This window comes from uncultured Tenacibaculum sp., from assembly GCF_947502995.1.
Classification (GTDB): domain Bacteria; phylum Bacteroidota; class Bacteroidia; order Flavobacteriales; family Flavobacteriaceae; genus Polaribacter.
The window spans coordinates 1-57,671 of record NZ_CANNBW010000015.1 but is presented as its reverse complement, the minus strand read 5'-3'; the positions used below and the strand labels follow the sequence as shown (position 1 = coordinate 57,671).

Here is a 57,671-nt window from a genome sequence, read left to right as displayed (position 1 = left end):
AAACTCAGTTTTTGTCCAGTCTATTATCATATTATTTTTCAATTGGTAAGTTTAGGGTACTTCCCCATTCGGTCCAAGAACCATCATAAATTGTGTAATTATCCTGTCCTATTAATTCTAATCCTAAAGCAAGAATACAGGCTGTGATTCCTGTTCCACAAGAAAACATATAAGATTTATCCGTAGGATTTATAGCTTTAAAAACATCCTTCAATTCATTCATAGTTTTCATCTTCCCATTTTCTTTTAATTCTGTATGTGGTAAACTACATGAACCTGGAATATGTCCTCCTCGTAATCCTTCTCGTGGCTCTTTTACTTCTGCATAAAAACGTTCCTTAGATCTAGCATCTGCTAAACAATAATTTTGCTTTTCAATGTTCGATAAAACATCTTTAGTAAATGTTACTTTTTCACTTTGAAATTCAGCTTTAAAGTTTCCTTTATTTAGTTTAGTCACGAATTCTTCTTCCACTGGTAAGTTTTGGTTTTTCCATTCAGGAAGTCCACCATCTAAAACAGCAATATTACTAAAACCAAAAGTTTTGAATAAGAACCAAACTCTAGCTGAAGAATAAATTCCTAAATCATCGTAAACTACAATACAACTATCTTTGTTCACTCCTATTTCTTGAGCTTTTTCTTCAAAATATGATACTTCTGGAAAAGTATTAGGAAATTTACCGTCTTTATCTAAAAACACTCTTTTTAAATCAAAAAAAATTGCATTTGGAATAATTTCCTTTTCAGTATCAGAAACTGTATTTGAAGTTACCTTAGGTATGGTTGCATCAAAAATAATTAAGTTGTTACTGTTTATGTTCTTATGAAGCCATTGAACAGAAACAACAGGCTTTTCAATTTGTAACATTACTAGTAATTTTATGCTTCTTCTACTTTACGTTTTAAGTCTGTCATTCTTCTGAAAGAAGCATTCTTCTCTAACACTTTACTTTCTAAAAAATCGATTACTTTTTCCTGAAGCTTTACTTTTGAAACTTTATTGATATAAGTTATTCCACCAGGACTCATTACATTTACCTCAACCAACTTACCATTAATCACATCAATTCCAACAAAATATAATCCATCTTTAACTAATTTCGGACCAATTTTTTTACATAAAATTTTCTCTGCTGGCGTTAATCGATGTTTTTCAACTCTACCTCCCGCGGTAACGTTAGAACGATGATCTTTTTCTCCCGGAATACGTTTCATCGCACCAATTGGTAATCCATTTAACATTAAAATTCGTACATCTCCTTTTTCTGCGCCTTCTATATATTCCTGAAGAATTACATAATCTGAAGAACCATCACGTTTACTAATGTAAAAATCTAACAAAGAGTTAATATTTCCCATTGCCGATTTTTCAATTAGAATAACTCCAGAACCTCCATATCCGTTTAAAGGTTTTAAAATCATCTTATCAGAATTAGACTCTTCAATAGTTTTTATTAAATAATTCTTATTTTTTGACACGTGAGTTACAGGAATTATCTCATTATTAGGATCTTCAAAAACTGCGGTGTAAAGCTTATTATTCGCTTCACGCATTCCTTGTACAGAATTGATAATAAAAACATCATCTTTTACTGAATCCAAAAAGTTTAACATTAAAGGATCTAAAGGAGGATTTGCTCTCATGAAAATAGCATCAAAACCGGCCAAAGGCAACATTTCTTCTCTAGTGGTAGCTTTCTTGTAATACGATTTTGGAGAAGACGGTATTTTATCCATTCTGTTAATAATCGTACAAAATGCATTTGTTACACTGTTACGTATTGTTAAATTTGAAGGAGTACAAATAGCAACTCCATGACCTCTTTTTGCACATTCATGTATTAAAGTTAAAGAAGAATCATTATCTGGTTTAATCTCTTCCCAAGGATACATTAAAAAACAAATATTCATTTAAGAATTATCGATTTAGTTAGTTAAAATTTTGGTTACTATGTAATAAAAAACACCAATTACTTAGAGTAGTATTGGTGTTTATAAAATTACTATTTTTTTATAGATATAAAAGAAATAAAATTACTTTACTTCATCATAATGATCGTCCCAGTTTTTTGGCTTAGGATCTCCCAATTTACCTACAGATTTTGCTACCATAGTAGCTACTGTTGCATCACCTGTAACATTAATGACTGTTCTGCACATATCTAACGGTCTATCAACAGCAAAAATTAATGCCAAACCAATAGGTAATAATTCACTTGGAAATCCTACAGATTCTAAAACAATAACTAACATGACCATTCCTGCACTTGGAACAGCTGCAGAACCTATTGAAGCTAATAAAGCTGTTAAAATTATTGTTAATTGGTTAGTAAATGTTAATCCTTCAGGCCAAATTACTTGCATGATAAAAACAGCTGCAATCCCTTGATACAAACTAGTTCCATCCATATTCACAGTTGCTCCAACAGGTAATACAAAACCAGAAACTTCTTTATCTACTCCTACATGCTCCTCTACACGTTCCATTGTTACTGGCAGAGTTGCAGCACTCGAACTAGTTGAAAAAGCTAACAATTGTGCTGGAGAAATTTTACTTAAAAACCAAAATGGTGATTTTTTCACATAAACCTTAATTAGTAAAAGATAAAAACCTACCATTAAAGCCAAACCAAATACAACACATAATGAATACCATAATAACTTCACTAATATCTCTGTATCATCAAAAGCTATTATAACATTAGCTAATAAAGCAAAAACTGCATAAGGAGCAAATAGCATAATTAGATCAACCATTTTCATTACAACCTCATTTAAAGAATCGAAAAAATTAATTAACGGTTTCGCTTTTTCTTCTGCAATTAACAGTAAACTAATTCCAACAAAAAGAGCAAAAAAGATTACTTGTAACATTGATGCATTTACGAATGATTTAAAAATATTACTAGGAAAAATATCAACTAAAGCTTGCAAAGGTCCTGCTCCTTTTTGTTTTGAAGCTTTTTGCAGTTTATCAGCAACGCCCGCATCACCTGCATATTTTTCTTTAATTTTTTCTATTGTTTCTTTAGACATTCCTTCACCAGGCTTAACTGTATTCACAATTCCTAAACCTATTATAATGGCTACTAAGGTTGTGGTTATATATATCCCCAATGTTCTTAACCCCATTGATTTAATCTTAGAAATATCTTTCAAATCAGAAATACCTTTAATAAGTGATGCTAAAATCAAAGGCACTGCTATTAATTTAAGTAGATTAATAAAAATTTTCCCAAAAGGTGCAATCCAATTTGAAACAAATCCTTTACCTCCATCAATAGTATTCATTAAAAAACCGAAAATTATACCTAGAATCATTCCTATAATAATTTTCCAGTGTAATGCTAATTTTTTCATTTGTTTATTTAGGTTTGAGTAATGTTTGTAAAAATATAAAATTGAATACAATTAGCATATCTATAATTTACAAGAAAATTGTGACTTTGTTTTTGTATATTGTGTCTACATAACTGTAGAATTAATATTAAAATCAAAAAAATGGAAGGAATTTTAGACTTACTAAATAGCCCAATGGGTAAAACTATTATTAATGGAGTTGCGGGATCTACTGGACAAGATAGTAGTAAAACGGGAAGTGTTTTAACAATGGCTTTACCTGTTTTAATGAAAGCAATGCAACGTAATGCAGCTACACCTCAAGGAGCCGAAGGTTTAATGGGAGCTTTAAACAAACACGATGGTGGAATATTAGATAATCTTGGTGATTTATTTAATGGCGGTGTTAACAATGATGTAGTTAATGATGGAGGAAAAATCTTAGGGCATGTTTTAGGGTCTAAACAACAAGGTGTTGAACAAGTAATTGGCCAAAAGACTGGTATGGATATTGGTGCTGTTGGAAATATTTTAAAAACTGCCGCTCCCATATTAATGGGAGTTTTAGGAAAACAATCTAAACAAAATGGATTAAGTAATTCTGGAGGAATTGGTGACTTATTAGGAGGAATGTTAGGCGGAAATAGTACTCAACAAGAACAAAGTTTCTTAGAGAAAATTTTAGATGCAGATGGTGACGGTAGTGTTATAGATGATGTTGCTGGTATGGTATTAGGTGGAAGTCAGAAAAAATCTGGAGGTTTACTTGGTGGACTTTTAGGTGGTTTATTTGGTAAGAAATAAGATTCGATTTATATAATAACAAAAGGGTAGACATGTTTGTTTACCCTTTTTCTTTTGTATACATTTGCGCTCTAATTTAATTCTATTTCGTGGATAAATTAAAAGAACGTTGGGGACTTAAAACAACTTGGGATGTTGTTGCGGTTTTAATAGTATTTGCCATTAATGGTTCATTTTCTGCTTGGGTAGCTAAACCTGTCACAAATTTTTTAGGGTTATCTCCAGAAACCTTAAGTCCTTGGATATACTATCCTTTAAGAATACTTTTAATATTCCCTATTTATCAAACAACTTTACCAATAGTTGGTTGGTTATTCGGTCAGTTTAAATTCTTTTGGGAATTTGAAAAGAAGTTTTTATCTCGATTAGGTTTAGGATTCTTATTCAAGAAATAACTTAAACATCAATTGTTTTCTTAGTTTCTTTTTTTCCTTTGAAAACGTAAGTATATAGCCACATTAAAGTAAAAGTTGGTATGATATCTAATCCTGGTAAAATTTCTTCAATAAAAGAAATTGCTCCGGCTATTTTCCCTTGATTTCCTTTATACATTTTGGTCATAATATAAGCTGAAGCAGGTGCCCAAATAATATCTGTAAACTCAGCTAATACTGGAATTAAAAAAGAAGCATATCCAATAAGATCAAAAAGAATACTTAAGAATAATTTTTGGTATTTATTTTCTCTATTCATATTTGTATTTTAGTTATTTATTAACTTGAATCAAACTTCAAGCCATTATATTAGACACATCAAACTAGAAAAAGTAACACCTTTAATGGATTTTACATATTTTAAAAATCAAATAAACTCAATAAAAAACAACGATTTAGGAGGAATTACCTCTCAATTTAAATTAGTTCCTGAAATAAGAATTAAAATCTCTGAAGAAACTATTAAAAAGAGTAATCCTAGAAAAGCAGCTGTACTTTGTCTTTTTTATCCAGATTCTGAAGGAAAAACTGTTTTTTTACTTACGAAAAGAGCTAGTTACAAAGGAACACATTCTGCTCAAATTAGTTTTCCAGGAGGAAAAGCAGACGAAGAAGATGAAACTTTTGCTGATACCGCTTTGCGAGAGTTAGAAGAAGAAGTTGGAGTTGATAGAAATAGTGTACAACTTATTCGACAAATTTCAGATACTTATATTCCACCTAGTAATTTTATGGTAACTCCTTTCATTGGGTACTTAAACAAAAAACCAAACTACGTTACTAACGAAGAAGTCGCAGAAATCATTGAAGTACAACTAGATGACTTATTAGATGATTCAAAAATATCATCAGTTGAACTAGACACTTCTTACATGAAAAAAATAGCAGTTCCTTGTTTTTTATTAAATGAACAAGTGGTTTGGGGAGCTACAGCCATGATTCTATCTGAAATAAAAGATTTAATAAAAGAATCATGATTAAAAATGTTTTGTAAATTTGTTTAACTAAAGAAGTTTTTATGCCCCTGTTTAAAAGGAATCCTTTTGGTCATATTTTATTTGTAAAACGATTATTAATTCAAATTTTAGGAATTATATCTCATGGTCGATATAGAAGTTTTAATGAATTACAAATAGAAGGATCAGACATACTAAGACAATTACCAGATAAAAACATATTATTCATATCTAATCATCAAACTTATTTTGCTGATGTAGCAGCTATGATTCATGTTTTTAATGCCGCCTTAAAAGGTAGAGATGATAATATTAAGAATATTGGTTACCTATGGAAACCCAAATTAAATATTTACTACGTAGCTGCTGGAGAAACTATGCGTTCTGGTTTTTTACCTAGAGTTTTTGCTTATGTAGGATCTGTTTCTGTAGAAAGAACTTGGAGAAATGCTGGTAAAGACGTTAAAAGACAAGTAAAAATGTCTGATATTTCTAATATTGGAAAAGCATTAAACGATGGTTGGGTAATTACATTCCCACAAGGTACTACAACTCCATTCAAACCAATACGAAGAGGAACTGCACATATCATTAAAACTTTTAAACCAACTGTTGTTCCGATTGTTATTGATGGGTTCAGACGTTCTTTTGATAAAAAAGGGTTAATGATTAAAAAAAGAAATGTTCTTCAATCTATGGTGATTAAAGAACCTTTAGAAATTGATTATGAAAATGAAGATGTTGCTAGTATTGTAGAGAAAATCGAATACGCTATAGAACAACACCCTTCATTCTTAAAAGTTTTAACTCCAGAACAAATAAAAGAAGAACAAGAATATCGAGAAAAAAGACGTTTTTGGGGACCTGATTCTGGTAAAGAGGAAGAAGAATAATTAACATATACTATAATGGGAGAAAACAAATCTATTTTAAACGAAAAATCACTTGATTTTTTACAAAGATACTTAAATAACGCCGCTCCTACAGGATACGAGTGGGAAGGTCAGAAAATATGGATGGATTACTTAAAACCATATGTTGATGATTTTATTACCGATACATACGGTAGTGCAGTTGGAGTTATTAATCCAGATGCAAAATATAAAGTAGTTATAGAAGGGCATGCAGATGAAATTTCTTGGTATGTAAATTATATTTCAGATAATGGATTAATTTATGTGATTAGAAATGGTGGAAGTGATCACCAAATTGCACCAAGTAAAGTTGTAAATATTCACACTAAAAATGGAATTGTAAAGGGTGTGTTTGGTTGGCCTGCAATTCATACTAGAGATCGAGGAAATGAAACTCCACCAAAACCAGATAACATTTTTATAGATGTTGGATGTGCAAACAAAGAAGAAGTTGAAGCTTTAGGTGTTCATGTGGGTTGTGTAATTACATATCCAGATGAATTTCATGTATTAAATGGAGATAAATTTGTTTGTAGAGCTTTAGACAATAGAATGGGTGGTTTTATGATTGCTGAAGTGGCTCGTTTACTTCATGAGAATAAAAAGGAACTACCTTTTGGTTTATACATTACTAACTCGGTTCAAGAAGAAATTGGTTTACGTGGTGCTGAAATGATTACGCAAACTATTAAGCCAAATGTAGCTATCGTGACTGATGTAACTCATGATACTACTACTCCAATGATCGACCAAAAGAAACAAGGTCATTTAGAAATTGGTAAAGGTCCAGTTGTAGCTTATGCTCCAGCTGTACAACAAAAACTTCGTGATTTAATTATCGAAGGAGCCGAAGAAAATAACATTCCTTTCCAACGTTCTGCTTTATCTAGAGCTACTGGAACTGATACTGATGCTTTTGCTTACAGTAACGGAGGAGTTGCTTCTGCTTTAATTTCTTTACCTCTAAGATATATGCACACAACTGTAGAAATGGTTCATAGAGAAGATGTAGAGAATGTGATAAAAATGATATATCAAGCTTTATTAAAAATTGAAAACGGAGAAGATTTCTCTTATTTCAAATAAAAATAACAGCAATATTAATTTTGTGTCATTTTGAACAAGTTTAAAAATCTCTAATGATTTTAACTAAAGTTCAAAATGACATTTTTTATTTTTATGGAAAATCAATTCAAATGAGTTTAACAAGTCAAAAGCATTTATTTGATCTTCCAGAAGATGTAACTTACCTGAATATAGCAAGCCTATCTCCTTCTTTCAAAAGTATTGAAGAAGCCGGTCTTAGAGCCGTAAAAGAAAAAAGTAAACCTTACTTAATACCAAGTTCAGACTTCTTTAATCCTGTAACGGAATTAAAGCAACTTTTCGCTCAACTTATTAATGTAAATGATTACAATAGAATTGCAAACATTCCTTCTGTTTCTTACGGATTAGCAACTATAGCTCATAATATTTCTTTAAAGGAAAACAGTGAAATTGTATTAATTGAAGAACAGTTTCCTAGTAATTATTATGTGTGGGAAAAATTAGCAAAAAAACACAATGCTAAACTTAAAATAGTTCAACAAGAAATTAACGGAAAACTATGGAATGAAGCAATATTAAATACCATAAATGATAATACTGGATTAATTGCTTTGGGAAATATTCATTGGGCAAACGGAACTATTTTTGACTTGAAAGCTATTCGCAAAAAAACTAGACAGCATAATTCACTTTTGATTATAGATGGAAGTCAATCTGTAGGAGTCTTACCTTTTTCTGTTGAAGAAATTCAACCTGATGCTATGGTTTGTGCAGGTTACAAGTGGCTTTTCGGACCTTATGGTTGTGGTTATGCCTATTTCGGATCTTATTTTGATGACGGAAATCCAATTGAAGAAAACTGGGCAAATCGATTAGGTAGTGAAAATTTAACCAATCTTACCAATTATGAATCTAACTATAAAGCATTAGCTAATCGCTATTCTGTTGGTGAACACGGAAGTTTTATCTATATCCAAATGCAAATAGCTGCGATTTCTCAATTATTAAAATGGAAAGCTTCAGATCTTCAAGAATATTGTCATAAAATCACATCATCTTCTATTTCTCAGCTTAAAAAAGCTGGATGCGAAATTGAAGAAGATACCTACAGAGCTAAACATTTATTTGGAATTAAACTACCTGAATCTATTGACAAAAATGCTTTAAAAGAAAGATTAGCTCATGAGAAAATATTTGTTTCTTTTAGAGGTGATTACATTCGAATTTCTTGTCATTTATACAATACTGAAGCGCATTTTGAAAAACTAACTAAATGTATTCTTTCTGAAATCTCTTAATATGGATGAATTAATTGACATCGTTGATGAACAAGGAAATTATACCGGAAAAACTTGTTTAAAATCTGAAGCACATAAATACGGTTACTTCCATCCTACTGTTCATATTTGGATTTATACTACTGATCGTAAAATACTACTACAACAAAGAGCTTTTACTAAGAAAGTTTTTCCAGGATTGTGGGATATTTCTGTTGCTGGTCATATTGGTGCTGGAGAAATTATTGAAACAGCTGCCCTAAGAGAAGTACAAGAAGAAATTGGCTATCATATTTCTCCAGAAAATTTAATTAAAATAGGAACAAGGAAACATCAAGTAAATCATCCTAACGGAATTATAGATAATGAATTTCATCATGTATTTATTGCTGAACTAAAAGTACCTATAGAAACATTAACAATCCAAGAAAGTGAAGTTGCTGGATTAAAATTATATGATTTAGATATACTGAAGCATACTTCAGAATACAAAAATGTACTTTTACCTCAGTACAGTGAATATTATGAAGACGTTTTTAACGCAATTGTTACTAATATTAAAGAGTAATACGTTACAAATTGAAATATTTTAACACTCATTTTTGTTAAAAAACCAGCTTTACTTCAATAAAAATGATGTAAAAACGGCATTTTATAATAAAAAAATTGCTTCTTTTTTATTTTTTGTTGCTACACATACAGTTAACATAAAAAGCTCATTATCAAAACACTCAGTTTTATACATTTGCCCCAGAATTTAAAAACCAAAAATTTCATCTAATGAAAAGAAGTAATGTTTTTATAGTATTATTAACAGCAATATATTTTATTAGTTGTTCTACTGAGAAACATAATTTCCCTGTTAACAAAGAATACTGGGATGTTAATGATTATGATAAAGTTATTTTCGATTTACGTTATGCTTATGAGGGTAATGAAACGAAGCCAACATTTGATAATCCTGAGCAAAGAATTGTACTCGAAAAATTAACTAACCCACAAAATTACAGAGTTCTTTTAGACAACAATAAATTAAACTTTAACCAAAAAAATAAGATTGCTTCGGATTTCTTATCACAATGGAAAGACATGAATCAAATCTATAATATTACTGATTCAAGTGATAAATTTTTATATGGCAAAGAAATGCTTGAGATTTGGCAGTTCGGATTAGGGTTACAATTGGCAGCTTTCGACATAGAGTTTGATCAAGTTTTAGCAAACTCAAAAGATGTAAAAGACGAAGAATTAGATGATAAAATAAAATCTCGCATTAAAAAGTTAATGATTAACTACGGAAAATACCTAAACCTAGCAGCGAAGGAAAATGCATTCTATGAAAAAGAGAAAGAAACTTATGCTAATGGTATTAACACCTATTTTAAGGAGTTAATTCAGGTATATCCAGATGCTGACTATGAAAGATTGTTAAATAAAGCTACTTCTGTTTTAGAAAAAGCCAAATCATCAACAATTAAAAAGCCTCTTAAAAACTTAATTGCTTTAATTAATGCTCAGAAAAACAATAAAGCTGAGGCATAAATAAGAGTATTTTTATTACAATTTAAACACTAGTAAAGTATGATTCATTTCTATTATTACTAGTGTTTTTTGTTATTCATAGATTAAACTTTACATACTTAAAAATAAGAGTTAAAGTCATACTATCGTTTCTACAAAATAATTAACTTGAACCTTTCTAAAGAATGCATTTAAATAATGAAAGGACTACTTCAATACAACGATAATCAGATAGAAATAGAATGGGATACTTCATCTTACATGTATAATAAACTTATAAAACATGATTCGCTAACAGGAGTTGCAAATAATATCGGAGGAGAAGTTTTCTTTTATCAGTACGATTTAGATATTGAATTTGACGGTAGCCAAAAAGAAATTTTTGAAATTGGTGATGTTGTCTATTGGCGTTCTCCTAAAGAATCAGAAAAATTCGGCATCCTTTTTATGTACGGAAATACCAGTTATGGAGACGGAACAAAACCTAGAACTTCTAGCCCAGGTATAAAAATAGGCACTTTTAAATCAATAGAAGACATGAGTACTATTTCTTCTAATTCTTCACTACAATTAATTTAATTTCTGTTTTCTTATGAGATTTCAACACTCAATTTTAATCAAACAATTCGTATTTGTAACATTATTTTTATGCTGTATTAGTTGTAAAAAAGAAGTTCAAAAAGAAATTCAGATAAACCATAGTGCTTCTACTCTTTTAGATGCTCCACCAAAATGGGCTAAGGAAGTTGTTTGGTATGAAATCGCTGTTGAACGTTTCCATAACGGAGATACAACTAATGATCCGACTTCAGAAGATATTAAAGGTTCTTATCCTGGTTTTGTTCCAAAAGGTTGGAAAATTACTCCATGGACACAAGATTGGTATAAAGATGATCCATATTTTAAAGACTATAAAAACCATAAAGATTTCTACGGAAACACATTAACTAAATTTGTAGATAAAGTTCAAATGAGACGCTACGATGGCGATTTACAAGGTGTTTTAGATAAAATTAATTATTTAGATTCTTTAGGTGTTTCTGCCATTTATTTTAGACCTTTAAACGATGCGCCTTCCCTTCATAAATACGATGCAAGAAATTGGAGACATATCGATCGTAATTTTGGTCCAAATCCTCAAAAAGACATTGAAACTATTGAAAAAGAAATTCCAGATGATCCTAATACTTGGCAATTTACAGAAGCTGATAAACTATTTTTAAAAGTCATCGATGAATTTCATAAGAGAAACATTAAAGTAATTTTAGATTATTCTTGGAATCATACAGGAGAAACATTTTGGGCATGGCAAGATGTTTTAAAAAATCAAGAAAAATCAAAATATAAAGATTGGTATTGGATTGATAAATTTGATAATCTTAAGACTCCAGAAAACGAATTTAAATATCATGGTTGGTCTGGTGTTCACGAACTCCCTGAAATTAAGGAAACACAAAAACAAGATTTATCAGTTAAGGTAAATGCTTTTGAAGGAAATATATACAGTGAAGCCGTAAAAAAACATATTTTCAATATTACGAAACGATGGTTAGATCCAAATGGAGATGGTGATCCTTCAGATGGTGTGGATGGTTATCGATTAGATGTAGCTGGAGAAATGCCTTTAAATTTCTGGAAAGACTTTAGAAAACAAGTTCGAAATATTAATCCAGATGCATATTTATTAGGAGAAATTTGGTGGGAACAGTGGCCTGACAAGCTTTTAAATCCTGAACCATTTGTTAAAGATACCATTTTTGATGCAGTGATGAATTACAGATGGTATAGAGCATCTAGACATTTTTTTAGTGAAACTCCTAAAAATATCACCTCACAACAATTTATAGATAGTTTGCAAACTTTTACACATGGCATTAGAAAAGCAAATAATTATGCAATGATGAACTACACTGGAGGTTTTGATACACCAAGATTACTTACTTCATTATTTAATAACACTCCATATAAATTCGGATGTAAAGTTCATGAAAATCCTGATTATAAAATTCATAAACCTGATAATGCAACACTAGAAACTTTAAAACTTTTAATTACTCATCAACATACATATTTTGGAGCTCCACATATTTATGCAGGAGATGAAATGGGAATGTGGGGCGCAGATGATCCTTCTTGTAGAAAGCCTTTAATTTGGCCTGAATATACTTTTGAAGATGAAACCACACATCCTCTTCAACAAAAAAGACCAGTAGATAAGGTAAACTTTAATCATAAGCTTTTCGATTTTTACCAAGAAATCATAAAAGTTAGAAAAGAAAATCCTGTATTAATTCATGGTGAAATTGAATATATAACACAAGAGAATCCAGAAGTTTTACTATACAAACGTTATTCGAAGGATGAAGAAATTTATGTTATTTTCAACGTTGGAAATTCATCAACATCAATACAACTTCCGAAGAAAAAAACAACTAAATTTTCTACTATATTTAGTACTACGGATTTTCAAATCAAAGAAAACAAAACAACTATTTTAATTCCTAAAAGAACTGCAGTTATTCTGAGCTGTCAGTAATACAAAAAATCATGTAAACTAATGAAATTAGACTTTAAATTAAATATTTCGCCAACTAAATCTGACCTGAAAGAAGTTGAAAAATGGTTAATTGAAGAAGAAAAAACTTCTGGAAACGGATTTTATTGTAAATGGAAAATTATAGAAAAAGCATTTAGAGATAAGGAATTTATAACTTTAAATAATAATGATTTACCAATCGGATTTTTAGTTTGGAGCAAAGGAGAGATCTATGTCGAAATTGATATTATGGAAATCAAACCCGAAAATCGAAATAGCGGAATTGGTAAATATTTCTTTAACCAAATTGCTGATTTTTTTAAAGAAAAAGGATTTTTTGCCATTAAATTATTTTGTTCGCCAATAGAGTCAGAAGGTTTTTGGAGAAAAATGGATTTTATCAAATTTCCAGATAGAGGATATTCTGAATCTGAATTGACTTACTATAAACCATTAATTGAAACTCAACAAACGACAAAAAACAATTCTGATAATAAAATCGAATTATGGAATGTTGAGCCTTATCAAATAAAAAACCATGAACCAAAATGGACTTGGGAAATTAATTCAAATTTAAATAAGCTATTATTACCAATAATTCAACCTTATAACTGTAATTGGAATTTAAGATTGACCAAAAATGGAAAAATAATAAAAGAAGATAAAGTAAAATATTTTTCAAATAAACATAGAATCGAATACAGTCCGTTTTTATTAATAACAGAACTAAATGAATAAAAAGAACATTAGAGTTTATATTGATTATCGTAGGCTTTAGATTAGCTATTTTGGCTTGATTAACAAAAATTAGATATCTAATTAGCACGATTTGTTCATTATTAGGAATTGGATTAGTAATATTGGCCTTAATGAAACCGAAAAGAAAAAGCACATATCCACAACACCGTGTATAATTCATTGCTAGTTATAGCGGATTTTCTATCTGTGATTTCGTTACGTAACGAAATCATACACAAAAACAATAAACCACTATGGACTAAAATTATCATAGTTTTTGTTACGACTGAAAGTTATTTTTTATATCATTTTTGCGCTTAGCTGTCAGCTATTAGCAAAGTTTTAAAAAGCTAACCGCTAAAAGCTAATTGCTGATAGCATTCGATAAATGTTTTTAGAGAATGAAAGTGAAATTCACTAAAATGCATAGTTTAAATTATTTTTAAGACCAATAAAAAAAATAGAATTCTATAGTATATTTCAATGAAAGGTTTAAATTTATAGATAAACAAACTAACCTTCAATATGCTATCTAAACAAGAAAAATCGAAACTCAGAGGTAAATTATTCAGACATTTAGATGGAATTGTAACTTGCCCTGCTGCTTTTGAACTTCATAAAAAAGGAATTACAGAGTATTTACTCAAACAAAAAACTGTTGGTGTAAGCGAACTTTCTGAAATGTTTAAAGCTAACGAAGGATATTTAAACGTAGCTCTTAGAACTTTTGCTTCTCAAGGTTGGTTAACTTATAAAGTAGATAATACTTTAAATACAGTTAAAGTAAGTACAAACGAAGTTTCAGAAATTGCTTTTAATCATTTTAATATGTACACAGAAGCAGCTGAATTATTAAAATTTTCAGAACAATTTAGCTCACGGAAATTTGAAGTAAAACCTTTCTTAAAATTAGAATCTCTATTTAAAAATTTCACTCAGAATTTTGGGGTTGAAATTTCTAAAGACGAAAAGGTTAAAGCAATTCAAGAACAAATTTTATCTCACATAGAAGGGATTATTGTTGGTCCTACCCTAGTTCTACTAGGTATGAAAGGAATGTTTCATAAATATTTTATGCAAACTAAGTTTAAAGCTGAAGAATTCCATAAAGATCCAGAAAATTTTGGTCGATTATTAGATATACTCACACATTTAAAATGGTTTGATAAATCTGGAGAATCTTACGAATTTACTGACACTGGTTTGTTCTTTGCTAGAAGAGCTAGTGCTTACGGAGTTACTGTTTCTTACATTCCAACCCTGCGTAAACTAGATAAATTTATTTTTGGTGATCCCACAATTTTTAGATCAGAAGGAAAAGGGAATGAAGAAATTCATGTAGATAGAGAAATGAATGTTTGGGGAAGTGGTGGCGCGCATGCTGCGTATTTTAAAGTTTTAGATGAAATCATTATCAATTTATTTAATAAACCGATACATGAACAACCAAAAGGAATTTTAGATGTTGGCTGTGGTAATGGAGCTTTTTTAAAGCATTTATTTAATGTTATTGAAAATAGAACTGAACGTGGTAAAGTTTTAGAAGATCATCCTTTATTTCTAATTGGAGTAGATTACAATGAAGCTGCTTTAAAAATCACAAGAAAAAACTTAGTTCAGGCCGATATTTGGGCAAAAGTAATTTGGGGAGATATTGGAAATCCAGAAGCAATGTCGAAAGATTTAAATGAGAAATACGGTATCGATTTATCTGATTTACTAAACGTACGTACATTTTTAGATCATAATCGAATTTGGGAAACTCCAAAACCGAATCCGAAATTAAAAGAAACTAACGCAACTGGAGCCTATACTCACAGAGGCGTTCGATTAAATAATAATCTTGTTGTTGAATCTTTAAAACAGCATTTTAACAAGTGGAAACCTTATATTTCTAAATTTGGTTTGTTATTAATAGAATTACATACTTCTAAACCTGAATTAGTTGCTAAAAACTTAGGAAAAACAGCAGCTACTGCTTATGATGCAACTCATGGATATTCTGATCAATATATTATCGAAATTGAAGAATATATGAAGGCTTTAGAAGAAATTGGATTAACACCTTATGAAAATTCATTTAAAAAATTTCCAAATTCAGCATTAGCAACCGTATCAATAAATTTATTCAAATAAAAAGTTATGACTTCAGTAAACTTAGTAGAAGAAAGAAAAGAAATTCAAAAAATTTGTGTTGAAAATGGGTTTCAATACGCTTCATCTTTACCATGGATTAAAGAGATTGTATTACGCCCAAAACTTGAAATTGCCAAACGACTACATGCTATAAAAGTATTAGTTTTATGGGTTTTAGTTAATCCTGAAGATTTACCTGATAAGAAAATATTGGACTTTATTGATAATAATGATCTTAATGATTTTATCACTGAAGATGAAATGCAATATTTGTCTACTGCACGAGGAGATCAAAATGCTATAAATTCTATCGGTTGGAAATTTGAAAATGCTTTACCATTAGCTTGGTTTTTTGGTTTTTCTGAATTACTTCCTTCAGGAGAAATGATGAATGGTGAAACTGCCAGAAGTCTATTTTTTGAATTCTGTGCCAAAATTGACGATTCAATTGAAGAATGGATGAGTAATAGACAAACTAAGAACGAAAAAGAAATCATTTTTCAAGAAGATTTATTCTACTGTTTACATAACGCCGTAAGAAGCGCTCAATTGGGAAATAAAACCGTACCAGAAAACTTCGATCCCATCGGAAATGGTGGTGTAATTCATGAAAAAAGACATTCGCTAACTTGGATGCTTTCGGATGTAAATTGGGAAGACACTGATTTAAGTACGTAAACAATACTTACGTTTTCACTGCCCGACAAAGCGAGGAAAATAATTTAATGTAAATAAGTTTAGCCCCGCCCATCAAACAATGTTTCCATTACAAGAAATTAGTGTGATTTCTTGCAATTAACGTTGAATTAATCAAAAAACAGAAATTGAAGAATAAGTAATCAAAAATTAATAAACATATTAATAATTAACTACTTGCATCAAAGGTAATGATTTCAACTAAAGATAGTTAAGCTTTTTATTTTTTTAACACTAAAATCAACATAAGAAACTGTAAATCATGTCTTTAAAACAAAAATAAGCAGATATTATTTTTCAGATTTTAATTGTAGAATAACTGTATTAAACAAAGCAAAAAATCAGTTTAAAACATTCATTTTAAACAAAATAAAACATAAATAGTCAACTCTTATTTATTGTAAGGCTTTTATATATTTTGAAGGAACTTTTTCAACTTTTTTGACTCAGTAATTTTTTCTTCTAATGCTTTAGAATCTTCTTCAGAGTTTTGCTTTTTAGGCCAAATATGAAAACCTCCGCTACAGTCTGAACCAATATTCCAAGATCCCCAAATACCATTTTCATCAACATCGCCTTTATAATTTACTTTGTGACTAGGATAATTTTTTATCATAGTAACTGTAAATACTTCTAAATTATAATCTCCTTTCCATGAAAAATAATTAATATCGTCAGTTCCTGATCCTGAAACTTTTCCTTTTTTAAAAGTTAAGTTTATTGTCATTTTATGTTGGGCAGGTGAATGTGAATAGCAATAAAAACCTTCCCACTCTCCACTTGGTAAAAACTTATGTGACTCTAAATTTTCTTTTTTCATTTTTCAAATTTAGGAGTATCATACAGCTCTTTTCCAAACTTGATTTCTTTCTCTACTTGTCGGAATAATTTTCTTGATACACTTAAAGGATGTTCTGGAAACTCTTCATCATATATCTCTTGCTCAGATTTATTCATTCTTATTCCATCAGTAATGGTAGCATCATATGGATCATAAAACCAATTTTCTATACCTTCATCCACAAAATTAACTTCTCCTTTTGCTAATAGTTTATTAAAAATTACAGAATCTCGCACACCAGAAACTCCTACTTCCGGAGCTTGAATTTTTATTACAAAACTATAATCTTTAAATGGTATAGTATAAGAAGATAAATAAACCATACCAGGGTTTTGAGGAAACTTCATTATCGTTTTTACGGCTTTAAATCCAGACAAATCGACAACGTCAACTTCTATTATTCCACCTTGACTATTTTTCAACCTCTCTCTGTAAAATTTCCTTAGAAATTCGGTATTATTTATCGTTGGAAGATCTGGTGGTATATTAAAAAAATTTACAGAAAGTGCTTTAGTTTCTTCTTTGTTACTCCATTGATACAAACCTTCATTTTTCTGTCTTAATACCCAATTAAATGTTGGAATAGTAATAGAGTTTATATCTATTTTTTTCTTTTTCCTAAATAAATTCATCATAACAATTTACTTTTTGTATTCATTTATATTTTTATTGTGCTCTCCTAACAACTTCCTTGCATGTTTTACAAAACGCATCATTTTATCATAATCTTTTTTCTTTGAAAAAGCTTCTGGTTTGCTACTGTATGCATCTGCTGGTAACACGTAATATTCTTTATTTCCGTTAACAACAGGTTCGTGAACCCAAGTAAGAAAATAATCTGCTTTTTTTATTTTTACTTTATTGTCTTTTCCTTTCTTTAGCCATAATTTAAATACGGCTCCTCCATCCCTTGGAAAAGTACGTTGATGTGAAACAAAATTCCCTAAAGAATAAACTACTAAGCTTTCTTGTTCATTTTCTTTAGTTGGTTTATGCCATTCCATAGGCTGTAAAACATGAGGATGTGCTCCTATAACAATATTTACACCTAAAGATTTAAAGTAAGCAAACATATCTTTTTGAGATTTATTTGGCAGGTCTTTATATTGATCTCCCCAGTGAACAAAAGCTATAATTTGATCTGGATTGATCGAAGAATTAATGTAATCTACATCCTTTTTAATCGTTTCTTTCTTTAAATAATTTACAACATTTGGCTTAGTAGGTTTTAATCCGTTTGTACCATATGTATAACTAATAACAGCGATTTTAAAATTGTTTTTATCAATCACATAAGCAGGATTCTTCGTTTTTTCTACAGCACTAATAAATGTACCTGTATGACCAATATTTAATGAATCTAGAATATGAATAGTTCGTTCTACTCCTTTTTTACGTTTATCACACGAGTGATTGTTAGAAGTAGTTAAAATATCTACTCCTGCATTTTTAATTGCTGTAGCATATGAAGGTGGTGAACTGAATTGAGGATAACCAGAATAAGGCTTTACTCCTAAAGTAACTTCTAAGTTTCCTAAAGTTACATCTGCATTACTTAAAATTGGTTTTATTTTAGAAAAACAAGAATCGTATTCGTAAGTTTTTGTCTTTTTATTATAAGCTGCTTTTATTTGATCCATATGCCCCATAAAATCGCCAATAAACAATAAACTTATTTCATCATCTTTCTTTAAAACTTTTACTTTTTTAGGAAGTTCTTTCTTTTTTTCTACCTTTTTTACTTCTTCAACAACAACTTTTTCTTCTTTAACTGTTTCTTCAACAGTTGTTTTTGTTTCTGAAGTTTGATCTTGGACTGTTTTTTTAGATGCGCAAGTATAAATTAAACTTAAAACTAATATGGAGATTATTACTCTTACTTTCTTCATACGATATAAATCATTTTAGAATAGCAATATATTAAAAAGTGGGTAGTTTAAAGTTTGAAGTGTAGAAAAATTATTCCTCAGTTTCCTATTTATAAAACTTAAATATTCTTTTACAATCTGGTTCTGATTGATAATAATTCAATTTAAAATTGTCGTGAGAATAACTAAATCTCCAATCTATTATTGAAAAATACATATGAACGTTGAATAAACAGAAAACAACTAATAGTAATCTTATAACCTTAAAGGTAACTTTGTTTTGAAATCTTTTTAATAATTGAAATATTACTCTGAAAAATAGAGTCCACAATAATAAGTTCCCAAGGAAACCCAAAACATAAATTTCTCCTGACATAGAGTTTACCCATGTACTTTTTGTTTCCTGCACAAAAGGAAAACCATAAAATGTAGGTCCCAATTCTGGATAATCACAGATATATTCAAACTTAAAAAAATCAACAGTAAGTACTCCTAAAGCTAAAATTATTGAATATATAATTGTACTTAATTCTTTCATTATTTAATGCTTTACTTTCTGCTTATATAGCACATTTAACACTAAAGCTATAACTACTAAAAGCACCCCTAAAACACTTAATAAAGGATATTGATCTCCAAACCAAATCATTCCTAAAACCATTGTAAAAACTACTTCCACATACTTTAAAGGAACTATTTTATTAACAGAACCTAACTGATAAGCTTTCGTCATAAATAATTGTCCGAAATACCCAAAAAGCCCAAGACTTAATAAAATAAACCAATCATTACCTTGAGGAGTTTTCCAGTTTGAAATAGATAATACACCTCCTAGAATTGTAGAAATCCACATAAAATAATTTACAATAACTACCGGATGGTCTTTATCTCCTATTTTTGAAATCACAACATAAACTAAGCCACTAAAAAAAGCTGAAACTAAAATTAATGATAATCCTAAAACATTGATTTCATTATCAAAACCCTTAATTAAAAGTACTCCTAAGAAAGCCAATATGAAATAGAACCATTGCAACTTAAAAATCTTTTCTTTCAAAAAGAAAACGGCTAAAATTGCTGCAAAAATTGGTGAAGTATACCGTAAAGAAACTGCTGTTCCTATAGATAAATAGTCTGTAGATGCAAAAAATAATCCCATAGAAGTTACACCAACTAAACCTCTTAATATTAACAGCTTTTTCTGATTTCCTCCCATTGGAATTTTATAATACAATAAATATCCCATTGTAAAAACTAACGATCCTACTGCTCTAAAAAATACTTTTTGATAAGTTGAGTAACCTGATAAATACTTTACAAATACATTCATTATTGTAAAACATAATGCACTCAACAACATTAAATAAATTGCTTTCTTCATCAAAAAAATCTTTTTAGTGTTTTGCTAAACAAACATATTCTTTAAAAATGTATTACACCAATTAAGTGTAGAATTAAACTTATCTCAACTTTTATTTTCTTCTTTAAACATATTAGAAAATAAAAAAGCGAAGTTTTCACTTCGCTTTTTTATGATTTATATTGAGATATTAATTTTCTTTTACTGAAAGTAAATTTGCAAATAATCGATAAGCTCCTGGAACACCAGCTGGTAATTCTCTAAAGAAACTTAAGCCAGTGTAAATGTAATTCCCTTTTCCGTATTTTGCTACTAATAAACTTCCTTTTTTAGTAGATTCTCCTTTATCATTCATAGCTAAAATCGGAGTAAACTCATTAGCCCACTTATTTGGGAAATATAAACCACGCTCTTGTACCCAACCTTCAAAATCTTTATCAGAAATTTTGTTTGGATAATTTAAAACCATGTGCTCTTTTGCTAGAATTTCAACTTTAGCATGTTCGTCTGTAACTCTATCTCTAGACAATTGTAAATCGAAAGGAGGCTTTACATCTACTCTTCTGTTTGTGTTATATTGTACAACAACATTTCCTCCATTTTTCACATATTCTAATAAATGTTTTTGCTTAAACTGTAATACTTTCTTGGTGTTATAAGCTCTAATTCCTACAACTACAGCATCAAACTTATTTAAAATAGTTTCATTAATTTCTTCTGGAGTAATCTCAGTAACGTTATAACCTATTTGACGTAAACTTTCTGGTACTGCATCTCCTGATCCTTGAATATAACCAATCTCTTTACCTTGTTTTCTAATATTCAAACGAACAACCTTTGCTTTAGATGGTAATAAAACAGATTGTTTTGGGATATGAGTATAATTAATCTCTATTAATTCTTTATCAAAATCTTTATTACCAACAGTAGCTACAGCTTTTATATAACCTTCAGATTGCTTTTTAGATGGAGAAACCATAAACTTAATTACGCGTTTATCTCCTTTTTGATCAATTTTAAAATCAGATTCAACTGGAAACACTCTCCATCCTTCAGGAATTTTTAAAGCTATTTTTCCTAAAACATTTGCTTCCCCTGATCTTACTTCTACAGCTACTTCTTTTGATTCACTGTTAGAAAAAATTAAAACTTTATCTTTTAATTTTGTAGTTACTTTAGGTAAAATTTCGAAAGGTTCATAAATCTCTCCCTTATCTCTTTGAGAATATCTTCTTACTACATTTTTTGTAAATGAAATTGGAGTATTTTCTATCGTTAAATTGAATTTAATCTGAATTGGACGAGAAGTTTCTGGATTCCCTCTTAATTCTTGACTCTTTACTGTGTACATTCCTAATCCCCATTCGTCAGATAACCAATATGGAGCAGAATAATCTAAGCTTCCTACTGCGATAGTTTCAGTAAAGTTTTTTCTTTTATTATCTGATAAAGCTAAATCTTTCTTTACTACTTTTTTACTTGGTAACCACTCAATAGATGTTAAATCCATAGAAACTCCACTTCTATTTAAAGCTTCAAAGTCTACTTTCACATCCGAATTTGGAGTTGTACTTGAAGTTTTAGCTGAAGCTTCTAAGTATAAACCTGCACAAGCTTCAATAATCTCTTTTATTTCTTTAGACTTAATTGCTTTCCAATGTTCATCTTTTAAACCTTCAATTAACTGATAAGCTTTTAATAAATTTGGTAAATGTTTTGATGGATTTACAAAATCGAAATTCTTTTCTACATCATACAAAATATCACCAATGGCTCCTCCACCTTCTACTCTATTCCAAGTTGTATTAATTCCTGAGAATATATCTTTTTTATCTTTTGGAAAATTTCCTTTTAAAAATTCAACATATTCTGTTTGTCCTCCTCTAGTAGTTAACCTACCAAAACCTTGACATAAATGTTGGCTACTTGCTATTGAAGCTAATTCGTTATTAGATACTCCTTTTAAAGGATAATATACACCAATATCGAAATTTAACATTTTACTTTTATCGGCTTTTTCAAAGTTTTCTCTGCTTCCATAAAACCACCAAGATGTATTAAAATACAAACTATTTGGTTGCCAAGTAGATGTATATTTTAATTGCTCTGGATATTTTGTTTTATCAGCGGCTAAATCAAAAGCCTCTACACTTAACATTGCTGAAGTTGTGTGATGACCATGTGTAGTTCCTGGAGTTCTATGATTAAATCTATTGATTATAACATCTGGTTTAAACGTACGAATTGCCCAAACAACATCTGCCAAGACTTTATCTTTATCCCAAATATTTAAAGTTTCATCTGGATGTTTAGAATACCCAAAGTCATTAGCTCTAGAAAAACGTTGCTCTCCACCATCTACTCCTCTAGCGGCTAATAATTCTTGAGTACGGATTACTCCTAATAATTCACGAATTTCTGGTCCAATTAAATTTTGCCCACCATCTCCTCTTGTTAACGATAAATAAGATGTTCTTGCTTTTACCTTATTTGCTAGATAAGCAATTAAACGTGTGTTCTCATCATCTGGATGGGCAGCTACATATAATGCAGAACCTAGAAAGTTTAATTTTTGAACTTTCTCATAAATTTGATTTGTGTTTAATTTTTGGGGTTTTTGACCTAAAACTGAAAAAGTAATCAGCAAAAATGAAAGGCTAACTAGTATCTTTTTGTTCATTTTTAATAGTTAAGATTGACAAACAAATGTAATCTTTTTACTATTCTAACTTGTTGAGTTTAACAAAACACTAACATTTTTAAGTTTATAAAGTGTACGCATAAAGTAAAAATACCATGATATGCTTCATTTCGTTTCAACATGAAATGAAAATCGCTATTCAAACAACGATTTTATACAAACCATTCGTCTTTAAAGCCAATTAAGTACAATTTTTCCTGAGCTCTGGTAACAGCTGTATACAACCATCGTAAATATTCTACGCTACTTCCATCAGGTAAATATGGTTGTTCAATAAATATTGTTTTCCACTGACCTCCTTGAGATTTATGACAAGTCATTGCATAAGAAAATTTTACTTGCAATGCGTTAAAATATTTATTCTTCTTCACTCCCATGAATTGTTTGTATTTCGATTTTTCATGAGCGAAATCTTCTTTTACTGCTTCATACAAACGGTTTGATTCTTCATAACTTAACGAAGGACTTTCACTTGTTAAAGTATCAAGAAGTAATACAGTTTCAAATGGTTTCATATCAGGATAGTCGATCATTCTAATTGTAACTTCCGCGAACTTAAATCCGTATAATTCTTTAATTTCATTAATTCGCATGACTTCACAAATATCTCCGTTAGCAATAAAACCTGCTGACGAAGAATCTTTCAACCAGAAATAATTATTCTTAACAACCATTACATAATCTCCTACAGAAATTTCATTTTCTTGTCCGCGTATTTTTGTACGAATTTGTGAATTATACTGATTCGCTCTTTTATTAGAACGTACAATTATTGCTGTATCTTCTACTCCAATATCTCCATCGTAAGCATCTGTAATCGCATCTTGAATTTCATATCCGTCTTGTAAACGAACAATATCAGGGAAGTTTACATCGAACTGAAAATCTATTCCTTCATTCTGAATTAACAACCTTAAATCTGTTGCATTTGCTAAAATTCCTGAGTCTTGTTGCTGACGAACAACCTCATCTAATTCTATTTCATTTACATTTTTATTAAAATGAAGTGACAATTTATCTGCATCTAAAGCTGGACTCACATCTAATTTAACTGGTGGTAACTGTGCTGTATCTCCAATAAAAATGAGTTTACAATTCTTACCTGAATATACATATGAAATTAAGTCATCAAGTAAAGATCCGTTTTCAAAAAGCTTAGCATTTTGCACCTGATCAGAGATCATTGAAGCTTCATCGACAATAAAAATTGTATTTGTATGTTTATTCGGCTGCATTACAAAACTAACTCCACCATTAGTTTGTTTCTTAGGAAAATAGATTTTTTTATGGATTGTAAAAGCCTGTCTTTTAGAATAACCTGAGATCACTTTTGCTGCCCTTCCTGTAGGTGCTAATAAGACTGCTTTTTTTCCTGCTTTCCATAAACTATGAACTACTGTACTGATTACCGTGGTTTTACCTGTACCCGCGTATCCTTTCAACAAGAACAATTTATTAGTTTCAGTATTGAAAATATATTCAGCTAATTGATCTATTAACTCCAATTGCTTTTGTGTTGGATCGTAAGAAAATTTCTGAATAATCTCTTTATGGAAATCGTTAGCAGATTTAATCATATTTAAAATAAAATCACAAAGGTAAATGTATTATTAAATATTTGTTTTCATGATTGAAAAAAAATTGTAGATTTGCGATTATCATACTTAAAAAATCTAAAAACAATGTTAGCATTACTAATTATAGGATCTTTAATAGGTACATTCTTATTAGCATATATCATCGTAAAATTCGTTCCATTAAAACTTAGAGGTTTAGTTTCAATAGTTTTATTGGCTATCGCTGGGTATTTAGTGTACTTAATTTATGGTGGAATAATGGAGCCAATTAAATTTGACATTGAGAAAAAGAAACGTTATTCAAAAGTAGTTGATCAATTAAAACTAATTAGAGATGCTCAAATAAAATATAAAGATGTTAAGAATAGCTTCGCTAGTAATAAAGATTCTTTAATTTATTTTATTGAAAAAGATTCTTTACCTATCATCGAAGTATACAATCAAGACACAATTGTTAATGTTGGTGGTGGTATTACTTCAGTAAAAACTATTCGTAAAGAGCGTATTTCTAACTACGAAAAAATTATTGATTATTTCCAAGATAGAGATTATAACAACATGTTTAAGGTACCTGATACAGATAAAGAATTTAAATTAGAAACAAGCGTTATTGAAAAAGTTGCTGGTTTATTTGTTCCTGTATTTGAAGCAAAAATAGAAAAAGAAGTTGTTTTAAAAGGATTACCTAGACACCTTGTTAAGCAAGAATTAGAAGCTATTGAAGCTGATCAAATTAAAGGTGCATTTGTAACTGTTGGATCTTTAAATGAAGTTTCTACTGGTGGTAACTGGCCTCCATATTATGATAAAGGGGATGCAAAAGCTGAAACAAAAAAATAATAAAGAAATTATATCTCAACATAAAAAGTTGTCCATCCAATTTAGTTTGGATGGATTTTCTTTTTGTATTAAAGATATTCCTACTAATGAAACTTTAGTAGTGACAGAATATGTATTTAAAGAAAGGTTAAATACTCCAAACTTATTATTAGAGAAAATCAATCAAGTATTTGAGTCTGATAAAGATTTGCAAGCAAATTTTGAAAAAGTTACTGCTGTACATCAGAACAAACTTTCTACCATAGTACCTAATGATTTGTTTGATGAAGATCACTTAAAATCTTATTTAAATTATACTATTCAAACATTATCATCTGATTTGGTTGTGTATGATGATTTAAATTTTGATGCTAAAATTGTTTATATTCCTTACGTGAACGTTAATAATTTTCTTTTTCAAAACTTCGGTGAATTCGAATTCAAACATCATTCAACCCTATTTATTGATGAAGTTTTAAAGCAGAAAGAACAATTTAAAGACAACGCTATATTTGTAAATGTTTCTTATGCTAATATGGATGTTGTTATCTTAAAGAACAGAGAATTCAATTTATACAATTCGTTTTTTTACAATACGAAAGAGGATTTTATTTATTATGTTTTATTTTGTATTGAACAATTAGAATTAGATCCTAATGAGTTAACCTTATACTTTTCAGGTAACATTATTAATGACTATGAAATATATAAGATTAGTCAGGATTATATTAAAAACATAGAATTTTTAAAGCCGAATCATGACTTTTTCGAAAAGTCTGAATATTTTTTTAAACACTCACACTATACCCTTTTATCTTAAATGCGAATAATTTCAGGAAAATATAAAAGCAAAAGAATCTCTGCACCAAAGAATTTACCAGTTCGACCTACAACGGATATGGCTAAAGAATCGTTATTTAATATTCTTAATAATCTTTACTATTTTGATGCTATTTCTGTCTTAGATCTTTTTGCAGGTACTGGAAATATCAGTTACGAATTTGCTTCGAGAGGAACAGAAACTATTTATGCTGTAGATGCGCATTTTGCGTGTGTGAAATTCATTAACAAGACGGCTAAAGATTTAGAATTAGACATTACTACTTTTAAAAGCGATGTATTTAAGTTTTTAGAAAAAACAGCTTTAAAAACTGATGTAATTTTCGCTGATCCGCCTTATGATTTTAAAGTAGAGAAATTTTTAAAAATTGTTGATTTAGTCTTTGAAAAAGAACTTCTAAATGAAGAAGGTGTTCTAATAGTTGAACATTCTAAACATACAGATTTATCAAATCATCCTAAGTATAGTTACGAAAAGCGCTACGGTGGTAATGTTTTTAGTTTCTTCGATAATTAAAAAGAAATAAACTTAATCTATTTCTTTACCCTTTTTGGATTCATGAAAAAAGCCTTTCTTACCTTGTATCCTGTCTTTTTAGCTGGTTTAGGAATTCTAATTTTCAATTTTTTAGATAGTAAAAATTTTAATTTTTATATATTCCAACATAGATTATTAGTATTAATCATCTGTATTGTTTTATTTATTGCTTCTATAATAAATGTAATCAACTCTTATAAGATGAATTTCTCTATTGGTTTAATTTTAAATTCGATAGCAATTATTATTTCATTAATACTGCCTATTTTACTAACATTGGGCGTACTGTGGCAGATTCACTAACCTTTTTCTAGCACTTTAAATTACTTTAACATATTTTTTTATTACTATAACTATAGTTATAGTAATTATTTTTATATATTCGCAACATGAATAAATTAACCAAACCTGAAGAACAAATAATGCATTATCTGTGGAAGCTAAAAAAAGCCTTCCTAAAAGATATTGTAGATGAATTTCCTGAACCTAAACCTGCCTACACAACTATTTCTACAGTAGTTCGTGTCTTGGTTAAGAAAAAATTTATAGACTATAAAGCATTTGGAAAAACCAGAGAATATTATCCTTTAATAAGTAAAAACAAATATTTCAAGGAATATATGAATGATGTAATCTTTAGTTTTTTTAATGGTTCTGCAGGTAAATTTGCTTCTCATTTCACTAGAAATGAAGATTTGAATCTTTCTGAATTAGAAGAAATAAAACAACTTATTGATGAAAAAATTCAAAATTTAAAAGAACAAAATGAGTAATTATTTAATATTTCTTGTTAAAAGTAGTTTCATCTTTATTGCCTTCTACTTAGCTTATGTATCACTATTCAGGAAACATACATTTTTTCAACTGAACAGATTAATTTTAATCCTTTTTATTCCTGTTTCTATTATTTTAAGTTCTATAGATGTTTTTTCTCCTCTAGAAATAACAAGTATAAACATTCCTAAATTTATAGAAATTGACCAAATGATGAGTGAGAATTTTTCAGAGAATCAAGTTTTGAAAGAAAAATTCAATTATTCATTTATAATCACTTTGTTATATTTTTTGGGAGTTCTAATTTCTCTTTTTTCTTTAATAAAATCTGTTCAACAGCTTGTTAAACTAAAAAAAGAATCTCAACTTAAAAAATCTGGAAAATACACTTTAATATATGCAAATATCAGTGAAGTATTCTCTTGTTTTAATTGGATTTTTATTCCAAAATCAAAAGGAGAAAACATCGATAACTTGATTATTGAACATGAGAAAAAACATGTTGATTTTAAACATACTTTAGACCTCTTACTTACTGAATTATACATCATACTTTTCTGGTTCAACCCTTTTGTTTATTACTTCAGAAAATCATTAAAATCTGTCCATGAATTTCAAGTTGATAAAGAAGTATTACTAACTAATAAAATTAACATCTCTGATTACTTAAAAGTTCTTAGAAAAGAAATAAATAGTAAAACCAATATCAAACTATACAGTTATTTCAAACAACCAATTATTAAAAAAAGATTAGAAATGATTTCAAAAAATAAAACCAATTCGTTCAAAAAAATAAAATACTTAATTCTAATTCCAATAATTAGCATTTGCCTATTATCATTTAATCAAGATGATTTTAACAATAATTTACCTGTAACAATTACAGTTAATAATGCAATTCCATCTATTTTTCCAATCCAAAATAAAACAGTTTCAGATATCACATCTCATTTCGGAAAACTAAGAAAGCTTGGTAAAAAAAGTGAAGCTAAAATTCATCAAGGTATTGATATTAGAGCTGCTATTGGAACACCTATAGTTGCAACTGCAGACGGTATTATTTCTTATGCATCTTACAAAGGAAACTGGGGAAATTTAATTGTTGTAACACATGCAGATGGATATGAAACTTGGTACGCACACTTGAACAGCTTTAAATTTAAAAAAGGAAAATCTGTTAAAAAAGGTGAAGTAATTGGGTTCACTGGAGATACAGGTTTATCAAAAGGACCACATTTACATTATGAAGTAAAACATAATAACAAAAATGTTAACCCTTTAGACTATCTAAAATAATTTACTATAAAAACTATATTCAACTTTTTAATTGAAAATGAAAAAAACTATTTGTCTACTATTAACTATTTCTAATGTTTTAATTATATCAGCACAAAAAAAATTAAAAAACACAAAAATTGTTGAGAATTATATTAATCATGTTAAAAATGATTCTTTAGAAGAAAACACAAAAAAAGAAGTTTTTAATAATGAATGTTTTACTGAAAATTGGGTTACTACTCAATTTACTGCCTATGTAAATCCGAAAGTAAAATTTCCTTTTGAAATTAAGTTTTCAGATTCTACATATGCTTCACCAATATCAAAAAAACGTGTGATTACATCTCGATACGGATGGAGAAGAAATAGACCACACAGAGGAATTGATATCGATTTGGTAACTGGTGATAGTGTCTTTAGTATTTTACCCGGTAAAGTTCGTTTTGTAGGTCGTAGTTCGGGATATGGTAAAACTGTTGTAATACGACATGATAATGGTTTAGAAAGTGTTTATGCACATTTATCAGGCTTTATTATAAAAAAGAACGACATTGTAAAGAAAGGACAAGCTATAGCTTTTGGAGGAAACACAGGAAGATCTAGAGGTAGTCATTTACATTTAGAAACTAGATATAAAGGAATTGCTATTAACCCGGAATATTTATTAGACTTAAAAAACAGTAATAAAATTCGTGCTAAAAACCTATGGGTAACTAGAGATTGGGCGAAAACTTACTATCATAGTTCTAAGAGGCAAAGCAGACTTGTAACATTAGATTCTTATGAAAAAGCTTTAGCTTATAAAAAGCGAAAACGCAAGGTTTATATTGTAAAAAGTGGTGATACGCTATCTGGAATCGCTTACAGAAATAGAACTTCTATAAGTCGTATTTGTAAAACAAATAAGATTAGAAAAACAACAACTTTAAGAATTGGACAAAAACTAATTATATAATATTTTCAATTATTTCTTCAATAGATTAAACAAAAAAAGAGAACTTGAAATTATTTAGGTTCTCTTTTTTATTATATTTTAAAAGTTAGCTTGTTTTTTACTTAACCAAAACAAAAAACTCTAACTGTAACGGTTTCAATTCTTGTTTTAATGTTTGTATGAAATCATCTCCATACTCTAAGTAATATTCAGAAAAGTTACGTTTTCGCTCTTCTAAACTCAAACTTGGTAATATTGCACTTTGCAATGAAGTAATTCTTTCAACTAAATCTGACTGTTTTCTTTTCTCTGCTCTTAATAAACGTTTTTGTAGATTTTCTAAACCTTTTAATTGTTTTTTCTCTTGTGCATTTACAGCTCCAATAAATGAAGCATCGGTTTGTGATGCAATAGCTCTTAAGTCTGAAAACTGTTGTTCTAATGTGCTTCTTTGTTGTTCAAAATTAAAACTAACCTCAGCATTTTCATTTACTTTTTTAGCTAATAAATCCTGCTGTTTAAAAAATAATTCTTCTACAGAAATAGAAAGTCTTTCTAATTTACCAAATTGTTTTTTACTAATTACCTGAACAGAATTACGTAATAAAAGAATAGGAAAAGGAACCTCTACAGCTTCAAAATACATTTTTAATTGCATCCAATAAGCTAGCTCTCCTCCTCCACCGATATAGCATAAGTTTGGTAAAATAACTTCTTGATATAAAGGTCTCATAATTACATTTGGCGAAAATCGTTCAGGAAAATTTTCTACCTCTTCTAGGATTTCTTCTTCAGAAAAACTTAAATCTGTGTTATTGACTTTATACACTCCTTCTTCGAGAATTATTCGCTCTCTTAAATTATCAGTTAGATAAAATAAGTTAATTTCTCTAGGGTTTACCTGAATCTTGTAATTCTCCTCTAAACTTGTATTTGTTTCAGAAACATATTTATATGAAAATGAACTTAATAAATCTTTAACGACATATGATTTAAACAACGACTTTAATTTAGGATCGTCTGCGTCAATAATTACTAATCCAAATTCAGCAAATAAAGAATTCGCTATATATCGTGTTGCATTAGCTAAATTATCGTGTTTGATATAAGCTTCAGAAAACAACTCTTTTAAAAATTCAGCATTTCTAGAATTACCTAATTCATTAGAAAAAGCTTCAAAAACCTCAGATAATCCTTCTGTATTAAAACGTCCAACACCACCAGTTTGATTGGAGTTCCATTGAACTTTTTTTCCTTTGAAGTTGAAATAATTAATTTCCTCAAAATCATGATCTTCAGTAGCCATCCAATATATTGGAACAAAATTATCGTTTGGATGTTTTTCCTTCAACTCTTCTGCTAAATTGATTGCAGAAATAATCTTGTATAAAAAATATAACGGGCCTGTGAAAAGATTTAACTGATGTCCTGTTGTTACTGTAAATGTATTTTCGTTAGCGAGTAACTCAATATTAGTACTTGTACTTTCAGAAATATTTTCCTTTACATATTGAGTCTTTAAAACTTCAACTAAAACAGTTCTATTAATTTTAGAGAATGTTTTCTTTTTTTCTAATATTTGATTTTTAAAGCCTTCTGAATTAGGGAAATTGTGATAAAAACGAGTTAATTCCTCTGATTGCTCTAAATAATCACACATCATTTTAGAAAAAAAACCAGTTTTTTGAAACGGTATGTAAGTACTACACTCACTCTCGGTTAACGACATTAGCTAATTGTTTTGAGTAAAGTAACAAATTTAATGCTTTGAGTACAACTTGAATTCATCTTAACAAAACTTTATTAAATCTATTTTCTATTTTTACATTATAAATAGTCTATAATGCAATTTAAACATCCAGAGATTTTATATTTCTTATTCCTTTTAATCATTCCCATTTTAGTACATCTTTTTCAACTGCGAAAATTTAAAAAAGTTCCTTTTACGAATGTTGCATTTTTAGAAAATTTAGTTATAAAAAACAGGAAAAGCTCTCAATTAAAAAAATGGTTAATTCTATGTACTCGTTTACTATTGATAACTGCTTTAGTATTAGCTTTTGCACAACCTTTTTTTAGTAATGAAAATGTAGATACAAAAAATCATGTTGCGATTTATTTAGATAATTCTTTAAGTACTAATTCAAAAGGTTCGAAAGGAAACATCTTAAAAATTGCTAGTCAAGAAATTGCTGAAAATATTTCTCCGAACAATACGTATTCACTTTTAACCAACTCTAATATTTATCAGAATATTTCTGGAGATGAATTGAAGAAAATCGTATTGAACACAAAAAATTCTGTTCAAAGTTTATCAATCAGCGACGTTTTACTAAAACTATCAAATATTAATGGAGCTACAGAAAATATTTTAGTTTCAGATTTTCAAAATATCAAAGATGAAACCTTCAATTCGGTATCTTCTACTCTTTCTCTAACTCAAATCTTGCCAGAAAAAAGAGAAAATTTAGCAATTGATAGTGTGTATTTATCAACTAACACAAATGCTAAGAACACTATAAATATCAATATTAAAAATCAAGGTACTTTAAAAGAAAATGTTCCTGTAGCAATATACAATGGTAAAGAATTAATAAGTAAACAAACTTTTTCCATTCAAAAAAATGCGGAAAAGATAATTTCTTTTGCTATTGAAGACATCAGTAATTTTACTGGAATTGTCAAACTTGATCATAATGACACTTTTGAGTTTGATAATGAATTCTTTTTCTCTATTAATTCTAATGAAAAAATTAATGTTTTAGCTATTGGAAATGATAATGGTTTCTTATCAAGAATTTATACCGAACAAGAGTTCAACTTTACAGGCTCTACATTACAAAATGTAAATTATAATACTCTAAATCAACAACAGCTTATTGTTTTAAATGAAATTGATAAACTTCCTGAAAGCTTACAAAGAAGTTTAATTGATTATACAAAAAATGGTGGAAGCTTGGCTATTATTCCAAATGCAAAATCAGAATTTAAATCGTATAACAAATTATTAGAACGCTTAGGAATTGGAAAATTATTAAGTAAGAAAATTGATTCCTTAAAAATTACTAAAATTAATTTTAATCATCCTTTATTTAAAAATGTTTTTGATAAAAAGGTAACTAACTTTCAGTACCCAACTACAACAACTACGTTTAATACAAAGATGAATAGATCTAGTAGTATTATCGACTATGAAAATAACGAACCTTTTATACAAGAAATTAATTCTTCTTCTAGCAAAGTATACTGGTTTTCTTCTCCTTTAAACAAAGAGAAAAGTAATTTTACCAATTCGCCTTTGGTTGTGCCTGTATTTTATAATATAGGAAAACAGAGTTTAAAACTGTCTAAATTATATTACACATTAGCCCAGCCTAATACTATAGAAATTGCTACTCAATTAGAAAAGGATGATATTTTAACAATTAAGAATACTAGCAATTCTTTTATTCCATTACAACAAACTTTTCAAACGAAAGTAAAATTAAGCACTAATGAATTACCTGAGAGCAAAGGTTTTTACACTATTGAAAAAGGAAATCTAAAAGTTCAAACTATTGCTTATAACAATCCTTCTACCGAAAGTTCATTAAACTACTTAAACATCAATAGTTTAAAAAAGGAAAATATTAGTATAAATAATTCTCTAGAAGATAATTTTAAAAAAATTGAAGATAAATACAAAGTTCATTGGTTTTGGAAATGGTTTTTAATTCTTGCCATTGTATCTTTGTTGCTAGAAATTTTGATTCTAAAATACTTTAAAGTATGATCACGCTTTTAAAATCAGCGAAAATAATAGATCCTTCAAGTCCTTTTCACAATAGCGTAAAAGACATTTTAATTTCAAATGGTGTTATTACTGAAATCAGTGATACTATTGATACCAAAGAAAATTACAATACAATAACTCTTGATAATTTACATGTTTCTACTGGCTGGTTTGATACTAGCGTTAGTTTCGGTGAACCTGGTTATGAAGAAAGAGAGACTATTGAAAATGGACTTTTAGTTGCAGCTAAATCTGGTTTCACACGAGTGGCTGTAAACCCAAATACACAACCAATTACAGATTCTAAATCTGCTGTAGAATATTTAATTCATAAAGCGACTAACAACGCGGTAACACTGCATCCAATTGGTGCTTTAACACAAAAGTGTGAAGGTATTGAAATGGCTGAATTGTATGACATGCAACAATCTGGAGCTATTGCTTTTGGTGATTATAAGAAACCTTTAGAAAACGACAACCTTTTGAAAATTGCATTACTTTATGCTCAAAATTTTGATGGTTTAGTTTTAAGTTTTCCTAAAAACAAGAAAATCGCTGGTGAAGGTGTTGCACATGAAGGTGTTAATGCAACACGATTAGGTTTAAAAGGTATTCCGGCTTTAGCAGAAGAAATTCAAATTGCTAGAGACTTATTTTTATTGGAATATACTGGAGGGAAATTACACATTCCAACCATCTCTACTAAAAAATCGGTAGCACTTATTAAAGCAGCAAAAAGTAAAGGATTAAATGTTACTTGTAGTACTGCTGTGCACAACCTTTTATTAACTGATGAAAAATTGATTGGTTTTGATGCTAGAGTAAAAGTAAATCCTCCGTTGCGAACAGAAGAGGATCGATTAGCTTTAATTGAAAGCGTAAAAAACGGAACTATCGATATAATTACTTCAGATCATAATCCTATTGATATTGAAGAAAAAAAAGTAGAATTTTCTATTGCTAAAGATGGCACCATAGGTTTAGAAACTGCTTTCGGAGCATTAAATTCGATTTTTGATTTAGAAACTATCACTAAATGTTTAAGTATAAATCCTAAATCTATCTTTGGAATTGATAATACTTCTATAACTATTGATTCTAAAGCAGAACTTACTTTGTTTACTACAGAATCAGAAGTTGTTTTTAATGAAAATGATATCCAATCAACTTCAAAAAACAGTATATTTATAGGTGAAAAACTTAAAGGTAAAGCATATGGAATATATGCAAACCAACAATTAATTTTAAACACCTAATCTATAATGAGAAATCTAACAACAATTGAACAAGGAAAAACCAACGCTATAATTAGTTATATCACAATAATTGGAACAATTGTAGCTTTTATATTAAACAGCTCTAAGAAGAATGCTTTTACAAGTTTTCATGTTAGACAAATGATTGGACTAAATGTAATATCACTAATCAATAGCTGGGTAGTTTATCGATTTTTTGGAGGAATTGCCTCTTGGATTATTTCTGGTTTACTAATCGTGTTATGGTTTATTGGATTTATGGGAGTGTTGAACGGTGAAGAAAAAAAAGTTCCTATTTTGGGAGATTACTTCCAAGATTGGTTTAAAAGTTTATAATATTTAATGAGTTTATTTTATAAGGAGAGAGCACCGAAAGTTGCTACTGAAAATCCGAATGTTTTAATTTTACTTCACGGATATGGAAGTAATGAAGACGATTTATTTTCTTTTGCTGAAGAATTATCAGATGAATTATTAATTATAACTGTTAGAGCTCCTTATGAAATGGGCTATGGTGGTTATGCTTGGTATGCTATAAACTTTGATGCAAACAACGATAAATTTTCAGACACAAAACAAGCTAGTGAATCTGTAGATAAAATTGCTGCTTTTATTGATGAAATACAAGCAAAATACAATACAAACAAAACGTTTTTACTAGGATTTAGTCAAGGTGCGATTTTAAGTTACGGATTAAGCTTACGTTATCCTAACAAAGTTCAACATGTAGTTGCATTAAGTGGATATTTACTTGAAGACTTAATTCCTAAAGAAATTTCAGAATCAATAACAACTGATTATTATATTTCTCATGGAATTGTAGATCAAGTAATTCCTTTTGATTGGGCTAAAAAAACTCCAGATTTCTTAAATAAACTGAATTTACAAAACGAATTTCATGAATATCCTGTTGGGCATGGTGTTGCTCCTCAGAACTTTTATAGTTTTAAAGATTGGATCGATAAGAGGTTATAATCTTAGTATAAACAATTTCTATGTTTAATAAATTCTTTTAAATAGAGATAGTTTACCTTTGCACGAGATTAAGCTTAGATATCTACTATCTTTTTAACCTAAATTTTTTTATATGGATATTTTCACTCACCAAAATGCTTATATATGGTTTGTTCCAATTTGTGCTTTAGCCATTGGTGTTGAGATGTACTTTAGCTATAAACGAAAAGCTAAAAATTATGAGTTTAAAGATGTTTCGACCAACGTATATTTTGCGTTAGTTAATGTCTTTTTAGACACATTGATGTATGCTACTTCGTTTGTGGTAATGGACTTCTTCTACGATTATCGTTTTATTAATTGGGAAGGTACTGGATTTTTATACTGGTTTATAGCATTTGTTGGTCAAGATTTCTTGTATTATGTTCATCATTATGTAGATCATCATTCAAGATTTTTCTGGGCTGTTCATGTTACACATCATAACTCAGAATACTATAATATCTCTACAGGATTCCGTTCACCTGTTCTACAGCCATTTTATCGCTTTATGTTTTTAATTCCATTAATTTTAATAGGAATTCAACCATTACATATCATGTTTGCTTATGCGATGAACCAGAATTATGGAACTTTATGTCACACGAACTTTATAAAACCAACAAAAAGAAAAGGTTTAGTAGGTTTCTTACTAAAAACTTGGGAATATATATTTGTTACTCCTTCTCATCACAGAGTTCACCATGCTTCTAACATTAAATATTTAGACAAGAACATGGGAATGTTTTTAATTATTTGGGATAGAATGTTTGGTACATTTCAGGCTGAGGAAGAGGAAATGGAATACGAAAAATTAAAATTCGGATTAACAAAACCTTTAGATGACAAAGGACCTGTAAATATCATTTTCCACGAGTGGAAAGATATATTTAAAGACTTTTTTCATAATAAAAAACATTTGCCTTTAGGAACTCGTTTGAAATACGTTTTCATGCCTCCAGGTTGGAGCCATGATGGAAGCTCGAAAACGAGTAAAGAACTTCAAAGAGAATTAAAGTTAGATAAATAATAAAAAAACGCTACAGATATCTGTAGCGTTTTTTTATTATTCCAATTTTAGATGGATAAATTATCCTAAAATTTGCTCTGCGTGAGCTTTAGTTTTTACTTTAGCGATAACATCAGTTAAAACACCATTTTCATCAATTACAAAAGTAGTTCGGTGAATACCATCATACTCTTTTCCCATAAACTTTTTTGGTCCCCAAACTCCAAATGCATTAATTACAGATTTATCTTCATCTGCTAATAAAGGAAATGGTAACTCGTGTTTATTGATAAAGTTTTGTTGACGCTTTGCACTATCTGCACTTACTCCTAAAATCTCATATCCTTGCGCTTGAAAAGTTTCATAATTATCTCTTAAGTTACAAGCTTCAGCTGTACAACCTGGCGTACTTGCTTTAGGATAGAAAAAAACAACTAACTTTTTTCCTTTGTAATCTTCTAATTTTATGATATTTCCGTCTTGATCTTTAGCTTCAAAACTTGGCGCATTATCTCCTATTTTAAGTGTTGTCATAATTCGGTATTTTTGTTAAGTAAAAATACTGAAAAAATGAACAAAACAGAAAAAGTTCAGTTTGTAATTGATACTTTAGAACGATTATATCCAGAAACTCCTATCCCTTTAGATCATACAGATCCTTATACATTATTAATCGCCGTTTTAATGTCTGCTCAAAGCACTGATGAGCGTGTAAATAAAATTACACCTTTACTTTTTGAGCGTGCAGATAATCCTTATGACATGGTACAATTATCTGTTGATGAAATCAGAGAAATTATAAAACCTGTTGGACTTTCACCTATGAAATCGAAAGGAATTTATGGTTTATCTCAAATTTTAATAGAAAAACATAATGGAGAAGTACCGAAAAGTTTTGAAGCCTTAGAAGCATTACCTGCTGTTGGGCATAAGACGGCTAGTGTAGTGATGGCTCAAGCATTTAATATTCCTGCATTTCCTGTTGATACTCATATTCATCGTTTAATGTATCGTTGGAATTTATCTAACGGGAAAAGTATTGCACAAACAGAAAAGGATGCAAAGCGTTTATTTCCTAAAGAAATTTGGAATAAACTACACTTACAAATTATTTTTTATGGTAGAGAGTATTGTCCTGCTAGAGGTTGGAACTTAGATAATGATATAATTACAAGTGCAATTGGTAGGAAAACTGTTATTACAGAATACAATAAAAAGAGGAAGAAATAAAAAAGCTCCAGTTCGCACTGAAGCTTCTTCACTCTTAATTCAAATTCAATTCAATGAGAACATCGTTATTTGTTCTTACCGTTTTGAAGCTTTTGGAAAAGTTTAATATAAATTGTATTGTTGATTTTTTTGGATTCATCCTGAAGTTGGATGGTTTTTCAGAGTAAATTTGCGCCATATAAGTAATTTATCGTTTAATTACTAATAGGAACGCTAAACTTTACAATTTATTATTAGTTCACTAAAATTATTTTATTCTTATCTATTAGCTTTCTGATATTTATCAAAGCATAACGCATTCTTCCTAATGCTGTATTAATACTTACACCTGTATTTTCAGAAATTTCATTAAAACTCATATCCATATAAATCCTCATCTTTAAAACCTCTTTTTGTTCTTCCGGAAGTTCCTCTATTAGATTTTTTACATCTAATAAAATCTGATCTTTAATGATTCGCTTTTCAGCATTTAAAGCATCGTCACTGATAATAGAAAAAATATCAAACTCATCTGAGTTATTAAAAAATGGCATTCTATTATTCTTTCTAAAATAATCAATAACTAAGTTATGAGAAATTCGCATCACCCAAGGTAAAAACTTCCCTTCTTCATTATAATTACCTTTTTTAAGTGTCTTGATTACTTTAATAAAAGTATCTTGAAAGATATCTTCAGCAACATCTCTATCTTGAACTTTGCTGTAAATAAAACTAAAAATACGTTGTTGGTGTTTTTTAACAAGAAACTCTAGAGCGATTTCTTTACCGTTAATATACTCTTTAACTAAGACGCTATCATCTGCTGATTTTCTATACATAACTACTACTTTTTGTGAGATATTTCTATCTCATATGGGAATTATATTAAATTTTAAAAAGTAGTTTTACTGTATAGGCGTATGATATTTAATTAATTACGTAAAGGGCAAATATATTTTTTTATTTTTAATTAACAAACTTTAAAAATGAAAAAAAACATTTTTTTTAGCTTAATTGATATCTTATTTGTTATTCTTTATCGAATTTTAACACATTTTTCTGTAGCCTTCTAATTTGTATTCATTTAGATTATTAATACATTAGCTTTAATTAATTAACCTCATTTTTTATAATTATGGAAGTTTTAAAAAACTCTTCTGAAAAAATCATATTCCCTCCAGGTGATACAATTATGGATGGGGACAAAAAATTAGAAATTAATCCAAAAACCTCTGGTTACATTAACTTTCCTGTTTCTAAAAATTCAGATGGAAAAATACTTTTGCCAACGTTAGTTGAAGCTGAATACTTAAAAGAAGATGAACACAATAAATTTATTAATATTAAAGTATTGTTTTTTGTAGCTTCAAAAGCTGAAGAAATAAAAAAATCATCACTTGATACAACATCTGAAATCATAGATAAAATCATGGTTAAGCAACTTTTTTGTGTTAACTCTTATGGTTTATATACTTTACAACTATATCTCTATTGTAATAAAAGGACAATACAAAAAATATATAATAGTCAAGATAAAAACCCTGAATATTTTCAAGCTTACAGCGTAGAATTTTCTGTTAACAACACTACTATTAATTTACCAGAAAACATAAATATTGAAGATATAAATATTGTTCAATCTTTTATTTGGGATATCGATCCAAGAACTTCAAGAGGAACAGAAACTGTGGTTAAAGGAAGTAATGGTGGATAAATTCTCTTTTTCTTTACAAGAATATTCTCTAAGAACATGAATACACTTGTGTTGAATAAACTTCACTTAAAACAAATATAACTCAATACCAAACTTCCGAAACCTTTACTGCGTATATGTACTTTAAAAAAGCATTTATATTCATTTTAATATTATTTTCTATTTGTACATTTTCGCAAAAGAAAACCATAAAATATCATTCTCATTTCTTTGAAAAAATTCAAAGTGATTATTACGATAAAAATAAACTTCTTGAAAAGACAAGTGATTTCTTTTTACAACAAAAATGGGATTCTGTAATTGTAGCTACTTCAAAGGTAACTGATACAAAAAACTCAAAAACAGAACTTTCATATTTTAACTACATGAGAGCTCACAGTTTCATGTTGAAAAACCTATACAGTGAGGCTCAAACAGAATTTAAAAAAATTCCGAGTGATTTTCTTTTTTACAATAAAGTTTTATACGCATTAAGTAGTATTTCACTAGAAAAGAGTCAATTTAAAAAAGCGCTTGTTTACCTCAAAAACATTGAAGATCGAGGAATAACTTCCATGGATGATATTGAAGATATTTCTTTCTTAAATGATCTTGGTGTGTGCTACTTGCATTTAAAAAAATATGATAAAGCCAATACATATTTATCTGAATATTTAAAATTAGCAGAGAAAAAAGGAAACAATAAAGAACTTGCTGATGCATACTCTAACATTGCTAATTTGTACTATGAGCAATACAAAGACAGTATAGCTATTGCTTATTTTATGAAAGCTTATGAAATTTCAAAAAAAACTTCTGATAATGAAATCAAAAGACTAACTTCTACAAATATGGCTGTTGTTGAAGAAAATCGGAAAAATTTCAGCAAAGCTCTTCTATACAGAAAAGAATCTGAAAAGTGGAGAGAATTAGTTTACGATCAAGAGAAAATATACAATACTGCTAAATTAGAAAAGAAAATTCTCGAAGAACGAAAGGAAAATGAAATTGATATTTTGAAATTAGAGAACAAGGCAAAATCTTTTCAACGAAATGGTTTTATAGCTTCCTCTATTCTATTTTTACTACTCGCCATTACTGTAATTTACTTCTTAATTCGAAAAAATAAAACCACTAAAATTATTACTTCACAAAAAGAACAATTAAGTCTTTTAAACAAAACAAAGGATAAGCTTTTTTCAATCGTTAGTCATGATTTAAGATCATCGGTAAACTTAATGCAAAGAAGTAATTCTAAACTTATTCGAAATATCGAAAATGAGAATTATAATTCATTAAGTACAATTGCCAACAAAAACGCGCTCATTGCAACAACAACATATAATCTACTTGAAAACTTATTAAACTGGGCTACATTACAAACAAATAGTACTTATTTTAATATCGAATCTTTAGAATTAAGTAGTATTCTTAAACAAATTGAATTTAATTATCGTCCTTTATTCGAAGACAAAAACATTAACTTTATAATTGAAGTAGAACAACCTACTTTTATAAAAGCTGATCTAGATTCTTTAAAAATCATCATAAGAAACTTACTTGATAATGCGATTAAGTTTTCTCCTGAAAATGGAACTATAATTTGTAAATCTGAAGTTACTAACCAAAATGATTTGGTTAATTTAAATATAAAAGATAATGGTATTGGTATGACAGCAGAAATGGTTAAACAACTTCTCGCCTCTTCTCCTCTACTAAACAAAAAACAAAATCAGCAAGAAATAGGAACTGGACTAGGCATACAGCTTTGTAAAGCTTTAACTACTAAAAACCAAGCTACTTTTCATATAGAAAGTACTATTGATATTGGAACTACAATTACTCTTGGCTTTCCTAAAACAGAAATTTAATTATGGAAAACTTAAATATACTTATTATAGAAGACGATAAAGAATTAGCACTTGAGCTCTCGGAAATATTAGAAGATTACAAGTATAATGTAGTAGCCATAGCCAGAAATTATAAAGATGCACTGACTAAATATTATCAATTTAATATTGACTTGGTTATCATCGATATTTTTTTAGGAGACAATCCTGAAGGAATCACTTTTGCTGAAACAATCTCCACTGTACCTAATGCAATAAAACCTTTTCTATTTTTAACCTCTTCAAAAGATCAACAAATTTTTGAACGTGCAAAATTGACAAATCCTTTTCGTTATTTGTTAAAACCGTTTAATGAACTAGAATTACTATACGCCATTGAAATGGCTATTGAAAAGTTTTATGGTCAAATAAATGTTTTTGCAAGTAAGACGGAAGATACTGTGATTGCTAAGGAATACTTATTTATTAAAAAGAAAAACACTCTTAAAAAAGTAAATTTCAATAATATCATTTACATTGAAGTTGATAACAGATACTGTAATATTATTACTGAAATAGAGAATTTTATCATACAAATATCTTTAAGTAAAGTTTACGAATACCTCACACAAAACTTCTTTAAACAAGTACATCGAAAATACATTGTAAACACAGATATGATTGAAGAAATTTCACTTTCTAAAAATTCACTGTTATTAAAGAATAATCATTTAATTTCTTTTAGCGAAAGCTATAGAGATATTATCAAAAGTTTTTCTATTCTAAAATAGAATTTTCTTCGCTTTTACTTCTTCTATTTTATGTAGTATTTGTTTTTTTAGTTTCACTACATGAAATTCTCTATTCACAACATTACACTCATTATCAAGTCAGTTTAAAAGTAATTTTATATAAGAAAACAATTATAGCGCTATCTAAGTTTTCCAATTAACCAAACGTAGAGTTCAGAAACTACATCAAAAAACGAGGCGCCCCCGAAAAGCCACATGAGTAGGAAATAACTATAAACTTATATAAAAATGAGTAATATTAAAATTAGAACAAGACGGAAAAGACTTTGGATATGTTAAATTAAAAAAAGACATTTTCTATAGTAATGGATCAAAAGAAGAAGCTGTAGTTTTCGAACTAGAAAGCTATAAAAAATCATCTGACACTTTCTACTACAAAGTTGCCGACACAAAAGAAAGTTACATGGATGCAAAAATATCTACTTCAAGAATACAAGTAGTTAAACCATTTTTATCTGTTAGCTCATCGAGTATTTGTGCATGGACGCTAAAAGATGGTACTTTAAGAATGGTGATGGGTAATAAAGAAACAGGAAAAGTTTTATCTAGCAGTGAAGATTCAGAGTCAAAAGCTCTTTATGCAAATCTTTTTGAAGGGAAACCTTTTACGGTTACAGAAGAAAACCCTAAAACCTCTAACAAGGCAAATCCTGCATTAGCACATGTTATAATTTAACACTAAAAGGTTGAATTCTTTGTTTTACTCAGAATTCAACCTTCTCAATCTCATTCATTCAAATTTGATAGTAATTTCATATTAGACAATAAATATATAACGCTATTAAAAAACCTAAAACTATGTGTACTAGAATATTTAACAATTTTAATAAAGACAACAACTTCTTAACTACTGCAAGAAATATGGATTGGGCAACACAAATGCCTACAACTATATTTGCTTTTAGAGTAACTTCTGATGAGAACATGATTAAATGTGGAACTGATAAAGAAAATGAACATTCTTTAATTTGGGAGGCACAATACAGCAGTATTGTTACTATGGTTGGAACTAAAGCTCCATTTGGTGCTTCTGATGGAATAAATTCAAAAGGATTGGTTGCTAATTTATTATATGACAGTAACGCTTCTTATGAAAGAAAAGATGGAAGTTCATGTAAAAACCTAGATGTTTTAAGATGGGTACAGTTTGTACTTGATACTTGTTGTTCTGTACAAGAGGTAGTAGACGTTTTCAGTAAAGATGCAAAAACTCAAATTCAATTAATTGGTAGAATTGTTCCTGGATCTGATAAACCTGCTTCTCTTCACCTTTCTGTATCAGATAGATTCGGAGATTCAGCTATTATAGAAGTCCATGAAGGGAATTATGTTATTTATAACAATCCTGAATTTAGAGTAATGACCAATGAACCTTCTTATGCAAAACAAATTGAATTAAATCAATTTTGGCGTTGGCAATGGAATGATAAAAACAACTTTCCTAGTAATACATTACCTGGCGGTCCTTTTCCTTCAGATCGATTTGCTAGAGCTTCATATTATTTAAATCATTTATACGATGCAAAAAACGTCGCAGATTCTTTAACGCAATCTAAATCTATAGTAATGAACGCTTCTGTTCCTGTAAATTTTGATTTTAGTTTAAGTAATTTCCCTAACATCGCACAAACATTGTGGACTAGCGTTTCTAGTCATAATAATTTAACGTATTATTTCTGTAACGCAAGATGCATGGGAGACCTATGGATGGATTTAAATAAAATTAATGAATTCCCTTCTCCTGTTTCAAAACTAGAAGTTGTTTCTGAAATTGAAGGTGAATTTATTAATCATCAATTATATGGTTATCAAAATAAAAACTTTGTAGAAACTGTAGATCCATTTGCTACAAATTTAAGTTTAGCTTTGGCTTAACAAAGTCAGTTATATAATTTCATTAAACCTCTATGTTAAAAACATAGAGGTTTTTTTGCATCAATTTTCAAACTAAAAAACACATCTATTTTCTTTCCTTATTTCACAACATAAAATTCTCTACTCACAACATTACACTCATTATCAAGCTAGTTTAAAAGTAATTTTATATCAGAGAACAAATAATAGCGCTACATAAGTTTTCAAAAGTAGAGTTCAGAAACTACTATAAAAACGAGGCGGTATCCGAAAAGCCTTATGAGTAGGAATTAATCATTTAAAAACTAAAAAAATGAGTACATCAAACTTAGAACAAGGTATGCTTTTAGCTAAAACGGTAAGTAGTGATACAGATATACAATCAGGAACATTAAAATGTAAAACTGCAGATTCTTTTGCTGTTGTGCCAAATACAGTTGTTCAACTAGCAGTTTCTAATCCTAGTAATACTAATTCTGTAGGTTATGCTTTTCATAATGACAATACTGGAGCAGCTATATTCAGTGGAACTTTAGCTCCAGGTAAAGGAGCTTCTAAAACAATTCCTTTTAGCGAAGAATTAAATATCTATAGAGTCCTAAATACTTCGAATTGTGGACGAACAGGAACTACTCCATATTTACACTGGACTGCAGTAATAGATAATGAATAATTTTTATGTTATCTGCATTTTATAAGACTGTTTAATTTTTTTAAACAGTCTTTTTATATAGTCTGACTATTTGTTTACTCTAATAACCCCAATTGTAAATTTATAACCACTTCCTTTTTATCAACTTTCAATTCACCTAATTTTCTTCCCAAACTTAAAAGCATTATTTTTACAACTTATTTTTTGAGTTCATGAAAGTAGATATTACTAAAGTAAATCCTAAAGAAAATATAATCATAAAAGGCGCATCATTGCATAATTTAAAAGACATTGATGTTGTTATCCCTAGAAATAAACTTGTGGTTATAACCGGACTTTCTGGATCTGGTAAATCTTCATTAGCCTTTGATACTTTATATGCGGAAGGACAACGACGATATGTAGAAAGTTTATCTTCTTATGCTCGACAATTCTTAGGAAAACTTAACAAACCCAAAGTAGATTACATTAAAGGGATTGCTCCTGCTATAGCAATTGAACAGAAAGTAAATTCTACCAATCCAAGATCCACAGTTGGAACTTCTACAGAAATCTACGATTATATAAAATTATTATACGCCAGAATTGGTAGAACCTTCTCTCCTATTTCTGGAAATGAAGTCAAGAAACATACGGTGACCGATGTTGTAAATCATGTAAAATCGTTAAACGAACAAACAAAACTTCTTTTAATTGCTCCAGTAGTTATACCTGAAAAGAGAACTATTGAATCTTTATTGCAGGTTTTAAAACAACAAGGTTATGCTAGAATAAAATACAATAATAAAGTTTATCGAATTGATAAATTTCCTATTGAAGATTTCAAAGGAAATAGTATCGATTTAGTTGTAGACAGAGTTGTTATTCAACATGATGAAGATTTCTACAATCGCCTAGCAGACGCTATTCAAACAGCCTTCTTTGAAGGAAAAGGATTCTGTTATGTTGAAAATTTAGAAACAGAAACTAAAACAGAATTTAGTAATAAATTTGAACTAGATGGTATTACTTTTTTAGAACCAAATACACACCTTTTCAGTTTTAATAATCCTTACGGAGCTTGTCCTACTTGTGAAGGATACGGAAATGTAATTGGTATCGATGAAGATTTGGTAATTCCTAACACAGGACTATCGATTTACGAAGATGCTATTTTCCCATTTAAAACAGATGCTTATAAATGGTATAAGGAAAATTTAATTCTGCATGCAGATAGTTACAACATTTCAATTCACAAACCTTGGTTTGAACTTACAGAAAAACAACAAAATTTAGTTTGGGAAGGAACAGATAAATTCATGGGAATTCATCATCTGTTTAACGAATTAGAAGAAAAAAGCTATAAAATTCAGAACAGAGTCATGTTATCTCGTTACAGAGGTAAAACTAAATGTCATGAATGCGACGGAAAACGCTTAAGAAAAGAAGCAAACTATGTTCAAGTTAGTGGTAAAACAATTTCAGATTTAGTAAATCTTCCATTAGACGAATTAAGCGTATTCTTTAAATCTATTACTTTAAATGAATATGAAGAGAAAATAGCAAAACGATTATTAACTGAAATTAATAATAGATTGCAATTTTTAACTGATGTTGGATTAAGTTACCTTACATTAAATCGTACATCTAATACATTATCAGGAGGAGAAAGTCAACGTATTAACTTGGCTACTTCTTTAGGAAGTTCGTTAGTTGGTTCTATGTATATTTTAGACGAGCCAAGTATTGGACTTCATCCAAAAGATACAGAACGTTTAATTAAAGTTCTTAAAAACTTACGTGATCTCGGAAATACGGTAATAGTAGTTGAACATGATGAAGACATCATGAAAGAAGCCGATTACATTATAGACATTGGACCAGAAGCTGGAACTCACGGAGGAAAAGTTGTAGCAGAAGGAACTTACGATGAACTAATAAAATCGAAAACTCTTACTGCTGAATATTTATCTGAAACCTTGGAAATTGAAGTTCCTAAACAACGAAGAAAAACTAAAAATTTTATTAAAATCTTAGGAGCTAGAGAGAATAATCTTAAAAACATAGATGTAACTTTCCCTCTAAATAACTTAACGGTAATCACAGGAGTTTCTGGTAGTGGTAAAAGTACACTTGTAAAAAAATTACTGTACCCAATTATGCAAAAGAAATTAATTGGTTATGGAGATAAAATAGGTCAGTACACAGATGTTGAGGGAAGTTATGAAAACTTGAAGCATGTTGAGTTTATTGACCAAAATCCGATAGGTAGATCATCACGATCAAATCCTGTTACTTACATAAAAGCTTACGACGATATCCGTAAACTTCTATCTACACAAAAATTATCTAAAATCAGAAATTATCAACCAAAACACTTTTCTTTTAATGTAGAAGGTGGGCGTTGCGAAGTTTGTAAAGGTGAAGGTGTAGTTACTATAGAAATGCAATTTATGGCCGATGTACATTTACAATGTGATCATTGTAAAGGCAAACGCTTTAAAAAAGAAATATTAGAAGTTAATTTTGAAGGAAAAAATATTGACGATATTTTAAACTTAACTATTGATGATGCAATTGACTTTTTTACAGAAAATGGCGCAATCAAAATAGCTAAAAAATTAAAACCTCTTCAAGATGTTGGTTTAGGATACGTACAATTAGGGCAATCTTCTTCTACCTTATCTGGTGGTGAAGCTCAACGTATAAAATTAGCTTCATTTTTAATGAAAGGAAACACAAAAGATAAAGCCTTATTCATTTTTGATGAACCTACCACCGGATTACATTTTCACGACATAAAGAAGCTTTTAGCCTCTTTTAACGCCTTAATTGAAAAAGGACATTCAATAATTGTTATCGAGCATAATATTGACCTTATAAAGTGCGCAGATCACATCATAGACCTTGGTATTGAGGGAGGTAAGAAGGGTGGTAACTTAATTTTTGAAGGAACACCAGAGGATCTCACAAAAAAAAATCAGTCTCTAACTGGAATTTTTATTAAAGAAAAGTTAAAAAATTGAAAAAATATTTTTATTTTACTTTAAAATTTAACATTTATGAAGATGTTAACCCCGAAAAAAGGCAGATTATTAATAGCAGAGCCATCTATACTAAATGATGACTCTTTCAAAAGAACAATAGTACTTATTACAGATCATTCAGATGCAAGTTCCGTTGGATTTATTCTGAATAGACCAATGCAATATGTTCTAGAAGATCTAATACCAGATATTGAATGTAATTTTACAATTTATCAGGGCGGACCAGTAGAACAAGAAAATTTATATTTTATCCATAGAGTTCCACATCTTTTAACTGACAGTATAGAAGTAGCTAATGGAATTTACTGGGGAGGGAATTTCGAGTCTTTAAAACAACTTTTAAATGAAGATTTAATAAAACCCTCTGACATTAGATTTTTCTTAGGATATTCTGGTTGGGGATCTCAACAACTCGAGAGTGAATTAAATACTGAGTCTTGGTTTATTTCTGAAAATGATTTTAATAATATCTTTATTGAAGATGAAGAAGCTATTTGGAAAAATAAACTACTTCAAAAAGGTGGAAAATATAAAATCTGGGCAAATGCACCAGCAGATATAACTATGAATTAATTTTCTTCTTTAGTTCTACTTTTCACCTTTATATAGTCTTTCACTTAAAAAAAGATTATTTTAAATCACTTCTTATAAATAAAAATAAAAGAATATAATCTCTTTTATTCAAAAATGTGCTTTGTTTGTTCATGTGTCTAATACATTATATATATTAGCGAAAAATAAATATTTATGCTAAGCAAAAGTTTTTTACCTATTATTCTATTACTTTTTATTTTCTCATGTGATTCACCAAAACCAAATCATAATGCTATTGCCGAAGAAGAAATTCCTGAATGTAAAATTATGATTGTTTTAGGAGATGATAGAAGTGGTTCATCTGAAAGTATTCAAAAATTAAATAAAGAAGATTACAAAACAATTGTAGATGTAATCAATGAAAATGGTAGCGGTTATTTTACTTCAACAATTATAGGAAATCCAGCTCCTAATTCAAAAGAAATATTCAGACTAAAAGTAAGTGCTTTAAAACCTTACAAAAATATTTTAACATCTGAACATCCTACATTATCTGAACAGGCTAAACAAAAAAAGTATAACGATAAGATAAAGGCTAAAAATGAAAAAATTAAGAAGAAAAATGCTTCAAAATTAAACAGTTTTTTATCTAAAACAGTACAAAATTCAATTCTAGGATATAAACCTTATAAAGGAAATGATATAACCAATATTAATTTAGCTTTCGAACACATTAACAAGCTTTTAAAAGAACCAAAAGTTGAAGATTATGACAAAGTAATGGTTGTTCTTTTTACAGATGGTGTTAATGAACCTAGAAGATCTGGAAAGATTGAAAAAATTAAAGCAAAATTAGCTTTACCTGACAATGCAGAATTATTTTTAATTGGCTGGAAAGACACTTCTATTTTTGAAGGAATTGAGTTAAATGAATTTGAAGGTAAAGAAGGTTTCTTTAGCTATATTGAAGACTTTGATTGTATATAAAAACTAACTGTTATGATTATAAACTGGGACAAACCATCTACTGATGAATCAGAAGATTTATTTAAAATTTCCGATGAACTAGCATCAAGAGCAAACTCTGCCTCTAAAAGAGCTAGAGATACTTTTGAGATTTTAAAACCAAATGAGGAAAAGCTAAATCAATGGGATAAAATTATGTCTAACGCATACGTAGTTCCTTTTACCATTGCTTTTGTTGTTATCTGTATTTTAGAATATTATTTCAGTAGAGAAATTTATAGAGATATTTTACCACAAGCTCCATGGGTTATTGGTGTAGGAATTATTTTCATCTCTATTGTAATTGCAGAATTAATGGTTGGTATGCTTAGTTCTCACACCAGAAATAAACGTTTTTTTGAAGAGAAAAAAGTTCCTTCAAACTCTGCAAAACCAGAATCTGACATTAGAAAAGGAATTGTAAGAGATGTTAGAATTCAATTTTTTGTTGGTAGTACATTATTTTCTGCTATTGGTGTTGCCATATATTACTTCTCTAAAGAACGAGTTGCGAGAGAAATTTCAGCAGGAATTAGAGAATCGGTTTTTGGAATTCAAGATGTTTTACCAGTACTTTTTTATGTACTTGAAGTACTAGCAGGATTATTCGTGTTTTATTTATTTAAAAGATCTGTTTTAGCTTTTAAAAACTATAGAAGCAGAAAGAAATACAGCAAAGAAGTTAATAATGCAAGATCTAACACAAGTGAATCTTGTAAATATTTTGATGATGCTGAAAAGAAAGGCTATAATACTTTTTTAGATGATGTAAGTAATAACATACACTTAGGTTTTTACAGAAACAAACATCAGAACACTAACGAACAACATTTAAAATATGTAAATGAGCCTGAAAAAGAATTACAAGGCTTTAAAGCTTTATTTAAAAACGCAAGTGGTACGCCAATTCAAGTAACTATTGATGCTTTAACTGAATATAAATTTAGAGAAAGTAAAACTAGTAATACCGAAGGTATTATAGATATGAATTTCAACTCGTATCCTGAAGATCAAATTAAACAATTTCGAGTTACTTATTTTGATATAAATAAAGAAAAAATAGTTGATGAAATATCCGGAAACTATTCTTTAAATAACGACACACCTTACGAAATCATTTTAAAGTAAATGACAAAAAAGAGATCTAAAAATAATACTTAGATCTCTTTTTTTATATGAAACTATTCAGTCTTTAATTCTTTTTAAATTAACACTAATTGTTATTTGTAGTTACACCTACTTCCAATCGACTCTAAAAAACTACATTTCAACAAACTAAACTCACATAATTCACAAATCGTTTATATCTTCAAACTATTCAAAAACACTAATTATGAAGATTAAACCTACATTCGTAAGATTAATAAAATGTCACGGTAACGAATTCGAAATTGAATTCCCTAAAATAAAACTTTCCCTTTCTGTAAATAGATATTATTATGAGAAGATGTCTAACAGTCCTAATGAATTCGTATTTATCAGTTAAGAAATATAGAAACCTCTAACTTCTTTTAAGTAAAACTCTTATTTGATAGTTTACAATAGTTTGCCCCAATTATCACTTCGATAATCAAATACCTCAACTAACTATTTAAAATTTCAACAGAAAGTTATATGTTTCTTTAAAATATAATTTTGCTACTCTTTTAAGTAACTCAATTATTTTCTTTCTTACTATCCCCCATACAACCTTTAATTAAAGTCAAATATTACAATACACTCCCACTAAAACAAATGTATTAAATAGCAAAACACACTATAAACCAAACCAAAAATCATCAAATCACTACCATTCACCATAAAAAAACTACCATATATCTAAAAATAAATACATATAGATAGTTAATTAGTAATTTTATATCAACCAAAATTATATAATCATGAACTATCCCCTAAAGAAATTAAAGTTCATTACTCCGAATGGTAATGAAATAGAAATGAAAATGCCAACAGCAGACTTAACTTTAACTATAAACAGATATTCTAATAAAGAGTTCTTTGTAGATAAAATACAAGTTAATGTTCATCTTAATTAGTAAAAGCCATTAACTGCAGGCTTTTTCTAATTTTTTTAGATATATCTGTGCTAAATTCTTTTTTTCTATAATTTGTAACTGGTTGAACTCCTACAATTGCGTTAGTTATAAAAACTTCATCAGCTTTTTGAATTTCAAACGGAGAAATAGATGTCTCTTCTATTGTATAATCGTTATGTTCCTCTAATAGTTGAATGATTTTCTTTCTAACTATACCTTTAATACAACCTTCAGTTAGTGCTGGCGTTTTGATTGTATTTCCTTTTATGATGAAAATATTACCGTTAGTAACTTCTGCTACACCTTTTCGTTCATTTAGTAATACACAATTATCTAAATCATTTTCTTGTGCAAAAACAGCTGCTATTGTGTTTAACATTCTATTAGTTGTTTTCACAGTAGATAACATTCCAGAATAATTATAAAAGTCTTTATATAAATCTAAAACATATTTATCCTTAGCTTCAGCTGTTATAGGTTTAACATCAATAACATAATCTACTTCATTCGTTTTAGGAGTATACAAACCTCCATCTTTTCTGTAAACAGTTAATCGAGCTCTTAAATTAGTTTCAGAAAAACTCTCGGCTACTTTTTTAATTTCTCCTTCTAAAAACTCTAAAGTAAACTCCATAGGAATTTTCATACGTAACATACGCATAGATGCCATCAATCTAAAATAGTGATCTTCGAAAAACACTACTTTTCCATTTAAAATTTTGATAGTTTCAAAAATACCATCGCCAAATTTAAACGCTCTATTTTCTGCAGTTAACTGAAATTCAGAAGCATTGATTAAATTACCGTTATGATTTATCATTCCTTTAAAATTTGAAGCACGAAATTAGTAAATAAAACAATGTTATAAATAAAAAAACTCAGCATTTAGCTGAGTCTTTATATTCTATTTTAGAAGTAATTATGCTCCTATTAAATGTTTTAATTCATCAATTTGATTTTCCCAAAGCATTTTAGCTTCTTCAGCAGATTCTTCATCATCAGCAAAATCAGTAACAATTAAAGAAACGTCTTTTGTTAAAGGATCTACTTGAACTCTAAATTCGAAGTAACTTTCATCACCTTCACTTTCTGTCCATTTAAACTTTATACGTTCGTCTGCTTTTTTAGTTACTATGGTTGCTTCTTCTTCACTATCATCCCAAAAAAAGGTAATTATTTTTCCTCTTGAATTTACTCGGTCTGCAAACCACTCCTCTAAACCAGAAGGAGTAGCAAAATATTGATATAACAACGCTGGTGAAGCGTGTACAGGTATCTCTAATTCAAATTTAACTTTACTCATTTACATTTAAGTTTAGCACACAATATATATAAATATTCTTTTTAAAAAAAATGATATTCTTTTCTTGTGTGTAAGAAAAATTGAACTATATTTGCATCCGCAATCGGCGAGGTAGCTCAGGTGGTTAGAGCGCAGGATTCATAACCCTGAGGTCGGGGGTTCAAGTCCCCCCTTCGCTACGGAGACTTAAGAAGTCAGTAAAAATACGGTTTAGATAATCTAAATCGTATTTTTTTTTGATTAAAAAAACTATTTCATTAATTCATAATATGTGCAAAGCAGTCGACTTTACAGCCTTATTAATTCCTATTGGTATTTTAATCTTCATTATAGTATTTGCTGTTTGGTATGTTTACTCAGCTATTAAAAACAGACATAAATAAAATCTGATCTTTTAACTTGTTTTTATATTTGATTCATGAAATGGTATAATATTATTTTCTTAATCTTTTTAGGAGTTTTTATTTTATTTAGAATCTGATTTTTTTAAAGTAATCATCTTTGGTGACAAAATGATGTAAAAAATATATCGATACTTTTAATGATAATAGAGACATTGATATTATTTAATTATTCTTTTACTTTATTTTGTTTTTACTAATTTTGAGTATGTCTGATATTGTTACACTTTTAATGCTTATCGTTCTTTTATTATCTTCTTACTTTCCTAAAATATTCTTGGTAAAAGGGACAGATAAAATCAAAAACTGGGTTAGAGTTCTACTTGCTGTATTGGTTATAATCCAATTTTATCTTACTTTTTTCTCTGAATAGCTAAATTTTAAGTTTATTTAGTTTTTACTATTTTTACCTTATGAAAAACAGCTATGATCAACTTAATATCGAATATATAGAAACTAAAAAAGTTTCTTCTTTTCTTAAATATTCATCTATAATTTTAATATTAATTTTTGCATTTATTCCACTTGCTGAATTGATTGATGTGTTAGATTATAATTACGCAATTTCCGAAGGAATGCATACTTGTTTAGTAGGCTGGGATCAGTTATACTCAACAGAACCTTTAGAGTTTAAAGCTCTACCTTAATCAAATTAATTACATATTAATTGATTCTTATATTTTATTCGATGTTTAAAAAAATTGCTCTTTTAATTTCTAAAGTTTTTTTAGTTTCTATCATTTCAATTATTTTATATCTTGAATTTGTAGAAATAATTAAATACTCTAATCTGTTAAATGCTTTTAAAAATGATTTAACTTTATTTATTCCTGTTTCATTACTTTTTTCTGGAACCACTAGTATATTATTTAGTATCAAAAACTTAATTAGTAAAGAAGCAGTAAATCACAAATTCAATTTTTTATTCGCTGGAAATATCATTTTCGCTATTTTATTGATTATATTTTCAATAGCAGCCTTTATAACAATGATTGTTTCCAATAATTTTAAAGGTATACGTAATTTAATTACATACTTAATGCTCTTATACTCTTTTATTTTAGGAACTTTAATATGTTACAAGTCTTTTAAGTCATACAAATTGAATTAACTACTGTTTAATTTTATTTTACTTTTACTTTTACTAATTTTAATTTATGAAAAGAATACAGTTCATAGGCTTTACTTCTCTTGGAGTTTTGTTATTATTCCCCTTTGTTTATTTTCTATTTATTGAACTGACCGGGGCTTTTCCTTTATCTCTTGCTTTAACTTTAATATCTCTATTTATTGTTTTTATAATCGTTCTTGCTTATGGCGCAAAGCATATAAAGAAAGATTAACCTACACTTTTACTTTATTTTTTTACCCAGTAAATTATAGTATTCCTTCTAATGAAGATAAAAATGAACACTAGAAAGTTTACACATATTAAAAATACTGGTTGTACAACGCTTTTTACTGTGCCGAGAACTCGCCAAAATAACATCTAGAAAGACAAAATCTAGATATTTTTAACTTTTAATATGAAAATATGAAATTCATTTAGTAAATTTGAAATGTCTAAAAGACGTTTTAGACACTTTTTCTTTTTCATAGCAATTTTCCCACTCAAGCTTTGAGTGGGTTTTTCTTTTAAAGAATAATCTTTTTTATTTAGAAGCTTATTCAGCAACTCTATTGACTGCGGATTTTAAGACTTAAAAAAATAATTATTTATAAACATCACCTGTTTTCAATACTAGTGGTAAATAGAAAAAAGATTTTGTGCTGTAGCAAAAAAAAAGAAGATCTCGCTTTTAGCGAAATCTTCTATTATATTATTTGCAAAATATGTATCCTAAAAATAGGTTAACTGGCATGTTCCGTAACTACTAAATCTACTTCTTTTACAGTAAACATCTGGCCATCCAAATGTACCTCCAAAAGCTGTACAATCTGCATTTGTTTGACAAGCCTTTCCAATTATAGGAAGTTGACCTCCATTAATTTCTTTTTGCTGACTTTTCGATAGAAATTTACCTAAGTTTTGAATGTTTTTTTTCATTATAATAATTTTAAAAAAGGTTAATTTTTGCTTTTGTAAAAAAGCACTTCGTTAAATATAATTATTTTATTTTGAATATAGTATCGATAATTACTGTTCATTAAAAAACATAACAAAATAAAAAAGAAGGACAGAATAAGCTATAGCCACCACAAACAAACCCTTAAATAAATCATTTTCAAACGATTAAAAACAACAACTACTATATTTACTAACTTTTAAAAATCATAAAAAATAATAACTCTGTGATTAATTACAATCTTAATTATGCTATTTAAATATTATTCTCTATTTTTTCACCATATTAGTAATAGTTATATTACATAAAAAAATGCACAACTTTTAGCCTCATAGTAAAATATGAGGCTTTTTTGATTTATAATTTAAAACATTATAAAATCAATAAAAAAAGAAGACCAACACTTTAAAATTGTGCCAGCCTTCTTTTACACTAATCCAAATATCTTTTTATTGATAAACTCTTACGTAATCAATTTCCATTTTTGCCTCAGAAAATCCAGCATCTATTGCTCCACCTAAAGTTCCTCCCATAGCTACATTTAAGATCAAAAAGAAATTCTCATTAAATGGTAAAACTGATGAGTTACTCAATTCATAATACTTCACATTATCTAAATACACACTAATAGATGTATCTGTCCACTCTAATGTATATAAATGAAATTCTGATGTTGCGTTTGTAATTGAGGTAGTTTGACCGAAATCTGCTTTTGTATTACTTGCTGTATCTTGCCAGTGACAAGTTGCTAAAACTGTATTTTTATCAGCCCCTGTTTGCTCCATAATATCAATCTCTCCGGAAAAAGGCCAACCTACTGTAGAAAAATTAGAACCTAACATCCAAATCGCTGGCCAAGTTCCAGCTCCTTCGGGTAATTTAGCTCTAACTTCGACTCTACCATATTTAAAGTCGTATAGACCTTCAGTTTTTAATCTAGCTGATGTATAAGCACTTCCTGAAAAATTTTCTCGCTTTGCTGTTATCACAAGATTTCCGTTTTCTACAACTGCATTATCCGCTCTATCTGTATAATATTGTGATTCGTTATTTCCCCAACCATTAACACCTGTACCGATGTCATAAGTCCATTTTGTTGGGTCTGGTGTTCCATTGGTTTCAAAATCATCTTCCCAAACCAATGTGTTAAAAACAAATGGTGAAGTTGTTTGAGGATCTTGTGTGGTAATTAAAAACCACCAATCAAATTCATTATTCGCATCGCTAATCCTTAAAACTAATTCATTTGGAATTTGACGATCGAATATTTCATAATTGTGGTTTCCTATGTAATATCCTATAAATCCTATTCCAGATAAAGAAAGGGTTTCTACTCCTCCAGGAGCTATTAAACTCCATGTTCCAGAATAGTCTGCCAATGTATAATTTAACACATCTGAATTATCTATAGTTCCACCAGAACCACCAGAGCTAGATAATTCATCTATCAAACCATTTCTACCAAAAACAGTTCCGTTTGTTTGATGCTGAAAACTTCCATCTGAATTGAATACAAAACGATCATCGTACATTCCAACACCATCTTTTTCATTTGCAGATGCTTGATACCATTCTCCAAATATTGAACCTCCAACAGGTCCTAAACCAAAATGTCCTCCAACTTCTGCTTTAATTCGCCATGTCTTTGAAGAAACAGCATTTGGATTTGCTGGATCGAATCCGTATAATTTATTTTTTAAATCATCTGGTACTTCATATAAAGCCAATACATCAACTTGAATTGTTTTACTTGATGAAACTCCTCCTGTACCTATTGCAACTGCTGTTACTGTATATGTATTTATTCCTAATTCACTAAACGTGTATGTAAATTTTCCGCTTGGTGCACTTGATTCTACACCGTTAAACACAAACTTATACGATAAAGCATTATCTGCCGTAATTGTAAAATTTACAACTCCTGTTCCATCTCCATTCGGATTTGTAGCATCCTGACCAATTACTTCAGCATTTACTGTTACATTACTAGGAGCAACAATATCTCCGAATTCATAGTTGTTTTCTTCACAACCGTTTAGTAATAACATTGTGAAGATTATTACAACTACTTGAGGTATATATTTCTGTATTTTCATTGCTATCCTTGGTTTAATTCGTTAATGTTAATTCGTCATAATAATACTCACTATCATCTCCATTCTCTCCGAAATCAAAGAAGATGACTACTCGAACATAATCACCTGCGGGTGCATCACTAAAATCATAAATCAATTCTTCCCATGAATTGGAAACTGTAGTGTTTAAATCAACTTCATGAGTAATACTGGCA

Annotated in this window: 58 protein-coding genes, 1 tRNA gene and 1 pseudogene (1 of these 60 running past the window's edge); 39 read left to right on the top strand and 21 right to left on the bottom strand. The window is 29.0% G+C overall.

Annotated elements, in window-relative coordinates; translation table 11 throughout:
• The 4 genes from Q1A46_RS13485 to Q1A46_RS13470 form a co-directional block, all read right to left on the bottom strand.
• On the bottom strand, positions 1-42 hold the start of the coding sequence (locus Q1A46_RS13485; RefSeq protein WP_299679583.1) for a hypothetical protein. The gene continues 297 nt to the left of window position 1, outside the view; the window shows 42 of its 339 coding nt (coding positions 1-42); it begins with the start codon at positions 40-42; the stop codon falls past the left edge of the window.
• Positions 32-871 (bottom strand): sulfurtransferase, encoded by an 840-nt coding sequence (locus tag Q1A46_RS13480; RefSeq protein WP_299679580.1) that lies wholly within the window; start codon positions 869-871, stop codon positions 32-34. The genes Q1A46_RS13485 and Q1A46_RS13480 overlap by 11 nt, the downstream gene beginning before the upstream one ends.
• Positions 872-882: 11 nt before the next feature.
• The gene (gene gshB, locus Q1A46_RS13475) at positions 883-1,914 is read right to left on the bottom strand and encodes a glutathione synthase (RefSeq protein WP_299679577.1); all 1,032 of its coding nucleotides are present in this window, start codon (positions 1,912-1,914) and stop codon (positions 883-885) included.
• A gap of 123 nt (positions 1,915-2,037) precedes the next feature.
• Entirely contained in the window at positions 2,038-3,363 is a 1,326-nt protein-coding gene (locus Q1A46_RS13470) for a dicarboxylate/amino acid:cation symporter (protein WP_299679574.1), read from the bottom strand.
• 141 nt (positions 3,364-3,504) lie between these two features.
• Here Q1A46_RS13470 and Q1A46_RS13465 point away from each other — a divergent pair, with 141 nt between their 5' ends.
• Both Q1A46_RS13465 and Q1A46_RS13460 read left to right on the top strand, forming a co-directional pair.
• Positions 3,505-4,146, top strand: a complete 642-nt coding sequence (locus Q1A46_RS13465) for a DUF937 domain-containing protein (RefSeq protein ID WP_299679571.1) — start codon at positions 3,505-3,507, stop codon at positions 4,144-4,146.
• A gap of 89 nt (positions 4,147-4,235) precedes the next feature.
• Complete coding sequence (locus tag Q1A46_RS13460) at positions 4,236-4,541, top strand: DUF6787 family protein (RefSeq protein WP_299679568.1); 306 nt, start codon at positions 4,236-4,238, stop codon at positions 4,539-4,541.
• 1 nt (position 4,542) lies between these two features.
• Here Q1A46_RS13460 and Q1A46_RS13455 read toward each other — a convergent pair whose 3' ends face one another.
• Positions 4,543-4,839, bottom strand: coding sequence for a hypothetical protein (locus Q1A46_RS13455; protein WP_299679565.1), 297 nt, complete (start codon positions 4,837-4,839; stop codon positions 4,543-4,545).
• Between the two features lie 85 nt (positions 4,840-4,924).
• On the opposite strand from Q1A46_RS13455, the gene Q1A46_RS13450 reads away from it, so the two are divergent.
• The 11 genes from Q1A46_RS13450 (at position 4,925) to Q1A46_RS13400 (ending at position 16,383) form a co-directional block, all read left to right on the top strand.
• The gene (locus Q1A46_RS13450; RefSeq protein ID WP_299679562.1) at positions 4,925-5,557 is read left to right on the top strand and encodes a CoA pyrophosphatase; all 633 of its coding nucleotides are present in this window, start codon (positions 4,925-4,927) and stop codon (positions 5,555-5,557) included.
• A gap of 41 nt (positions 5,558-5,598) precedes the next feature.
• Entirely contained in the window at positions 5,599-6,429 is an 831-nt protein-coding gene (locus Q1A46_RS13445; protein WP_095072926.1) for a 1-acyl-sn-glycerol-3-phosphate acyltransferase, read from the top strand.
• A gap of 15 nt (positions 6,430-6,444) precedes the next feature.
• Positions 6,445-7,536: a M42 family metallopeptidase gene (locus tag Q1A46_RS13440; protein ID WP_299679556.1), complete on the top strand. Its 1,092-nt coding sequence runs from the start codon at positions 6,445-6,447 to the stop codon at positions 7,534-7,536.
• Between the two features lie 53 nt (positions 7,537-7,589).
• Positions 7,590-8,795 (top strand): aminotransferase class V-fold PLP-dependent enzyme, encoded by a 1,206-nt coding sequence (locus Q1A46_RS13435; RefSeq protein ID WP_299679553.1) that lies wholly within the window; start codon positions 7,590-7,592, stop codon positions 8,793-8,795.
• A gap of 1 nt (position 8,796) precedes the next feature.
• Positions 8,797-9,342 carry an NUDIX domain-containing protein gene (locus Q1A46_RS13430; protein WP_299679550.1) on the top strand — a complete coding sequence of 182 codons (546 nt, stop codon included), beginning with the start codon at positions 8,797-8,799 and terminating at the stop codon, positions 9,340-9,342.
• A 212-nt stretch (positions 9,343-9,554) separates the two neighbouring features.
• Positions 9,555-10,316 (top strand): hypothetical protein, encoded by a 762-nt coding sequence (locus tag Q1A46_RS13425; protein WP_299679547.1) that lies wholly within the window; start codon positions 9,555-9,557, stop codon positions 10,314-10,316.
• 177 nt (positions 10,317-10,493) lie between these two features.
• Positions 10,494-10,874, top strand: coding sequence for a cyclophilin-like family protein (locus tag Q1A46_RS13420; RefSeq protein WP_299679544.1), 381 nt, complete (start codon positions 10,494-10,496; stop codon positions 10,872-10,874).
• A gap of 13 nt (positions 10,875-10,887) precedes the next feature.
• On the top strand, positions 10,888-12,831 hold the full coding sequence (locus Q1A46_RS13415; RefSeq protein WP_299679542.1) for an alpha-amylase family glycosyl hydrolase: 1,944 nt from the start codon (positions 10,888-10,890) through the stop codon (positions 12,829-12,831).
• A 21-nt stretch (positions 12,832-12,852) separates the two neighbouring features.
• Complete coding sequence (locus Q1A46_RS13410; protein ID WP_299679539.1) at positions 12,853-13,569, top strand: GNAT family N-acetyltransferase; 717 nt, start codon at positions 12,853-12,855, stop codon at positions 13,567-13,569.
• Positions 13,570-14,094: 525 nt separating this feature from the next.
• Positions 14,095-15,705: a class I SAM-dependent methyltransferase gene (locus Q1A46_RS13405; RefSeq protein ID WP_299679536.1), complete on the top strand. Its 1,611-nt coding sequence runs from the start codon at positions 14,095-14,097 to the stop codon at positions 15,703-15,705.
• A gap of 6 nt (positions 15,706-15,711) precedes the next feature.
• Positions 15,712-16,383 (top strand): DUF4272 domain-containing protein, encoded by a 672-nt coding sequence (locus tag Q1A46_RS13400; protein WP_299679533.1) that lies wholly within the window; start codon positions 15,712-15,714, stop codon positions 16,381-16,383.
• A gap of 427 nt (positions 16,384-16,810) precedes the next feature.
• Here the strand turns inward: Q1A46_RS13400 and Q1A46_RS13395 are convergent, their stop codons facing one another.
• The 7 genes from Q1A46_RS13395 to Q1A46_RS13365 form a co-directional block, all read right to left on the bottom strand.
• On the bottom strand, positions 16,811-17,221 hold the full coding sequence (locus Q1A46_RS13395) for a hypothetical protein (protein WP_299679531.1): 411 nt from the start codon (positions 17,219-17,221) through the stop codon (positions 16,811-16,813).
• Entirely contained in the window at positions 17,218-17,877 is a 660-nt protein-coding gene (locus Q1A46_RS13390) for a hypothetical protein (RefSeq protein WP_299679526.1), read from the bottom strand. Before Q1A46_RS13390 ends, Q1A46_RS13395 begins: the two co-directional genes overlap by 4 nt.
• Before the next feature lie 6 nt (positions 17,878-17,883).
• On the bottom strand, positions 17,884-19,131 hold the full coding sequence (locus Q1A46_RS13385; RefSeq protein ID WP_299679523.1) for a CapA family protein: 1,248 nt from the start codon (positions 19,129-19,131) through the stop codon (positions 17,884-17,886).
• A gap of 85 nt (positions 19,132-19,216) precedes the next feature.
• Entirely contained in the window at positions 19,217-19,648 is a 432-nt protein-coding gene (locus Q1A46_RS13380) for a hypothetical protein (protein WP_299679520.1), read from the bottom strand.
• A gap of 3 nt (positions 19,649-19,651) precedes the next feature.
• Positions 19,652-20,491, bottom strand: a complete 840-nt coding sequence (locus tag Q1A46_RS13375) for a DMT family transporter (protein ID WP_299679517.1) — start codon at positions 20,489-20,491, stop codon at positions 19,652-19,654.
• Between the two features lie 169 nt (positions 20,492-20,660).
• Positions 20,661-23,150 carry a PIG-L family deacetylase gene (locus tag Q1A46_RS13370; protein ID WP_299679514.1) on the bottom strand — a complete coding sequence of 830 codons (2,490 nt, stop codon included), beginning with the start codon at positions 23,148-23,150 and terminating at the stop codon, positions 20,661-20,663.
• A 173-nt stretch (positions 23,151-23,323) separates the two neighbouring features.
• A complete protein-coding gene (locus tag Q1A46_RS13365; RefSeq protein ID WP_299679511.1) occupies positions 23,324-24,748 on the bottom strand; it encodes an ATP-dependent RecD-like DNA helicase in 1,425 nt (474 codons plus the stop codon).
• 105 nt (positions 24,749-24,853) lie between these two features.
• Here Q1A46_RS13365 and Q1A46_RS13360 point away from each other — a divergent pair, with 105 nt between their 5' ends.
• From Q1A46_RS13360 to Q1A46_RS13335, 6 genes are all read left to right on the top strand, one after another.
• Positions 24,854-25,588, top strand: a complete 735-nt coding sequence (locus Q1A46_RS13360; RefSeq protein WP_299679508.1) for a hypothetical protein — start codon at positions 24,854-24,856, stop codon at positions 25,586-25,588.
• Positions 25,563-26,387, top strand: a complete 825-nt coding sequence (locus Q1A46_RS13355) for a DUF3822 family protein (protein WP_299679505.1) — start codon at positions 25,563-25,565, stop codon at positions 26,385-26,387. The genes Q1A46_RS13360 and Q1A46_RS13355 overlap by 26 nt, the downstream gene beginning before the upstream one ends.
• Entirely contained in the window at positions 26,388-26,924 is a 537-nt protein-coding gene (locus Q1A46_RS13350; RefSeq protein WP_299679502.1) for an RsmD family RNA methyltransferase, read from the top strand.
• Between the two features lie 410 nt (positions 26,925-27,334).
• Positions 27,335-27,718: a BlaI/MecI/CopY family transcriptional regulator gene (locus tag Q1A46_RS13345; protein WP_299679499.1), complete on the top strand. Its 384-nt coding sequence runs from the start codon at positions 27,335-27,337 to the stop codon at positions 27,716-27,718.
• On the top strand, positions 27,711-29,015 hold the full coding sequence (locus Q1A46_RS13340) for a peptidoglycan DD-metalloendopeptidase family protein (protein ID WP_299679496.1): 1,305 nt from the start codon (positions 27,711-27,713) through the stop codon (positions 29,013-29,015). The genes Q1A46_RS13345 and Q1A46_RS13340 overlap by 8 nt, the downstream gene beginning before the upstream one ends.
• Positions 29,016-29,052: 37 nt before the next feature.
• Complete coding sequence (locus Q1A46_RS13335; protein ID WP_299679493.1) at positions 29,053-29,952, top strand: M23 family metallopeptidase; 900 nt, start codon at positions 29,053-29,055, stop codon at positions 29,950-29,952.
• A 97-nt stretch (positions 29,953-30,049) separates the two neighbouring features.
• Here the strand turns inward: Q1A46_RS13335 and bshC are convergent, their stop codons facing one another.
• On the bottom strand, positions 30,050-31,660 hold the full coding sequence (gene bshC, locus Q1A46_RS13330) for a bacillithiol biosynthesis cysteine-adding enzyme BshC (protein ID WP_299679490.1): 1,611 nt from the start codon (positions 31,658-31,660) through the stop codon (positions 30,050-30,052).
• 114 nt (positions 31,661-31,774) lie between these two features.
• On the opposite strand from bshC, the gene Q1A46_RS13325 reads away from it, so the two are divergent.
• From Q1A46_RS13325 to Q1A46_RS13305, 5 genes are all read left to right on the top strand, one after another.
• Complete coding sequence (locus Q1A46_RS13325; protein ID WP_299679487.1) at positions 31,775-33,703, top strand: BatA domain-containing protein; 1,929 nt, start codon at positions 31,775-31,777, stop codon at positions 33,701-33,703.
• The gene (locus tag Q1A46_RS13320; RefSeq protein WP_299679484.1) at positions 33,700-34,959 is read left to right on the top strand and encodes a dihydroorotase family protein; all 1,260 of its coding nucleotides are present in this window, start codon (positions 33,700-33,702) and stop codon (positions 34,957-34,959) included. The genes Q1A46_RS13325 and Q1A46_RS13320 overlap by 4 nt, the downstream gene beginning before the upstream one ends.
• A gap of 6 nt (positions 34,960-34,965) precedes the next feature.
• On the top strand, positions 34,966-35,295 hold the full coding sequence (locus tag Q1A46_RS13315) for a hypothetical protein (RefSeq protein WP_299679481.1): 330 nt from the start codon (positions 34,966-34,968) through the stop codon (positions 35,293-35,295).
• Positions 35,296-35,301: 6 nt separating this feature from the next.
• Positions 35,302-35,934 (top strand): alpha/beta hydrolase, encoded by a 633-nt coding sequence (locus Q1A46_RS13310; RefSeq protein WP_299679478.1) that lies wholly within the window; start codon positions 35,302-35,304, stop codon positions 35,932-35,934.
• Positions 35,935-36,046: 112 nt separating this feature from the next.
• Positions 36,047-36,982: a sterol desaturase family protein gene (locus tag Q1A46_RS13305; RefSeq protein WP_299679475.1), complete on the top strand. Its 936-nt coding sequence runs from the start codon at positions 36,047-36,049 to the stop codon at positions 36,980-36,982.
• A 60-nt stretch (positions 36,983-37,042) separates the two neighbouring features.
• On the opposite strand, the gene bcp is transcribed toward Q1A46_RS13305, so the two are convergent.
• Positions 37,043-37,495, bottom strand: a complete 453-nt coding sequence (gene bcp, locus Q1A46_RS13300; protein WP_299679472.1) for a thioredoxin-dependent thiol peroxidase — start codon at positions 37,493-37,495, stop codon at positions 37,043-37,045.
• Positions 37,496-37,531: 36 nt separating this feature from the next.
• Here bcp and nth point away from each other — a divergent pair, with 36 nt between their 5' ends.
• On the top strand, positions 37,532-38,191 hold the full coding sequence (gene nth, locus Q1A46_RS13295) for an endonuclease III (protein WP_299679468.1): 660 nt from the start codon (positions 37,532-37,534) through the stop codon (positions 38,189-38,191).
• Positions 38,192-38,424: 233 nt separating this feature from the next.
• On the opposite strand, the gene Q1A46_RS13290 is transcribed toward nth, so the two are convergent.
• Positions 38,425-39,009: an RNA polymerase sigma factor gene (locus Q1A46_RS13290; protein WP_299679465.1), complete on the bottom strand. Its 585-nt coding sequence runs from the start codon at positions 39,007-39,009 to the stop codon at positions 38,425-38,427.
• A 296-nt stretch (positions 39,010-39,305) separates the two neighbouring features.
• Between Q1A46_RS13290 and Q1A46_RS13285 the strand changes: the two genes are divergently transcribed.
• The 12 genes from Q1A46_RS13285 to Q1A46_RS13230 all read left to right on the top strand — a co-directional run bounded on the left by Q1A46_RS13285 (position 39,306) and on the right by Q1A46_RS13230 (position 51,611).
• Positions 39,306-39,884, top strand: a complete 579-nt coding sequence (locus Q1A46_RS13285; RefSeq protein WP_299679462.1) for a hypothetical protein — start codon at positions 39,306-39,308, stop codon at positions 39,882-39,884.
• A gap of 116 nt (positions 39,885-40,000) precedes the next feature.
• On the top strand, positions 40,001-41,734 hold the full coding sequence (locus tag Q1A46_RS13280; RefSeq protein WP_299679459.1) for a tetratricopeptide repeat-containing sensor histidine kinase: 1,734 nt from the start codon (positions 40,001-40,003) through the stop codon (positions 41,732-41,734).
• Positions 41,735-41,736: 2 nt separating this feature from the next.
• Positions 41,737-42,483, top strand: a complete 747-nt coding sequence (locus tag Q1A46_RS13275) for a LytTR family DNA-binding domain-containing protein (RefSeq protein WP_299679456.1) — start codon at positions 41,737-41,739, stop codon at positions 42,481-42,483.
• A gap of 424 nt (positions 42,484-42,907) precedes the next feature.
• Positions 42,908-43,180, top strand: a complete 273-nt coding sequence (locus Q1A46_RS13270; protein WP_299679453.1) for a hypothetical protein — start codon at positions 42,908-42,910, stop codon at positions 43,178-43,180.
• A gap of 122 nt (positions 43,181-43,302) precedes the next feature.
• On the top strand, positions 43,303-44,379 hold the full coding sequence (locus Q1A46_RS13265; protein WP_299679451.1) for a linear amide C-N hydrolase: 1,077 nt from the start codon (positions 43,303-43,305) through the stop codon (positions 44,377-44,379).
• 292 nt (positions 44,380-44,671) lie between these two features.
• On the top strand, positions 44,672-45,031 hold the full coding sequence (locus Q1A46_RS13260; protein ID WP_299679449.1) for a hypothetical protein: 360 nt from the start codon (positions 44,672-44,674) through the stop codon (positions 45,029-45,031).
• 191 nt (positions 45,032-45,222) lie between these two features.
• Positions 45,223-48,015, top strand: coding sequence for an excinuclease ABC subunit UvrA (uvrA, locus tag Q1A46_RS13255; protein ID WP_299679447.1), 2,793 nt, complete (start codon positions 45,223-45,225; stop codon positions 48,013-48,015).
• Between the two features lie 36 nt (positions 48,016-48,051).
• Positions 48,052-48,609: a YqgE/AlgH family protein gene (locus Q1A46_RS13250; RefSeq protein WP_095072993.1), complete on the top strand. Its 558-nt coding sequence runs from the start codon at positions 48,052-48,054 to the stop codon at positions 48,607-48,609.
• 174 nt (positions 48,610-48,783) lie between these two features.
• On the top strand, positions 48,784-49,557 hold the full coding sequence (locus Q1A46_RS13245; protein ID WP_299679439.1) for a hypothetical protein: 774 nt from the start codon (positions 48,784-48,786) through the stop codon (positions 49,555-49,557).
• A 12-nt stretch (positions 49,558-49,569) separates the two neighbouring features.
• Positions 49,570-50,703 carry a hypothetical protein gene (locus tag Q1A46_RS13240; protein WP_299679436.1) on the top strand — a complete coding sequence of 378 codons (1,134 nt, stop codon included), beginning with the start codon at positions 49,570-49,572 and terminating at the stop codon, positions 50,701-50,703.
• 205 nt (positions 50,704-50,908) lie between these two features.
• On the top strand, positions 50,909-51,061 hold the full coding sequence (locus Q1A46_RS13235) for a hypothetical protein (RefSeq protein ID WP_299679433.1): 153 nt from the start codon (positions 50,909-50,911) through the stop codon (positions 51,059-51,061).
• A gap of 394 nt (positions 51,062-51,455) precedes the next feature.
• The gene (locus Q1A46_RS13230) at positions 51,456-51,611 is read left to right on the top strand and encodes a hypothetical protein (RefSeq protein WP_299679430.1); all 156 of its coding nucleotides are present in this window, start codon (positions 51,456-51,458) and stop codon (positions 51,609-51,611) included.
• On the opposite strand, the gene Q1A46_RS13225 is transcribed toward Q1A46_RS13230, so the two are convergent.
• Entirely contained in the window at positions 51,604-52,431 is an 828-nt protein-coding gene (locus Q1A46_RS13225) for an aminotransferase class IV (RefSeq protein ID WP_299679427.1), read from the bottom strand. The genes Q1A46_RS13230 and Q1A46_RS13225 overlap by 8 nt on opposite strands.
• A 99-nt stretch (positions 52,432-52,530) precedes the next feature.
• Positions 52,531-52,914 carry an START-like domain-containing protein gene (locus tag Q1A46_RS13220; RefSeq protein ID WP_299679424.1) on the bottom strand — a complete coding sequence of 128 codons (384 nt, stop codon included), beginning with the start codon at positions 52,912-52,914 and terminating at the stop codon, positions 52,531-52,533.
• Positions 52,915-53,019: 105 nt separating this feature from the next.
• On the opposite strand from Q1A46_RS13220, the gene Q1A46_RS13215 reads away from it, so the two are divergent.
• A tRNA-Met gene (locus Q1A46_RS13215) sits at positions 53,020-53,093 on the top strand.
• 635 nt (positions 53,094-53,728) lie between these two features.
• The gene (locus tag Q1A46_RS13210) at positions 53,729-53,962 is read left to right on the top strand and encodes a hypothetical protein (RefSeq protein WP_299679421.1); all 234 of its coding nucleotides are present in this window, start codon (positions 53,729-53,731) and stop codon (positions 53,960-53,962) included.
• Between the two features lie 34 nt (positions 53,963-53,996).
• Here the strand turns inward: Q1A46_RS13210 and Q1A46_RS13205 are convergent, their stop codons facing one another.
• From Q1A46_RS13205 to Q1A46_RS13190, 4 genes and pseudogenes are all read right to left on the bottom strand, one after another.
• A complete protein-coding gene (locus Q1A46_RS13205) occupies positions 53,997-54,173 on the bottom strand; it encodes a hypothetical protein (RefSeq protein WP_299679418.1) in 177 nt (58 codons plus the stop codon).
• A 982-nt stretch (positions 54,174-55,155) separates the two neighbouring features.
• Positions 55,156-55,362, bottom strand: a complete 207-nt coding sequence (locus tag Q1A46_RS13200; protein ID WP_299679415.1) for a hypothetical protein — start codon at positions 55,360-55,362, stop codon at positions 55,156-55,158.
• A 468-nt stretch (positions 55,363-55,830) separates the two neighbouring features.
• Complete coding sequence (locus tag Q1A46_RS13195; protein ID WP_299679412.1) at positions 55,831-57,477, bottom strand: family 16 glycosylhydrolase; 1,647 nt, start codon at positions 57,475-57,477, stop codon at positions 55,831-55,833.
• Positions 57,478-57,490: 13 nt separating this feature from the next.
• A pseudogene (locus Q1A46_RS13190) lies at positions 57,491-57,671 on the bottom strand (hypothetical protein); the annotation flags it as partial.

Bases quoted from the DNA above. Each gene is read 5' to 3' on its own strand.
- Q1A46_RS13445 (WP_095072926.1), top strand. From the start codon at position 5,599: ATGCCCCTGTTTAAAAGGAATCCTTTTGGTCATATTTTATTTGTAAAA.
- Q1A46_RS13280 (WP_299679459.1), top strand. From the start codon at position 40,001: ATGTACTTTAAAAAAGCATTTATATTCATTTTAATATTATTTTCTATT.
- nth (WP_299679468.1), top strand. From the start codon at position 37,532: ATGAACAAAACAGAAAAAGTTCAGTTTGTAATTGATACTTTAGAACGA.
- Q1A46_RS13340 (WP_299679496.1), top strand. From the start codon at position 27,711: ATGAGTAATTATTTAATATTTCTTGTTAAAAGTAGTTTCATCTTTATT.
- Q1A46_RS13420 (WP_299679544.1), top strand. From the start codon at position 10,494: ATGAAAGGACTACTTCAATACAACGATAATCAGATAGAAATAGAATGG.
- Q1A46_RS13325 (WP_299679487.1), top strand. From the start codon at position 31,775: ATGCAATTTAAACATCCAGAGATTTTATATTTCTTATTCCTTTTAATC.
- Q1A46_RS13455 (WP_299679565.1), bottom strand. From the start codon at position 4,839: ATGAATAGAGAAAATAAATACCAAAAATTATTCTTAAGTATTCTTTTT.
- Q1A46_RS13225 (WP_299679427.1), bottom strand. From the start codon at position 52,431: ATGATAAATCATAACGGTAATTTAATCAATGCTTCTGAATTTCAGTTA.
- bshC (WP_299679490.1), bottom strand. From the start codon at position 31,660: ATGTCGTTAACCGAGAGTGAGTGTAGTACTTACATACCGTTTCAAAAA.
- Q1A46_RS13385 (WP_299679523.1), bottom strand. From the start codon at position 19,131: ATGAAGAAAGTAAGAGTAATAATCTCCATATTAGTTTTAAGTTTAATT.
- Q1A46_RS13395 (WP_299679531.1), bottom strand. From the start codon at position 17,221: ATGAAAAAAGAAAATTTAGAGTCACATAAGTTTTTACCAAGTGGAGAG.
- Q1A46_RS13440 (WP_299679556.1), top strand. From the start codon at position 6,445: ATGGGAGAAAACAAATCTATTTTAAACGAAAAATCACTTGATTTTTTA.
- bcp (WP_299679472.1), bottom strand. From the start codon at position 37,495: ATGACAACACTTAAAATAGGAGATAATGCGCCAAGTTTTGAAGCTAAA.
- Q1A46_RS13410 (WP_299679539.1), top strand. From the start codon at position 12,853: ATGAAATTAGACTTTAAATTAAATATTTCGCCAACTAAATCTGACCTG.
- Q1A46_RS13260 (WP_299679449.1), top strand. From the start codon at position 44,672: ATGAGTACATCAAACTTAGAACAAGGTATGCTTTTAGCTAAAACGGTA.
- Q1A46_RS13250 (WP_095072993.1), top strand. From the start codon at position 48,052: ATGAAGATGTTAACCCCGAAAAAAGGCAGATTATTAATAGCAGAGCCA.
- Q1A46_RS13320 (WP_299679484.1), top strand. From the start codon at position 33,700: ATGATCACGCTTTTAAAATCAGCGAAAATAATAGATCCTTCAAGTCCT.
- Q1A46_RS13335 (WP_299679493.1), top strand. From the start codon at position 29,053: ATGAAAAAAACTATTTGTCTACTATTAACTATTTCTAATGTTTTAATT.
- Q1A46_RS13450 (WP_299679562.1), top strand. From the start codon at position 4,925: ATGGATTTTACATATTTTAAAAATCAAATAAACTCAATAAAAAACAAC.
- Q1A46_RS13310 (WP_299679478.1), top strand. From the start codon at position 35,302: ATGAGTTTATTTTATAAGGAGAGAGCACCGAAAGTTGCTACTGAAAAT.
- Q1A46_RS13210 (WP_299679421.1), top strand. From the start codon at position 53,729: ATGAAAAACAGCTATGATCAACTTAATATCGAATATATAGAAACTAAA.
- Q1A46_RS13200 (WP_299679415.1), bottom strand. From the start codon at position 55,362: ATGAAAAAAAACATTCAAAACTTAGGTAAATTTCTATCGAAAAGTCAG.
- Q1A46_RS13360 (WP_299679508.1), top strand. From the start codon at position 24,854: ATGTTAGCATTACTAATTATAGGATCTTTAATAGGTACATTCTTATTA.
- Q1A46_RS13305 (WP_299679475.1), top strand. From the start codon at position 36,047: ATGGATATTTTCACTCACCAAAATGCTTATATATGGTTTGTTCCAATT.
- Q1A46_RS13470 (WP_299679574.1), bottom strand. From the start codon at position 3,363: ATGAAAAAATTAGCATTACACTGGAAAATTATTATAGGAATGATTCTA.
- Q1A46_RS13375 (WP_299679517.1), bottom strand. From the start codon at position 20,491: ATGAAGAAAGCAATTTATTTAATGTTGTTGAGTGCATTATGTTTTACA.
- Q1A46_RS13355 (WP_299679505.1), top strand. From the start codon at position 25,563: ATGCAAAAGCTGAAACAAAAAAATAATAAAGAAATTATATCTCAACAT.
- Q1A46_RS13390 (WP_299679526.1), bottom strand. From the start codon at position 17,877: ATGATGAATTTATTTAGGAAAAAGAAAAAAATAGATATAAACTCTATT.
- Q1A46_RS13275 (WP_299679456.1), top strand. From the start codon at position 41,737: ATGGAAAACTTAAATATACTTATTATAGAAGACGATAAAGAATTAGCA.
- uvrA (WP_299679447.1), top strand. From the start codon at position 45,223: ATGAAAGTAGATATTACTAAAGTAAATCCTAAAGAAAATATAATCATA.
- Q1A46_RS13435 (WP_299679553.1), top strand. From the start codon at position 7,590: ATGATTTTAACTAAAGTTCAAAATGACATTTTTTATTTTTATGGAAAA.
- Q1A46_RS13240 (WP_299679436.1), top strand. From the start codon at position 49,570: ATGATTATAAACTGGGACAAACCATCTACTGATGAATCAGAAGATTTA.
- Q1A46_RS13290 (WP_299679465.1), bottom strand. From the start codon at position 39,009: ATGTATAGAAAATCAGCAGATGATAGCGTCTTAGTTAAAGAGTATATT.
- Q1A46_RS13425 (WP_299679547.1), top strand. From the start codon at position 9,555: ATGAAAAGAAGTAATGTTTTTATAGTATTATTAACAGCAATATATTTT.
- Q1A46_RS13480 (WP_299679580.1), bottom strand. From the start codon at position 871: ATGTTACAAATTGAAAAGCCTGTTGTTTCTGTTCAATGGCTTCATAAG.
- Q1A46_RS13400 (WP_299679533.1), top strand. From the start codon at position 15,712: ATGACTTCAGTAAACTTAGTAGAAGAAAGAAAAGAAATTCAAAAAATT.
- Q1A46_RS13270 (WP_299679453.1), top strand. From the start codon at position 42,908: ATGGATGCAAAAATATCTACTTCAAGAATACAAGTAGTTAAACCATTT.
- Q1A46_RS13430 (WP_299679550.1), top strand. From the start codon at position 8,797: ATGGATGAATTAATTGACATCGTTGATGAACAAGGAAATTATACCGGA.
- Q1A46_RS13405 (WP_299679536.1), top strand. From the start codon at position 14,095: ATGCTATCTAAACAAGAAAAATCGAAACTCAGAGGTAAATTATTCAGA.
- Q1A46_RS13370 (WP_299679514.1), bottom strand. From the start codon at position 23,150: ATGAACAAAAAGATACTAGTTAGCCTTTCATTTTTGCTGATTACTTTT.
- Q1A46_RS13415 (WP_299679542.1), top strand. From the start codon at position 10,888: ATGAGATTTCAACACTCAATTTTAATCAAACAATTCGTATTTGTAACA.
- Q1A46_RS13245 (WP_299679439.1), top strand. From the start codon at position 48,784: ATGCTAAGCAAAAGTTTTTTACCTATTATTCTATTACTTTTTATTTTC.
- gshB (WP_299679577.1), bottom strand. From the start codon at position 1,914: ATGAATATTTGTTTTTTAATGTATCCTTGGGAAGAGATTAAACCAGAT.
- Q1A46_RS13465 (WP_299679571.1), top strand. From the start codon at position 3,505: ATGGAAGGAATTTTAGACTTACTAAATAGCCCAATGGGTAAAACTATT.
- Q1A46_RS13345 (WP_299679499.1), top strand. From the start codon at position 27,335: ATGAATAAATTAACCAAACCTGAAGAACAAATAATGCATTATCTGTGG.
- Q1A46_RS13380 (WP_299679520.1), bottom strand. From the start codon at position 19,648: ATGAAAGAATTAAGTACAATTATATATTCAATAATTTTAGCTTTAGGA.
- Q1A46_RS13195 (WP_299679412.1), bottom strand. From the start codon at position 57,477: ATGAAAATACAGAAATATATACCTCAAGTAGTTGTAATAATCTTCACA.
- Q1A46_RS13235 (WP_299679433.1), top strand. From the start codon at position 50,909: ATGAAGATTAAACCTACATTCGTAAGATTAATAAAATGTCACGGTAAC.
- Q1A46_RS13315 (WP_299679481.1), top strand. From the start codon at position 34,966: ATGAGAAATCTAACAACAATTGAACAAGGAAAAACCAACGCTATAATT.
- Q1A46_RS13220 (WP_299679424.1), bottom strand. From the start codon at position 52,914: ATGAGTAAAGTTAAATTTGAATTAGAGATACCTGTACACGCTTCACCA.
- Q1A46_RS13230 (WP_299679430.1), top strand. From the start codon at position 51,456: ATGAACTATCCCCTAAAGAAATTAAAGTTCATTACTCCGAATGGTAAT.
- Q1A46_RS13265 (WP_299679451.1), top strand. From the start codon at position 43,303: ATGTGTACTAGAATATTTAACAATTTTAATAAAGACAACAACTTCTTA.
- Q1A46_RS13350 (WP_299679502.1), top strand. From the start codon at position 26,388: ATGCGAATAATTTCAGGAAAATATAAAAGCAAAAGAATCTCTGCACCA.
- Q1A46_RS13365 (WP_299679511.1), bottom strand. From the start codon at position 24,748: ATGATTAAATCTGCTAACGATTTCCATAAAGAGATTATTCAGAAATTT.
- Q1A46_RS13285 (WP_299679462.1), top strand. From the start codon at position 39,306: ATGGAAGTTTTAAAAAACTCTTCTGAAAAAATCATATTCCCTCCAGGT.